This window comes from Pseudomonas sp. NBRC 111139 (genome assembly GCF_001753955.1).
GTDB classification, from domain to species: Bacteria; Pseudomonadota; Gammaproteobacteria; order Pseudomonadales; family Pseudomonadaceae; genus Aquipseudomonas; species Aquipseudomonas alloputida.
The window spans coordinates 1-56,998 of sequence record NZ_BCBP01000040.1; the positions used below are offsets into that span (position 1 = coordinate 1).

56 protein-coding genes, 1 tRNA gene and 1 pseudogene (1 of these 58 cut by a window edge) are annotated in these 56,998 nt (G+C 61.0%); 20 read left to right on the plus strand and 38 right to left on the minus strand.

Features of this window, described 5'->3' with window-relative positions:
• The 7 genes from BJQ17_RS16160 to BJQ17_RS16190 form a co-directional block, all read left to right on the plus strand.
• The coding region (locus BJQ17_RS16160; protein WP_256559745.1) for an RHS repeat-associated core domain-containing protein at nt 1–763 on the plus strand (763 nt) is incomplete at its 5' end.
• A complete protein-coding gene (locus BJQ17_RS16165) occupies nt 763–1,326 on the plus strand; it encodes a hypothetical protein (protein WP_003248461.1) in 564 nt (187 codons plus the stop codon). The genes BJQ17_RS16160 and BJQ17_RS16165, both read left to right, overlap by 1 nt.
• A gap of 34 nt (nt 1,327–1,360) precedes the next feature.
• Nucleotides 1,361–1,555 carry a hypothetical protein gene (locus BJQ17_RS16170; RefSeq protein WP_003248463.1) on the plus strand — a complete coding sequence of 65 codons (195 nt, stop codon included), beginning with the start codon at nt 1,361–1,363 and terminating at the stop codon, nt 1,553–1,555.
• Between the two features lie 419 nt (nt 1,556–1,974).
• The gene (locus BJQ17_RS16175) at nt 1,975–2,799 is read left to right on the plus strand and encodes a nuclear transport factor 2 family protein (protein ID WP_003248470.1); all 825 of its coding nucleotides are present in this window, start codon (nt 1,975–1,977) and stop codon (nt 2,797–2,799) included.
• 64 nt (nt 2,800–2,863) lie between these two features.
• Nucleotides 2,864–4,270: an FAD-binding oxidoreductase gene (locus tag BJQ17_RS16180; RefSeq protein ID WP_003248472.1), complete on the plus strand. Its 1,407-nt coding sequence runs from the start codon at nt 2,864–2,866 to the stop codon at nt 4,268–4,270.
• Nucleotides 4,271–4,303: 33 nt separating this feature from the next.
• Nucleotides 4,304–4,645 carry a cupin domain-containing protein gene (locus tag BJQ17_RS16185; protein WP_003248474.1) on the plus strand — a complete coding sequence of 114 codons (342 nt, stop codon included), beginning with the start codon at nt 4,304–4,306 and terminating at the stop codon, nt 4,643–4,645.
• Nucleotides 4,646–4,697: 52 nt separating this feature from the next.
• On the plus strand, nt 4,698–5,777 hold the full coding sequence (locus BJQ17_RS16190) for a polyamine ABC transporter substrate-binding protein (protein WP_003248478.1): 1,080 nt from the start codon (nt 4,698–4,700) through the stop codon (nt 5,775–5,777).
• 56 nt (nt 5,778–5,833) lie between these two features.
• Here BJQ17_RS16190 and BJQ17_RS16195 read toward each other — a convergent pair whose 3' ends face one another.
• Nucleotides 5,834–7,417, minus strand: a complete 1,584-nt coding sequence (locus BJQ17_RS16195) for a peptide chain release factor 3 (protein WP_003248481.1) — start codon at nt 7,415–7,417, stop codon at nt 5,834–5,836.
• Nucleotides 7,418–7,974: 557 nt separating this feature from the next.
• Here BJQ17_RS16195 and BJQ17_RS16200 point away from each other — a divergent pair.
• Genes BJQ17_RS16200 through BJQ17_RS16215 form a run of 4 tightly spaced genes read left to right on the plus strand, consistent with a single transcriptional unit; the run spans nt 7,975 to nt 11,417 of the window.
• Nucleotides 7,975–8,688 carry an ABC transporter permease gene (locus tag BJQ17_RS16200; protein ID WP_003248483.1) on the plus strand — a complete coding sequence of 238 codons (714 nt, stop codon included), beginning with the start codon at nt 7,975–7,977 and terminating at the stop codon, nt 8,686–8,688.
• 13 nt (nt 8,689–8,701) lie between these two features.
• A complete protein-coding gene (locus BJQ17_RS16205) occupies nt 8,702–9,613 on the plus strand; it encodes a glycine betaine ABC transporter substrate-binding protein (RefSeq protein WP_004575997.1) in 912 nt (303 codons plus the stop codon).
• Complete coding sequence (locus BJQ17_RS16210) at nt 9,610–10,263, plus strand: ABC transporter permease (RefSeq protein ID WP_003248487.1); 654 nt, start codon at nt 9,610–9,612, stop codon at nt 10,261–10,263. The genes BJQ17_RS16205 and BJQ17_RS16210 overlap by 4 nt, the downstream gene beginning before the upstream one ends.
• On the plus strand, nt 10,260–11,417 hold the full coding sequence (locus BJQ17_RS16215; protein WP_010952079.1) for a betaine/proline/choline family ABC transporter ATP-binding protein: 1,158 nt from the start codon (nt 10,260–10,262) through the stop codon (nt 11,415–11,417). The genes BJQ17_RS16210 and BJQ17_RS16215 overlap by 4 nt, the downstream gene beginning before the upstream one ends.
• A 238-nt stretch (nt 11,418–11,655) precedes the next feature.
• On the opposite strand, the gene BJQ17_RS16220 is transcribed toward BJQ17_RS16215, so the two are convergent.
• The 3 genes from BJQ17_RS16220 to BJQ17_RS16230 all read right to left on the minus strand — a co-directional run bounded on the left by BJQ17_RS16220 (nt 11,656) and on the right by BJQ17_RS16230 (nt 15,674).
• Complete coding sequence (locus tag BJQ17_RS16220; RefSeq protein ID WP_070096326.1) at nt 11,656–14,085, minus strand: TonB-dependent siderophore receptor; 2,430 nt, start codon at nt 14,083–14,085, stop codon at nt 11,656–11,658.
• A gap of 108 nt (nt 14,086–14,193) precedes the next feature.
• Nucleotides 14,194–15,156: a FecR family protein gene (locus BJQ17_RS16225; RefSeq protein WP_070096338.1), complete on the minus strand. Its 963-nt coding sequence runs from the start codon at nt 15,154–15,156 to the stop codon at nt 14,194–14,196.
• A 20-nt stretch (nt 15,157–15,176) separates the two neighbouring features.
• Nucleotides 15,177–15,674, minus strand: a complete 498-nt coding sequence (locus BJQ17_RS16230; protein WP_012051258.1) for an RNA polymerase sigma factor — start codon at nt 15,672–15,674, stop codon at nt 15,177–15,179.
• Nucleotides 15,675–16,168: 494 nt separating this feature from the next.
• On the opposite strand from BJQ17_RS16230, the gene BJQ17_RS16235 reads away from it, so the two are divergent.
• Nucleotides 16,169–17,332 (plus strand): type III PLP-dependent enzyme, encoded by a 1,164-nt coding sequence (locus BJQ17_RS16235; protein ID WP_003248498.1) that lies wholly within the window; start codon nt 16,169–16,171, stop codon nt 17,330–17,332.
• Nucleotides 17,333–17,515: 183 nt separating this feature from the next.
• On the opposite strand, the gene BJQ17_RS16240 is transcribed toward BJQ17_RS16235, so the two are convergent.
• Nucleotides 17,516–18,265 (minus strand): tetratricopeptide repeat protein, encoded by a 750-nt coding sequence (locus BJQ17_RS16240; protein ID WP_070096327.1) that lies wholly within the window; start codon nt 18,263–18,265, stop codon nt 17,516–17,518.
• Nucleotides 18,266–18,268: 3 nt separating this feature from the next.
• A complete protein-coding gene (locus tag BJQ17_RS16245; RefSeq protein WP_054830674.1) occupies nt 18,269–18,949 on the minus strand; it encodes a Fe2+-dependent dioxygenase in 681 nt (226 codons plus the stop codon).
• 221 nt (nt 18,950–19,170) lie between these two features.
• Here BJQ17_RS16245 and BJQ17_RS16250 point away from each other — a divergent pair, with 221 nt between their 5' ends.
• Both BJQ17_RS16250 and BJQ17_RS16255 read left to right on the plus strand, forming a co-directional pair.
• Nucleotides 19,171–21,453, plus strand: coding sequence for a TonB-dependent siderophore receptor (locus tag BJQ17_RS16250; RefSeq protein ID WP_004577176.1), 2,283 nt, complete (start codon nt 19,171–19,173; stop codon nt 21,451–21,453).
• A 228-nt stretch (nt 21,454–21,681) separates the two neighbouring features.
• The gene (locus BJQ17_RS16255) at nt 21,682–24,234 is read left to right on the plus strand and encodes a sulfite reductase flavoprotein subunit alpha (RefSeq protein WP_019750512.1); all 2,553 of its coding nucleotides are present in this window, start codon (nt 21,682–21,684) and stop codon (nt 24,232–24,234) included.
• Nucleotides 24,235–24,759: 525 nt separating this feature from the next.
• Here BJQ17_RS16255 and BJQ17_RS16260 read toward each other — a convergent pair.
• From BJQ17_RS16260 to trmJ, 21 genes are all read right to left on the minus strand, one after another.
• On the minus strand, nt 24,760–25,551 hold the full coding sequence (locus tag BJQ17_RS16260; protein WP_003248510.1) for an amidohydrolase: 792 nt from the start codon (nt 25,549–25,551) through the stop codon (nt 24,760–24,762).
• A complete protein-coding gene (locus BJQ17_RS16265) occupies nt 25,539–26,687 on the minus strand; it encodes a pyridoxal phosphate-dependent aminotransferase (RefSeq protein WP_003248511.1) in 1,149 nt (382 codons plus the stop codon). The genes BJQ17_RS16260 and BJQ17_RS16265 overlap by 13 nt, the downstream gene beginning before the upstream one ends.
• A 151-nt stretch (nt 26,688–26,838) precedes the next feature.
• Entirely contained in the window at nt 26,839–28,302 is a 1,464-nt protein-coding gene (gene der, locus BJQ17_RS16270) for a ribosome biogenesis GTPase Der (protein WP_003248512.1), read from the minus strand.
• Between the two features lie 116 nt (nt 28,303–28,418).
• Entirely contained in the window at nt 28,419–29,561 is a 1,143-nt protein-coding gene (gene bamB / locus BJQ17_RS16275; RefSeq protein WP_004576298.1) for an outer membrane protein assembly factor BamB, read from the minus strand.
• Nucleotides 29,562–30,203 (minus strand): tetratricopeptide repeat protein, encoded by a 642-nt coding sequence (locus BJQ17_RS16280; protein ID WP_003248514.1) that lies wholly within the window; start codon nt 30,201–30,203, stop codon nt 29,562–29,564.
• Nucleotides 30,204–30,242: 39 nt separating this feature from the next.
• The gene (gene hisS / locus BJQ17_RS16285) at nt 30,243–31,532 is read right to left on the minus strand and encodes a histidine--tRNA ligase (protein WP_003248516.1); all 1,290 of its coding nucleotides are present in this window, start codon (nt 31,530–31,532) and stop codon (nt 30,243–30,245) included.
• 25 nt (nt 31,533–31,557) lie between these two features.
• Nucleotides 31,558–32,667, minus strand: coding sequence for a flavodoxin-dependent (E)-4-hydroxy-3-methylbut-2-enyl-diphosphate synthase (gene ispG, locus BJQ17_RS16290; protein WP_070096328.1), 1,110 nt, complete (start codon nt 32,665–32,667; stop codon nt 31,558–31,560).
• Nucleotides 32,668–32,670: 3 nt separating this feature from the next.
• A complete protein-coding gene (locus BJQ17_RS16295; RefSeq protein WP_070096329.1) occupies nt 32,671–33,687 on the minus strand; it encodes a RodZ domain-containing protein in 1,017 nt (338 codons plus the stop codon).
• On the minus strand, nt 33,684–34,445 hold the full coding sequence (pilW, locus tag BJQ17_RS16300; protein ID WP_003248522.1) for a type IV pilus biogenesis/stability protein PilW: 762 nt from the start codon (nt 34,443–34,445) through the stop codon (nt 33,684–33,686). The genes BJQ17_RS16295 and pilW overlap by 4 nt, the downstream gene beginning before the upstream one ends.
• A gap of 14 nt (nt 34,446–34,459) precedes the next feature.
• Nucleotides 34,460–35,605, minus strand: a complete 1,146-nt coding sequence (gene rlmN, locus BJQ17_RS16305) for a 23S rRNA (adenine(2503)-C(2))-methyltransferase RlmN (protein ID WP_003248524.1) — start codon at nt 35,603–35,605, stop codon at nt 34,460–34,462.
• Nucleotides 35,606–35,633: 28 nt separating this feature from the next.
• Nucleotides 35,634–36,059 carry a nucleoside-diphosphate kinase gene (gene ndk / locus BJQ17_RS16310; protein ID WP_003248526.1) on the minus strand — a complete coding sequence of 142 codons (426 nt, stop codon included), beginning with the start codon at nt 36,057–36,059 and terminating at the stop codon, nt 35,634–35,636.
• An 88-nt stretch (nt 36,060–36,147) separates the two neighbouring features.
• Nucleotides 36,148–36,348 carry a Fe-S cluster assembly protein IscX gene (iscX, locus tag BJQ17_RS16315; RefSeq protein WP_003248529.1) on the minus strand — a complete coding sequence of 67 codons (201 nt, stop codon included), beginning with the start codon at nt 36,346–36,348 and terminating at the stop codon, nt 36,148–36,150.
• 10 nt (nt 36,349–36,358) lie between these two features.
• Nucleotides 36,359–36,700 carry an ISC system 2Fe-2S type ferredoxin gene (gene fdx / locus BJQ17_RS16320; protein WP_003248531.1) on the minus strand — a complete coding sequence of 114 codons (342 nt, stop codon included), beginning with the start codon at nt 36,698–36,700 and terminating at the stop codon, nt 36,359–36,361.
• A gap of 3 nt (nt 36,701–36,703) precedes the next feature.
• Entirely contained in the window at nt 36,704–38,566 is a 1,863-nt protein-coding gene (gene hscA, locus BJQ17_RS16325; RefSeq protein ID WP_003248532.1) for a Fe-S protein assembly chaperone HscA, read from the minus strand.
• A 42-nt stretch (nt 38,567–38,608) separates the two neighbouring features.
• Entirely contained in the window at nt 38,609–39,130 is a 522-nt protein-coding gene (hscB, locus tag BJQ17_RS16330; protein ID WP_070096330.1) for a co-chaperone HscB, read from the minus strand.
• A gap of 8 nt (nt 39,131–39,138) precedes the next feature.
• Nucleotides 39,139–39,462 carry an iron-sulfur cluster assembly protein IscA gene (gene iscA, locus BJQ17_RS16335; RefSeq protein WP_003248536.1) on the minus strand — a complete coding sequence of 108 codons (324 nt, stop codon included), beginning with the start codon at nt 39,460–39,462 and terminating at the stop codon, nt 39,139–39,141.
• A 28-nt stretch (nt 39,463–39,490) separates the two neighbouring features.
• Nucleotides 39,491–39,877, minus strand: a complete 387-nt coding sequence (gene iscU / locus BJQ17_RS16340; RefSeq protein ID WP_003248539.1) for a Fe-S cluster assembly scaffold IscU — start codon at nt 39,875–39,877, stop codon at nt 39,491–39,493.
• A gap of 46 nt (nt 39,878–39,923) precedes the next feature.
• Nucleotides 39,924–41,138 carry an IscS subfamily cysteine desulfurase gene (locus BJQ17_RS16345; RefSeq protein WP_003248541.1) on the minus strand — a complete coding sequence of 405 codons (1,215 nt, stop codon included), beginning with the start codon at nt 41,136–41,138 and terminating at the stop codon, nt 39,924–39,926.
• Between the two features lie 45 nt (nt 41,139–41,183).
• A complete protein-coding gene (gene iscR, locus BJQ17_RS16350; protein ID WP_003248542.1) occupies nt 41,184–41,675 on the minus strand; it encodes a Fe-S cluster assembly transcriptional regulator IscR in 492 nt (163 codons plus the stop codon).
• 179 nt (nt 41,676–41,854) lie between these two features.
• Nucleotides 41,855–42,640: a serine O-acetyltransferase gene (cysE, locus tag BJQ17_RS16355; RefSeq protein ID WP_003248544.1), complete on the minus strand. Its 786-nt coding sequence runs from the start codon at nt 42,638–42,640 to the stop codon at nt 41,855–41,857.
• A gap of 3 nt (nt 42,641–42,643) precedes the next feature.
• Complete coding sequence (gene trmJ / locus BJQ17_RS16360) at nt 42,644–43,399, minus strand: tRNA (cytosine(32)/uridine(32)-2'-O)-methyltransferase TrmJ (protein WP_004576300.1); 756 nt, start codon at nt 43,397–43,399, stop codon at nt 42,644–42,646.
• 151 nt (nt 43,400–43,550) lie between these two features.
• Between trmJ and suhB the strand changes: the two genes are divergently transcribed.
• Complete coding sequence (suhB, locus tag BJQ17_RS16365; protein ID WP_003248548.1) at nt 43,551–44,369, plus strand: inositol-phosphate phosphatase; 819 nt, start codon at nt 43,551–43,553, stop codon at nt 44,367–44,369.
• A gap of 169 nt (nt 44,370–44,538) precedes the next feature.
• Here the strand turns inward: suhB and BJQ17_RS16370 are convergent, their stop codons facing one another.
• From BJQ17_RS16370 to queA, 6 genes are all read right to left on the minus strand, one after another.
• Nucleotides 44,539–45,081, minus strand: a complete 543-nt coding sequence (locus BJQ17_RS16370; protein WP_003248550.1) for a glycine zipper 2TM domain-containing protein — start codon at nt 45,079–45,081, stop codon at nt 44,539–44,541.
• 121 nt (nt 45,082–45,202) lie between these two features.
• Complete coding sequence (gene secF, locus BJQ17_RS16375; protein ID WP_003248552.1) at nt 45,203–46,111, minus strand: protein translocase subunit SecF; 909 nt, start codon at nt 46,109–46,111, stop codon at nt 45,203–45,205.
• 10 nt (nt 46,112–46,121) lie between these two features.
• Nucleotides 46,122–47,984, minus strand: coding sequence for a protein translocase subunit SecD (gene secD, locus BJQ17_RS16380; RefSeq protein WP_019750504.1), 1,863 nt, complete (start codon nt 47,982–47,984; stop codon nt 46,122–46,124).
• Nucleotides 47,985–48,047: 63 nt separating this feature from the next.
• Nucleotides 48,048–48,383, minus strand: coding sequence for a preprotein translocase subunit YajC (yajC, locus tag BJQ17_RS16385; RefSeq protein ID WP_003248556.1), 336 nt, complete (start codon nt 48,381–48,383; stop codon nt 48,048–48,050).
• A gap of 42 nt (nt 48,384–48,425) precedes the next feature.
• Entirely contained in the window at nt 48,426–49,541 is a 1,116-nt protein-coding gene (gene tgt / locus BJQ17_RS16390; RefSeq protein ID WP_003248558.1) for a tRNA guanosine(34) transglycosylase Tgt, read from the minus strand.
• 14 nt (nt 49,542–49,555) lie between these two features.
• Nucleotides 49,556–50,605 carry a tRNA preQ1(34) S-adenosylmethionine ribosyltransferase-isomerase QueA gene (gene queA / locus BJQ17_RS16395; protein ID WP_004576301.1) on the minus strand — a complete coding sequence of 350 codons (1,050 nt, stop codon included), beginning with the start codon at nt 50,603–50,605 and terminating at the stop codon, nt 49,556–49,558.
• A 105-nt stretch (nt 50,606–50,710) separates the two neighbouring features.
• Between queA and BJQ17_RS16400 the strand changes: the two genes are divergently transcribed.
• Nucleotides 50,711–50,795, plus strand: a tRNA-Leu gene (locus BJQ17_RS16400).
• Between the two features lie 74 nt (nt 50,796–50,869).
• Here BJQ17_RS16400 and BJQ17_RS16405 read toward each other — a convergent pair.
• Both BJQ17_RS16405 and BJQ17_RS16410 read right to left on the minus strand, forming a co-directional pair.
• A complete protein-coding gene (locus BJQ17_RS16405; RefSeq protein WP_012051241.1) occupies nt 50,870–51,364 on the minus strand; it encodes a RidA family protein in 495 nt (164 codons plus the stop codon).
• A gap of 79 nt (nt 51,365–51,443) precedes the next feature.
• Nucleotides 51,444–52,859, minus strand: coding sequence for an FAD-binding oxidoreductase (locus BJQ17_RS16410; protein ID WP_070096331.1), 1,416 nt, complete (start codon nt 52,857–52,859; stop codon nt 51,444–51,446).
• Nucleotides 52,860–53,292: 433 nt separating this feature from the next.
• Between BJQ17_RS16410 and BJQ17_RS32580 the strand changes: the two are divergent.
• Nucleotides 53,293–53,403 (plus strand): annotated as a pseudogene (locus BJQ17_RS32580) (effector protein); the annotation flags it as partial.
• Between the two features lie 15 nt (nt 53,404–53,418).
• Here the strand turns inward: BJQ17_RS32580 and BJQ17_RS16415 are convergent.
• Nucleotides 53,419–53,841: a VOC family protein gene (locus tag BJQ17_RS16415; protein WP_012051239.1), complete on the minus strand. Its 423-nt coding sequence runs from the start codon at nt 53,839–53,841 to the stop codon at nt 53,419–53,421.
• Nucleotides 53,842–54,183: 342 nt separating this feature from the next.
• Here BJQ17_RS16415 and BJQ17_RS16420 point away from each other — a divergent pair, with 342 nt between their 5' ends.
• Both BJQ17_RS16420 and BJQ17_RS16425 read left to right on the plus strand, forming a co-directional pair.
• A complete protein-coding gene (locus tag BJQ17_RS16420; protein WP_070096339.1) occupies nt 54,184–54,831 on the plus strand; it encodes a trypsin-like peptidase domain-containing protein in 648 nt (215 codons plus the stop codon).
• Nucleotides 54,832–54,939: 108 nt separating this feature from the next.
• Entirely contained in the window at nt 54,940–55,419 is a 480-nt protein-coding gene (locus BJQ17_RS16425) for a GNAT family N-acetyltransferase (RefSeq protein WP_060538648.1), read from the plus strand.
• A gap of 10 nt (nt 55,420–55,429) precedes the next feature.
• On the opposite strand, the gene BJQ17_RS16430 is transcribed toward BJQ17_RS16425, so the two are convergent.
• Nucleotides 55,430–55,726 (minus strand): addiction module antidote protein, encoded by a 297-nt coding sequence (locus BJQ17_RS16430; RefSeq protein ID WP_004576347.1) that lies wholly within the window; start codon nt 55,724–55,726, stop codon nt 55,430–55,432.
• On the minus strand, nt 55,723–56,016 hold the full coding sequence (locus BJQ17_RS16435; protein WP_004576348.1) for a type II toxin-antitoxin system RelE/ParE family toxin: 294 nt from the start codon (nt 56,014–56,016) through the stop codon (nt 55,723–55,725). Before BJQ17_RS16435 ends, BJQ17_RS16430 begins: the two co-directional genes overlap by 4 nt.
• Nucleotides 56,017–56,239: 223 nt before the next feature.
• Between BJQ17_RS16435 and BJQ17_RS16440 the strand changes: the two genes are divergently transcribed.
• Nucleotides 56,240–56,998, plus strand: partial view of a bestrophin family protein gene (locus BJQ17_RS16440; protein WP_003248571.1) — the 5' portion only. Its footprint extends 135 nt past the window's final position; the window shows 759 of its 894 coding nt (coding positions 1–759); it begins with the start codon at nt 56,240–56,242; its stop codon lies off the right edge, out of view.

Below are 56,998 nucleotides of genomic sequence, written 5' to 3' on the forward strand. Positions count from 1 at the left end.
AGGGCAGAGCATCCTGTACCTGTACGAGCCGGGTAGCTATGCGCCGTTGGCGCGGGTTGATCAGGTTGAAGGGGAAGGGCAGAAGGTCTATTACTTCCATACTGACCAGATTGGTACACCGTTGGAGTTGACGGACAGCGACGGCAAGATCGTTTGGCAGGCGACTTATCGGTCATGGGGGGCACTGGAACATCTTGCAGTCGATGAGATTGAGCAAAATATACGCTTCCAAGGCCAGTACTTTGATGATGAATCAGGTCTGCACTACAATACTTTCAGGCACTATGATCCGGAGTGCGGGAGGTTCGTTACGCAAGATCCAATTGGGCTTGAAGGAGGATTTAATCTTTATTTATATGCCCCTAGCCCTATTCTCTGGCTCGACCCAATGGGGCTGGCAACGTATAACACCATGCCGGGCATCGAAGGGTTCCAAAAACACCATATTATCCCACAGCAGCTAGTGGATCATCCTGTTTTAAAAGCGTCAGGCATGAATATACACGCGCTGAATAATATAATTTATCTCCCGACGCATGAAGAGCTCCATCCTACGCGAACAGTCCACAGAGGATCTCACCCGGGGTATAGTCGAGATGTCAAAGCAAGTTTGAATGAGGTAGAGAAAATTGGGCGTCAGGAAAAATGGACACAAGCCCAATATAAGGCAGCTGTTGATGATATTATTAGCGAAAATCGTCAAGGCTTGCGCAAGGGCAAAATAAAACTCAATAAAAACTCAATTAGAGGGGTGGCATGTTAATGAAACTGATTGAGCCTGTGGATAATTATCCTGAAAAATATTGGCTTTCCTATGATCATGGGACCAACATAGATCACTTGAGCTTTCAAGAGTGTAAACTGATTTCGGGTTCTGATTTGCCAGTTCAGCTTTCACTCAAGCAAAAGGTCGGCTTGAGTGCGTTTAGGAAGTATGACTATCTTTTTAGTGATGGGCCTGACATTATAACGTCTAGGCTTTTCAATATTTTTCTTGGCATGGGGCTTGAAGGTGAGATTCAGTTTGTACCTGCATGTATTGTGATCAATGGTGATGTGTATAATGATTATTACGCAGTGAACTATTTAGCATCAGAAAGCGCTTTTGATATGGAAAGGTGCATTTATAAACCCTTAATAAAATCATTGCCTGACGGGCCTAAAAGATTCAGTAGGATCGTTCTGCAGGATATCGAACCAACTCATTCAATTTTTCGCGCATTGGAAAGCATGTCGCGCATCGTAGTGTCGAATCGGGCAGCTGAGTCGCTTCAGGATAAGGCTGTGATTGGTATTTGCTTTGTTGAAGGTCGGGATGATATGTGAGCTTGTATTTTCTAATGGCATTTTCGGATGACTAATGCTAAGTGCCCGGGGTCACCTTGGTTGTTCGCTTGAGTTTAACAGCGGTAAGCCTACAACGTCCGACGGCAAACTGACCGACTTCAGCGCCACCGGCTGCACCCACGTGCGCCTGAATTACGACAACCCGCTGGGTCGCCTGACCGACATCAAGCGGGTGGCGAACAACAAAGCGGTGGAAACCCTCACCTAGTACCAGTTGCTGGCCAGATAACTGAGGGCTTTGCCCAGGGCATTCTGCGACGTTACCTGTGGGTGCGGTTTTCTCCAAACCTACAAAATCTGGGGATTCGACTATGTTCGCGCCTGCCTACCTTGCACATGCCTTTTGTAGCGAAGAGTTGTAGCAAAAGGGCCGCAAAGCGCGGCCCCCAAAATCTCAATGCATAAAGAACCAGATGAGAATGATCACCGGAATCGGCACCCCAATCATCCAAAGCAGTATCGAGCGCATGGCCTTTCTCCTTGTTCGATGGTGACAAGAAAGGTGCAGCCGCCATGCCAGTTGTATCAAAAAACTACATTCATAAGAATCAACGGCTTACCCTCCAAGCCGCCTGAGCAAACCGTGCAATATGCAGGATCCACGCCCTTGCACCTGGGTGTTCTGCAATGCACTATCCACCCATGATCGCCATCACCCTCCCCGACGGCCCCGAGCAAACCCCGCTTACCGCCGAAATCGTGCTGCGCTACCACCTCTGCTGGAAGCACCGCGACCTCGACGGTGTCATGGCGCTCTACCACCCCGATATCCAGTACCACGACTTCTTTCAGAACCGCGTGCTCGGCCACCAGGAACTGCGCGATTACGTACGCGCCTGCCTGCCCCATGAAGCCGGCGAGGACATCGTCCACAGCGACCGCATCCGCGTCGATGGCTGCACCGCATTCATCCAGTATCAGGTCACGGTCCAGGGCGGCGACGGCCTTGTGGCGTTCCAGTCCAGCGAGGCGATCACCGTCAGGGACGGCCTGATCTGGCGGGTCAACGAGTACGCCACGCTGGTACGCCAGCATGGCAATGGCCTGGTCAGCAGCGGCCCGCGCCCGGCCACCAGCCGCCTGGGCCTGTCGCCTCGGCAGTTGTCGACCATGGCCCAGGACCTGGAGCATTACTTCCAGCGTCAACGCCCCTACCTCGACCCGGAACTGGACCTGCAGCAAGTAGCGGAAGCCAGCGGGTACAGCCGCAACCAGATTTCCTACCTGCTTAACCAGGTGCTCGGGCAAAGCTTCTACCGCTACGTCAACCAGGCGCGGCTGCAGCACCTGATGGCCTGCCTCGACGACGACAGCGTCGAAACGCCGATCGACGACCTGGCATACAACGCCGGTTTCAACTCGCTGTCGGCGTTCTACAAGTGCTTCCGCGAACACACCGGGCTCACGCCCAAGGCCTACCTGAAGCAAATTTCCCTGCGTGCACGCACGTAAGACAGCCGCCCACTGACACCACTAGCATCGCCCACAGACCTTGACGGATGTGGAGCCGAACCCGATGCAACCCCTGCGCACGCTCAGCCTGTGGATGGACCAGCTCGACGAGTCGCTGTGCGCGCGCCCGGCACTGCGCAATGACCTCGACGTTGACGTCTGCATCATCGGTGCCGGCTATACAGGCCTTTGGACCGCGTACTACCTCAAGCGCCAGGCCCCCCAGCTGAACATTGCGGTGATCGAAGCCCAAATCGCCGGCTTCGGCGCCTCCGGTCGTAATGGGGGCTGGCTGATGGGCAACCTGCTCGGCGAAGACCGCCTGCTCGGCACCCTCTCGCCGCAACAGCGCCGCGCCAGCATCGACCTGCTGCACGGCATCCCGGATGAAGTGCATCGCGTGCTGCAAAGCGAAGGCATCGACTGCGACTACCGCAAAGGCGGCGTCCTTTATTGCGCGGCGCGCTACCCGGAGCAGGAACGCAGCCTGCGCGCCTACCTCGACGACTTGTATCGCCAAGGCATGACCGAGGACGACTACCGCTGGCTGAGCCCCGAGCAGCTGGGTAACCAGTTACGGGTCAGCAATGCGTTTGGAGCCATCTACAGCCCGCACACGGCGACCATCCAGCCAGCCAAGCTGGTGCGCGGCCTTGCCCGGGCAGTGGAGGCGCTGGGCGTATCGATCTACGAAAACACCCCGGCCATCGACTGGCAGCCGAGCGAGGTGCGTACCCCGCTGGCACAGATTCGCTGCCAGTGGATGGTGCCTGCCGTGGAGGGTTACGCCGCCAGCCTGCCGCCACTGGGCAAACACCAATTGCCAGTACAGAGCCTGCTGGTGGCCACCGAGCCGCTGCCAGAGGCCACCTGGGAGCAAATTGGCCTGAGCAAGGGCCAAGCCTTCAGTGAAAGCAGCCGCCAGGTCACCTACGGCCAGCGCACCGCCGACAACCGCCTGGTCTTCGGTGCTCGCGGTGGCTACCGCTTCGGTGGGCGTCTGCGCGAGAACTTCAACCTCGACGAACACGAAGTCGAACTGCGCCGCTACCTGTTCGGCGAACTGTTCCCGCAGCTCAAACAGGTACGCATCACTCATACCTGGGGCGGCAACCTCGGCATGGCGAGACGCTTCCGCCCACACATGCTTTGCGACCGCCAGCGCGGCATCGCCCTTGCCGGCGGCTACGGCGGCGAAGGCGTCGGGGCTACCAACCTGGGTGGGCGCACCCTGGCGGCGCTGATCCTCAACCAGCGCAACGAACTGACGGCGCAACCCTGGGTGCTCGACAACCGCCCGCTATCGAGCCTGGCCAGCTGGCCTCCCGAGCCCTGCCGCTGGCTGGGCTACAACGCGATCATCCAGAGCTTCGTCCATGAGGACCGGACCCTCGCCAACCCCGCCAGTGCGCCGTGGAGGCGGCGCCTGGCCATCTCGGTTGCGGACTTCATGGAAGGCTTCATGCACTGACTTCCCTTTTCACTCGTACAGGATCCACCGGTCATGAGCATCACCCAGTTCAAGAACACCGAATTTGCCGTGCTCGACAGCTCCAACCCGGTCGCGGTACCGCTCGGCGAACCCGTGGCAGTCACGTCAGTCACCTGCGTGGAGCGCAGCGATGGCGTTGAAACCGGCATCTGGGAATGCACCCCAGGGCGCTGGCGGCGGCAGATCGTGCAACAGGAGTTCTGTCATTTCATCAAGGGCCGCTGCACGTTCACCCCCGACGGTGGCGAGCCCCTGGTCATAGAAGCCGGAGACGCATTGATGCTACCGGCCAACAGCACCGGCACCTGGGACATCCTGGAGACCGTGCGCAAGACCTACGTGCTTATTTTCTGATCCGCTGATCGCCTGCCTTCGATAACAACAGACAAAGCAAGGTAAACCCGACATGCGCACCTTCCTCCTCGCCCCCCTGATGCTGGCCGCCAGCGTGGCCAGCGCCGCTGAAACGGTGAAGATCTACAACTGGTCCAGCTACGTGGCCCCCGATACGTTGAAGAACTTCCAGCAAGCCAGCGGCATCGTGCCGACCTATGACGTGTACGACAGTAATGAAACCCTCGATGGCAAGTTGATGACCGGCAATTCCGGCTACGACGTGGTGTTCCCCTCCAACCATTTCATGGCCCGGCAGATCCAGGGCAAGGCCTTGAAGCGCCTGGACAAATCCCAGCTGCCTAACTGGCACAACCTCAACCCGGTGCTGCTCAAGGCGCTGGAGGTGAACGACCCGGGCAACCAGTACGGCTTCCCGTACCTGTGGGGCAGTACCGGTATTGGCTACAACATCGACAAGGTCAAGGCGGTGCTCGGCGACAACGCGCCCGTGGACTCCTGGGACCTGATCTTCAAGCCCGAGTACATGAGCAAGCTGAAAAGCTGTGGCGTCGCGGTGCTGGACAATGGCCCCGAACTGCTGCCGATCGCCCTGCACTACCTGGGCTTGCCCCATCACAGCCAAGACCCCAAGGACTACGAGAAGGCCAAGGACCTGCTGATGAAAGTGCGGCCTTACATCAGCTATTTCCACTCGTCCAAGTACACGGGCGACCTGGCCAACGGCGATATCTGCGTGGTAGTGGGGTTCTCGGGGGATGTGCTGCAGGCGAAGAACCGCGCCGATGAGGCGAACAATGGCGTGAAGGTGGGCTATTCGATACCCAAGGAGGGCGCGCCGATGTGGTTCGACATGGTCGCCATGCCCGTCGATGCGCCGGATGAAAAGGCCGGATATGCCTACATGAACTACCTGCTGCAGCCGGAGGTGATGGCCAACATCAGCAACCACGTCCAGTACGCCAACGGCAACCTCAAGGCGGACGGGCTGGTGGACCCGGCGATGAAGGGTAATACGATGATTTACCCGAGCGACGAGGTGATGGGCAAGCTGTATGCGCTGGAGGCGATGCCGGCGAAGATCGACCGTATTCGTACGCGAATCTGGACCAGTATCAAAGCCGGAAATTGAAATGGGGCCGCCTAGCGTGCCCGCGAAGGGCTGCAAAGCAGCCCCGATTTCAGGCCTTAATGGTGCTCGCGGGTAGCGCGGAACTTGATGTCCGGCCAGCGCTCTTCCATCAGCGCCAGGTTGACCCGGGTCGGCGCCAGGTAGGTCAGGTGACCGCCGCCGTCGATGGCCAGGTTTTCCATGGCCTTGGTCTGGAATTCCTCGAGCTTCTTCTTGTCATCGCAGCTGATCCAGCGCGCCGACCAGACGGTGATAGGCTCGTAGGCGCACTCGACCTTGTACTCTTCCTTCAGGCGGCTGGCGACCACGTCGAACTGCAGCACACCGACCGCACCCAGGATGATGTCGTTGCTGCGCTCAGGGAAGAACACCTGAGTAGCACCTTCTTCGGCCAGCTGCTGCAGGCCTTGACGCAGTTGCTTGGATTTCAGCGGGTCTTTCAGGCGGACGCGGCGGAACAGCTCCGGCGCGAAGTGCGGAATACCGGTGAAGCCCAGCGCCTCGCCTTCGGTGAAGGTGTCGCCGATCTGGATGGTGCCGTGGTTGTGCAGGCCGATGATGTCACCGGCAAAGGCTTCTTCCAGCTGCTCACGCTCGGAGGAGAAGAACGTCAGCGCATCGCCGATACGCAGGTCTTTGTTCAAGCGCACGTGGCGCATCTTCATGCCCTTCTCGTACTTGCCCGAGCAGATGCGCATGAAGGCGATACGGTCGCGGTGTTTCGGGTCCATGTTCGCCTGGATCTTGAACACGAAGCCGGTGAACTTCTCTTCCACAGGCTCCACGGTGCGCTCGTGGGCCACACGGCCAAGCGGACGCGGCGCCCAGTCGACCACGGCGTCGAGCACGTGGTCGACACCGAAGTTGCCCAGCGCAGTACCGAAGAACACCGGGGTCAGCTGACCGTTGATGAACTCTTCCTGGTTGAACTCGTGGCAAGCGCCCTGCACCAGCTCCAGTTGCTCGACGAACGAATCGTACTGGTCGCCCAGGTGCGCGCGGGCTTCGTCCGAGTCCAGCTTCTGGATGATCTTGGCTTCGGTGCGCTCGTGGCCGTGGCCCGGGGTGTACACCACGATGTAGTCACCGGTCAGGTGGTACACGCCCTTGAAGTCGCGGTAGCAACCGATCGGCCAGGTGATTGGCGCGGCCTTGATCTTCAAAACGGCTTCGATTTCGTCGAGCAGTTCGATCGGGTCGCGGATGTCTCGGTCGAGTTTGTTGATGAAGCTGACGATGGGCGTGTCGCGCAGGCGGCACACGTCCATCAGGGCGATGGTACGCGGCTCTACACCTTTACCGCCGTCGAGCACCATCAGCGCCGAGTCCACCGCGGTCAGGGTGCGGTAGGTGTCTTCCGAAAAGTCTTCGTGGCCGGGGGTGTCGAGCAGGTTGATCATGTGCTCGCGGTACGGGAACTGCATCACCGAGGTGGTGATGGAGATGCCGCGCTGCTTCTCCATTTCCATCCAGTCGGAGGTGGCATGGCGGTCGGACTTGCGCGACTTCACGGTACCGGCGACGGCAATGGCCTTGCCCATCAGCAGGAGCTTCTCGGTGATGGTGGTCTTACCGGCGTCGGGGTGGGAAATGATTGCGAAAGTGCGGCGCTTCGCGACTTCGGCGGCCTGGTTGGTCATGGGAAATCGCCTGACTGGGGGATTTGAAAGGGGCAGTATCATACCTGAAGTTGGGCCTGGACCAAAATCTGCCGAATGAATGGCGCCTGTGCCGGCCTCTTCGCGGGTAAACCCGCGCCTACAGGTACGACACAGGGTTCGGATGCGGTGCAGTCACTGTAGGAGCGGGTTTACCCGCGAAGAGGCCGGCACAGACAAAAGAAATCCAACAGGCAATCGATTTATCACGACAAATGCCCAAAGCGCAGTTATTTCAACGCCTGCAGCGTATTAAGCCGCTGTTTTTTCTCGCCAAAAATCCTGCCACCCAGCGATTAACGCTGGCCAAATGCCGCCTCAGATGGGAACCTTTACGCCTACGGAGACGTCCACTCCCCTGCAACCCGCTTCGGTTGGGGACTGGTTTCATCAGCATTTTCGGGCCCGACGGGGTTCGGCTCATGGCCTGATCGCAGCCTTCGGCTTGCATCTCGCTGCTACTCGCGAACACACCACCCGCCGCCAGGATTGGCCGGCTTCCAAGAAGTGTGCTCGCCGACAACACAAGGAGTCCGCCTGTGGCTAAACGCTACGGAAAGGGGCTGTTGGGATGGGCCGCCGTGCTCGTCATCCTGGCCCTGCTGGTCCACTGGATCGGCATCGACACGATCGCGCGTTATCGCGACGATCTTGGGTTCTACCTGCAAGCGCACCTGGTATTGGTGCTGGCTTCGATGGCGGCGGCGCTGGCCGTGGGCATCCCCGCCGGCATTGCGTTAAGTCGACCGCACCGGGTCGACAAAGCCGAGCGTTTCATGCAGTTCTTCAACGTTGGCAACACCATCCCCCCTCTGGCCGTTCTGGCCATCGCCCTGAGTATCCTGGGCATCGGCGCCGGGCCTGCGATCTTCGCACTGTTCCTCGCGTCCCTCCTGCCCATCGTGCGCAACACCTACGAAGGCCTGAAAAACGTCCCCGCATCGCTCAAGGAAGCCGCTACCGGCATCGGCATGACCCCGCGCCAGCAACTCTGGCAGGTGGAACTGCCCAACGCCGTGCCGATCATCGTCGGCGGCGTACGCGTGGCCCTGGCGTTGAACGTGGGCACCGCACCGCTGGCATTCCTGATCGGCGCCAACAGCCTGGGCAGCCTGATCTTCCCCGGCATCGCCCTGAACAACCAGCCGCAGCTGCTGCTGGGTGCCGCCTGCACCGCGCTGCTGGCACTGGTGCTGGACGCGGCGGTGAGTTTCTCCAGCAGGCGCTGGCTGGAACGTGGCCTGGCCCAATAAGGATAGGAAACGTATGAAGAAGAGAATCGCCTTGCTGCTGGGCGCGGCCCTGCTGTTCGCAGGAGTTGCCCAGGCAGCGGAAAAACCCCTGGTGCGCATCGGCGCGCGGGTGTTCACCGAACAGACCGTACTCGCCGAAATCACCGCGCAGTACCTGCGCGCCAACGGCTTTGACGTACGCGTCACCACCGGCCTGGGCAGCAGCATCGCTCGCCAGGCCCAGGAAACCGGCCAGCTCGACCTGATGTGGGAATACACCGGGGTGTCGCTGGTGTCCTACAACCATATTGATGAGCGTATGCCCAGCGCCGAGGCCACCTACGCCAAGGTCAAGGAGCTGGATGCCAAAAAAGACCTGATCTGGCTGACCCCGTCGAAATTCAGCAACACCTATGCCCTCGGCTTGCCGAAGCAAGTCGCCGAGGCCTACCCGCAGATCAACTCGATCAGCGACCTCAATCAGGTGCTGCGCGACGAGCGCAAGCGTAATCACCTGGTGGCTCTGGACACCGAGTTCGCCAACCGCCCCGACGGCCTGGTCGGGCTCAAGGAAATGTACGACCTGCAGGTCGGCCGCGCCAACATCCGCCAGATGGACGCGGGCCTGGTCTACACGGCCATGCACAACAACCAGGTGTTCGCAGGCCTGGTCTACACCACCGACGGTCGCCTGAGCGCGTTCAACCTCAAGCTGCTCGAAGACGACAAGCACTACTTCCCCGACTACACCGCCGCCCCGGTGGTGCGCAAGGCCGTGCTCGACGCCAACCCGCAACTGGTCGCCCTGCTCAAGCCACTGGCCGAGCAGCTCGATGACGAGACCATGCGCCAGCTCAATGCCAAGGTTGACGTAGACCACCAGAACCCGACCGCTGTGGCCGCCGCATTCCTGCGAGAGCATCCCCTCAAGGAGGTACAGCCATGAGCCTGCTCGACACGTTCGCCCACCTCGACTGGGCCCAGGTGCTGCAACTGACCTGGCAGCACATCATGCTGGTCGGCATCGCCGTCGGCCTGGCGATCCTCGTTGGCGTGCCGCTGGGCATCCTGATGACCCGCTTCCCGGCGGTGGCCGGCCCGCTGCAGGCCAGCGCCACAGTGCTGCTGACCATCCCTTCGATTGCGTTGTTCGGCCTGCTGCTGCCGTTCTACTCCAAGTTCGGCCAGGGGCTGGGCCCCTTGCCGGCGATCACTGCCGTGTTTCTTTATTCGCTGCTGCCAATCATGCGCAACACCTACCTGGCCCTGACCAATGTCGAGCCCGGTATCCGTGAAGCCGCGCGTGGCATCGGCATGACCTTCGGCCAGCGCCTGCGCATGGTCGAGCTGCCCATCGCCGTACCGGTGATCCTCGCCGGTGTGCGCACCGCCGTGGTGATGAACATCGGCGTCATGACCATTGCCGCCACCATCGGCGCCGGCGGCCTCGGCGTGCTGATCCTGACTTCCATCAGCCGCAGCGACATGTCGATGCTGCTGGTCGGCGCCGTACTGGTCAGCCTGCTGGCGATCATCGCCGACCTGCTGCTGCAAACCCTGCAACGTGCCCTGACTCCAGAAGGACTGCGCTCATGATCGAACTGAAGAACCTCAGCAAAACCTTCAACGTCAACGGCAAGGACGTCAAAGCCGTCGACTCGGTAAGCCTCACCGTCAATGAAGGGGAAATCTGCGTGTTCCTCGGCCCGTCGGGCTGCGGCAAGAGCACCACGCTGAAAATGATCAACCGCCTGATCACGCCCACCTCGGGCCAGGTGTTCATCAACGGCGAAGACACCACCGGCCTGGACGAAGTTACCCTGCGCCGGCACATCGGCTATGTGATCCAGCAGATCGGTCTGTTCCCCAACATGACCATCGAGGAGAACATTACCGTGGTCCCGCGCCTGCTTGGCTGGGACAAGCAGAAATGCCACGAGCGGGCTCGCGAGCTGATGCACATGATCAAGCTCGAACCCAAGCAGTACCTGCAACGCTACCCGCGCGAGCTGTCTGGCGGCCAGCAACAGCGTATCGGCGTGATTCGCGCCCTGGCAGCAGATGCACCCGTGCTGTTGATGGATGAACCGTTCGGCGCGGTCGACCCGATCAACCGCGAAATGATCCAGAACGAGTTCTTCGAAATGCAGCGGGCGCTGAACAAGACCGTGATCATGGTCAGCCACGACATCGACGAAGCGATCAAGCTGGGCGACAAGATTGCCATCTTCCGTGCCGGCAAGCTGTTGCAGCTGGATCACCCGGATACCCTGCTGGCGCACCCGGCGGATGATTTCGTCAGCAACTTTGTGGGCCAGGACAGCACCCTCAAACGCCTGTTGCTGGTGCGTGCCGAGGATGCAGCGGACAACGCGCCGTCGGTGAGCCCGGAAACACCGGTGGGCGACGCGCTGGAGCTGCTGGATGAGCACGACCGCCGCTACGTGGTGGTGACCGATGCGCAGAACAAGGCGCTGGGCTATGTGCGCCGGCGCGACATGCACCGCCAGCAAGGGACGTGTGGCGATTTCCTGCGGCCGTTCAATGCCACCGCGTCGCACGATGAGCACTTGCGCATCCTGCTGTCGCGCATGTACGAGTTCAACCGCGCGTGGTTGCCAGTGCTGGATGCCGAGCAGGTGTTCTTGGGCGAGGTGACGCAGGAGTCGATTGCCGCGTACCTGAGCTCGGGGAGATCGCGGGGGGCGAAGAGCAGTATCGTTTCGCCGGCCGAGGCGGTGGTTTCGTAATCGTCGGGGGCGCTTTGCGCCCCTTCGCGGGTAAACCCGCTCCTACAACGGCCTGTGTTCAATCCCCGATGTATGTCCACCACCGATCATGTGTAGGAGCGGGTTTACCCGCGAATACGGTGGTGGCGGCAACGGTGAACGACTGGTGAAAATTGGCCAGCAGGCCCGGCCCTTTCGCGGGTAAACCCGCTCCTACAAGAGCGAGCGAAGGGCCGCAAAGCGGCCCCGGCAGTCTCGATCAAAACCCAACACTGGCCTGCACGTAGAAGGTCCGCGGCTCACCCACGTAAAGGCCGGCATTGTTGTCACTGGAGCGGGTGAAGTACTGCTTGTCGAACAGGTTCTTCACCCCCGCCGCCAGCTTCAGGTTGGACAGTTCAGGCCCGAATTCGTACCCACCGCGGGCATGCCAGGTCACATAACCCGGAATATCGCCATACTGCCCGTCGGCACTTGGCTGGGTAATGTAATCGCCATTGAAGCTGCCATCGGCATTGATCCCGGTTCCCGGCGCACGCTGCTTCGATTGGGCATAGGCGTCCAGGTTCCAGGTCCAGCGGTTAACTGCGTAACGCACCCCGGCAGTGGCCACCTGGCGTGAATAGAACGGCAGGTCACGGCCCTTGAACCCCGGGATATCCCCTTCATAGGTTGCGCGGGTATAGGTGTAGCCACCGCTCACCGACAGCCCGTCCAGGCGTGGGTCCAGCCCGGCCAGGTCATAACGCACCGAAGCCTCGATGCCCTGGTGCTTGGTCGCACCGAGGTTGGTCCAGCCCACGTCGTTGCTGATGTACTGCAGCTCATCATCGAAGTCGATGTAGAACGCCGTCAGCTCACCGGCAAAGCCGCCATTGTCATAACGGGTACCGATTTCGTAGGTCTTGGCTTTTTCCGGCTCCAGGCCATTGGCCGTACTGTTGCCAGAACCGCCCTGGCCCAGCTGGAAGTACTGCAGGCTACCGAACGAAGTCTCGTAGTTGGCGAACACCTTCCAGGCATCGGAAACGTGGTACATCACGCTCAGTGCCGGCAAAGGCTCGTTGCTGGTGATGCTGCGCTTCTTCTCGGCTACCGGGCGGTTGTTGGCGTCCAGCACCGGGCGGTCGCGCCAGTCGGTATTGATGTGTTCGAAGCGCACGCCAGGGGTGATGGTCCAGTTGCCCACGTCGATCTTGTCGTCGATGTAGTAGGCGCTGGCCTCGGTGCCGCCACTGCGGTCCTGGAACACGTGGCCGTCGGAAGTCGGGGTCACCGTCGGCACGTTGTCGATCAGCGCCAGGCGAGTCGATTGTTCGCGCATCGCTTCCTTCAGGTAACGGTAACCGACACTGACTTCCTGGGTGGTTGGGCCGGCAAAGAAGATGCGCGACACACGGGGTTCGATGGCAAAGGTGTGGTAGTTGCGCGGGTACGACGACAACGTCTTCATGTCCCGCGAGGCGATGGTGCTGCCGCGGAAGCTGTCGGTGTAGTAGGTCAGCACTTCGAACTGGGTGGCATCGTCGAGCTGCCGCTGCCATTTGAACGACACATCCTTGCGCCGGCCCGCGAAGTAGTCGTAATCGCGCAGCGACTGGTACGGGTTGCTGTCGTATTGGGCCTGGGTCAGGCCACCCGGCATGTCGGCACGGCCATCGTAATAATGGAAGTTGAGCCAGAACTCATCGACATCGGTTGGCGCCCAATGCATCTTGAGGATTACGTCATCGATGTCGTTGCCGTTGTTGCTTTCACGGTAACCGTTGCCATTCACCCCGGTGTACAACAGCGCCACGCCCATGCCATTGTCGGCCGTGCCACCGACGAAGGCTGACTCGGTGTGTTTCCAGCCACCGTGCTGAGAGGTCTCCAGGGTGGTGGACAGCTCTGCCGAGGCCTTTTCCGGAATCGCCCGGGTTACAAAGTTGATCACGCCGCCCACGTTCTGCGGGCCATAGCGCACCGAGCCGGCACCGCGCACGACGTCGATGCTGTCGAGGTTGCCAGAAGAAATCGGTGCCATCGACAGCTGTGGCTGGCCATACGGCGCGAAGGCGGCCGGGATGCCATCGATCAGTACCGTGGAGCGCGGCGACAGGCGCGAAGTAAGGCCGCGTACGCCCACGTTCAGCGACAGGTCGCTGCCACCGGTCCCGTTGGAGTCCTGCACTTGCACGCCGGGGATGCCGCGCAGCACGTCGCGCACGTTCATTGCGCCCTTCTCCACCATTGCCTCGCGGCGTACCACGGTGCGTGCCCCAGGGTGGTTCTGTACCACGCTCTGCTGGGCATCACCCAGCCAGTCACCGACCACCTTGATGTCGGTGGGTGCCAGCTCCAGGCTGCCGCTGCCCAGGTCAAGGGTAGTCGGCAGAGGCTTCACCACAACGGTGTCCCCGGACATCTCGTAGGTGAGCCCGCTGCCTTGCAACAGCTGTTGCAGCGCCTGCACCGGCGCCAGGTTGCCCGATACCGCCGGGGCCTGTTTGCCGGCGACCAGCTCGGGGCTGAAAAACAGCTGCAGGCTGGTTTGCTGGCCGAGCTGGTTCAGCGCCGAACCCAACGGCTGGGCCTGGATGTGGAGGGCATTAGCGGCCTCTGCGGCCTGGCTGCCAACGGCCACAGTACTGACCGCCAGGGCCAGCGCCAGGGCGCGAAAGCGTGGGAGAGGTTTGTTGTTGTTCACGTCGTCGAAACATCCTGGAATGCGGAATAAACGCCAACCGCGTGCAAATGGAAATGCTTGGCAGTTGCAGCTGGCGAGGAAGACGAACGAGTGAAAAAAAACCTGAATCTAGTTGGCGATTATTTCGCTGGAGCCGTCTTCATGGGCTTTGATGGCCACCGGGAGGATGCTCGGCAAGGCCCGCAGCAGAGCGTCTGTATCGTTGGTACTGAAGGTACCGGACAGGCGCAGCCGGGCGACTTTCCCAGGGGCGACCCGCAATGGCTGGCGACGGTAGCGCGAGGTTTCGGCCACTACTTCGGCGAGGGTTGCGTTGTCGAACACCAGCTTGTCCTGTCGCCATGCGGTCATGGCGCCGGTGTTGACCGCATAGGGTGCGGCGACCAGGCCCTGTGCATCTATATGCGACCCCTGCCCGGCCGTCAGTAGCGCCGGCGAGTCGCCCTTGCCCTGCACCCGCACCGACCCCTGTTCCACCGCCACACGGGTGCTGGCTGGGTCCAGGCGGACGTCAAAGCGGGTACCTGTGACGATCACACTGCCCTGGGCAGTGTCGACCACAAATGGCCGGTTACTGTCATGGGCGACGCTGAACATCACTTCACCGGCGTTCAGGCGCACGTGCCGCTGGCCGGCGCTGAACTTGACCTGCACCTGCGTGCTGCCATTGAGCTCCAGATGCGAGCCATCCGGCAGTTCGACCTGACGGCGCTCATTGAAGGCCGTCTGCAGGCTGCCTTGATGGTTCAGTTGCAGGTGGTGCCAGCCACCCCAGCCCAGGCCCAGCGCCACTACCGCGACACTGGCGGCCAACGCCTGGCGCATGAAACGCCGTCGTGGCAGCTGCTGCACCGGGTCTGGCTGGCACAGCGCCTCCAGGTGCTGACGTGGAATGAAGTCGGCGGCCTGCCACACGCGGCAGAGATGCTCATATTCTTCCCGGTGGTGCTCGTCGCTCGCCAACCAGGCATGCAACTGCTTGTGCAGCCCGGCATCCCGAGGCGCATCCTGCACGCGGGCGAACCATGCGGCCGCCTGCTCGCGGACGGCATCGGTACCGTGCTGTTTCATCGAAAAGGCCTCCTGACTCTTCATGCCGACACATCCAGGTGCTCACGCAAGTGCCGAAGCGTGCGGATCATATACTTTTCGACCATGTTCTTGCTCAACCCCATGCGCTCGGCAATCTCGGCCTGGGTCAGGCCTTCGAGCTTCTGCCAGATGAACACCTGCCGGCAGTTGAGTGGCAGCTCGGCCAGAGCCCGCTCGACGCTGTCGGCCAGCTCCAGGGCATGCACGTAGGCTTCCGGGTCGCCACTGCCGGTTGCGCCTTCTTCGAAGGCTTCCCGCTCCAGGGCCTGGCGGCGGTCTTCGCGACGGAAGCCATCCACGGCGATGTTGCGCGCAGCCTGATGCAGGTAGGCGCGTGGCTGCTCAACCTGCTCGCGCGGGGTTTCCAGTACCCGGACAAAGGCATCGTGGGTGAGATCCTCGGCCTGCTGACGACTGCGCAGCTTGCGCGTCCAGGTGCCGATCAGCTCATGGTAGTGGTCGAGGAAGCCTTTGTGTCCGGACACGGTCGGGGTCATCAGGGAGGCAGATAAGGGTGCGAATAGTAATGTTTCGCATCAAAAGCAGCAAATCCGCCAGTCGGTAACAAAAAATTTATGGGCGATTTCCTGTACGGGGGTACCAGGAAAATGTGGCCATAAATATGAACACCTCCGGCCCTTTCGCGGGCAAGCCCGCCCCCACATGGAACGCGTATCCCCTGTAGGAGCGGGCTTGCCCGCGAAGGGCCCAACACGCTCCATTCCACAATTTTTTACGCTTGAAAGATCGCAGGGAACATCAGCCGGTCACACGAGTCGGTTATTCAAATGGCTGGTCGTCGATCCACGTCGATCACGCCCGGATTGCCTGTTGATTCTGCATTCTTCACGCCCTAAAGTGCGCGCCGAACGTCCATGCTGGAAACGATCCATCCGGCTCAAGTACTGAGTAGGCGAACCAAAGTGGGGATACGGAGGACGTTCAGTTTGCAGCCACTTAATCTTTCAGTTTGCCCATGGAGTCCCTGAGCATGTCGATCCAGGTCGAAGACTATTTCGCGCGTGAAACCTTCCAGAAAATGAAGGCGTTCGCTGACAAGCAGGAAACCCCGTTCGTACTCATCGACACCCAGATGATCAGCCAGGCGTACGACGACCTGCGCGCCGGTTTCGAATTTGCCAAGGTTTACTACGCGGTCAAGGCCAACCCGGCCGTTGAAATCATCGACCTGCTCAAAGAGAAAGGTTCGAGCTTCGACATCGCCTCGATCTACGAGCTGGACAAAGTGATGGGCCGCGGTGTCAGCGCCGACCGCATCAGCTACGGCAACACCATCAAGAAGTCCAAGGACATCCGCTACTTCTACGAGAAGGGCGTGCGCCTGTACGCCACCGACTCGGAAGCCGACCTGCGCAACATCGCCAAGGCCGCACCGGGCTCGAAAGTGTATGTGCGTATTCTGACTGAAGGCTCCACCACTGCCGACTGGCCGCTGTCCCGCAAGTTCGGCTGCCAGACCGACATGGCCATGGACCTGCTGATCCTCGCCCGCGACCTGGGCCTGGTGCCTTATGGCATCTCCTTCCACGTGGGCTCGCAGCAACGCGACATCAGCGTGTGGGACGCCGCCATCGCCAAGGTCAAGGTAATCTTCGAACGCCTGAAAGAAGAAGACGGCATCGAACTGAAGCTGATCAACATGGGTGGTGGCTTCCCGGCCAACTACATCACCCGTACCAACAGCCTGGAAACCTACGCCGAAGAAATCATCCGTTTCCTCAAGGAAGACTTCGGTGACGAACTGCCGGAAATCATCCTCGAGCCCGGCCGTTCGCTGATCGCCAACGCCGGCATCCTGGTCAGCGAAGTGGTGCTGGTCGCACGTAAGTCGCGTACCGCCGTCGAGCGCTGGATCTACACCGACGTGGGCAAGTTCTCCGGCCTGATCGAAACCATGGACGAAGCCATCAAGTTCCCGATCTGGACCGAGAAGAAAGGCGAAGCCGAAGAAGTGGTCATCGCCGGCCCGACCTGCGACAGCGCCGACATCATGTACGAGAACTACAAGTACGGGCTGCCGCTGAACCTGGCCATCGGTGACCGCCTGTACTGGCTGTCGACCGGCGCCTACACCACCAGCTACAGCGCAGTGGAATTCAACGGCTTCCCGCCGCTGAAGGCTTACTACCTGTAATGCACAACGGGGCCGAAAGGCCCCGTTTTCATGTGCGTGCTGTCGATGCTGGCCTCTTGGTGGGTAAACCGTACAACGGCCTGCGCCCAACCAGCGATGCGTGTGTAGGCGCGGGTTTACCCGCGAATACGGTGGCGGCGGCAACAGTGAACGGCCAGTGGAAATTGGCCGGCACAGTCAACCTCACTCACCACGCCGATCGATCTCCTCGGCATACCGCGCCGCAAAGGCCATCAACACCGGCCCCGCACCCTGCAGGGTTACCAACGCAGCACGCAGGAAATTCATGTTCCCCGCAACCCGGGCCTGCTCCAGCCACTGCCCTGCCTCGGCCAACTGCCCACGCTCGACCAGCACCAGCGCCAGGCTGAACATCCCACGAAAATCCCCCGCCTCGGCCGAACGCCGATACCAGCGCACCGCCCGCGCCGGGCTGGGTGCCGTGGCAATGCCCTGCTCCAGGTAACGCCCATACAGGTTCATCGATTTGGCATGCCCCAGCTGCGCAGCCTTCTCGTAGCACATCAGTGCCTGCGCCTGATTGGCCGGCACCCCACGCCCGGTCGCCAGAAGGTTGCCCAGGTTATACAGGCCCCAGTCCAAACCCGAATCGGCCGCACGGGCATAGTGAACGGCCGCCTGCGCCAAACTCACCTCGCCGCCCCAGCCATGCTCCAGGCAACGCCCGAGCATGTTGTGCGCCATGGCACTGCCACCCTGTGCAGCGATACCGAACCAACGCCGGGCAACCGTGGCATCCTGCTGGATGCCACGCCCATCCAGCAGGATCTGCCCCAGCAGCAACTGCGCCTCGACCACGCCCTGCCCCGCTGCCGCCAGAATCGCCTGGGCGGCCTTGCCGGGGGTTTCCTCGAGCATGGCCTGCAAGCCGGCCACATCCACCACTTCCTCACGTCGCAGCAAGTAGGACACGACTCAGACCTCAGCCCAGCGGCGCAGCAAGTTATGGTAGGTGCCCGTCAGCTGCAACAGCGAAGGATGGTCCGGCACATCGGCGGTCAGTTGCTGGATGGCGTTGTCCATCTCGAACAGCAGCGCCCGCTGGCTGTCATCGCGCACCAGGCTCTGGGTCCAGAAGAACGCGGCATAGCGTTGGCCACGGGTCACTGGGTTGACCTTGTGCAGGCTTGTGCCGGGGTACAGCACCATGTCACCGGCGGCCAGCTTGACCTGCTGCACGCCATAGGTGTCCTGGATCACCAGCTCACCGCCGTCGTAGCTTTCCGGGTCACTGAGGAACAGCGTGGAAGACAGGTCGGTACGCACCCGCTCCGGGCTGCCCTTGGGCTGGCGCAGGGCGTTGTCGATGTGGAAACCGAAGTTGCCGCCTTCGCGGTAGCAGTTGATCAGCGGCGGGAACACCTTGTGCGGCAAGGCTGCCGACATGAAGCGTGGGGTTTTCCACAGGCGGTCGATCAGCGCACTGCCGATTTCCTTGGCCAGCGCATGACCTTCCGGCAACTGCAGGTTGTGCTTGGCCTTGGCCGACTGATAACCCGCCGTAACCTTGCCATCGGCCCAGTCGGCCCGCTCCAGCGCCTCGCAGATACGGGCCAGTTCATCAGCGTCGAACAGGCCTGGGATGTGAAGCAGCATGGCAACGGCACCGTTAGGAAATGTAAAGGCGCAATGATATTGATTCCCTTTTGCGCTACACAAGCCCCATTCGCCACTTAAGACGTTTCAGCGGCATGAAACCGTAAAGACAAATTGTAAAGATTGTAAATTCTTCACGAATGGTAACGAGTCTCAATTGTTAGTCAAAATTGCTTACATTAAGATCCACCGCCTCAATACCTTGGGGAAGGTTCTTTGCAATGCGCCAGTACGTACCATCTGCTGTGAGTTCGCCACGCCTGATCGTGTCTGCCATCGGTGTCGCCCTGAGTGCCTCGTCGGTCTATGCCGCCGATCCGGCCGCCAGCAGCGCCATCACCCTCGATGCCACCAGCGTCAACGGCAAGGCTGAACAAGCCAGCACCGATTACAAGGTGGACAAGGCCGCCTCGCAGAAGTACACCGCGCCGCTGGTAGACACCCCGCGCTCGATAACCGTGATCCCGCAGCAAGTGATCAAGGACACCAACGCCCTGACCCTGCAGGATGCCCTGCGCACCGTGCCAGGCATTACTTTCGGCGCTGGCGAAGGCGGCAACCCACAAGGTGACCGCCCGTTCATCCGCGGCTTCGACGCCCAGGGCGATACTTACCTGGACGGCGTACGTGACACTGGCGCCCAAACCCGCGAAATCTTCGCCATCGAATCCGTTGAAGTGGCCAAGGGGCCGAACTCGGCCATCGGTGGCCGCGGCGCGGCCGGCGGTACCATCAACCTGGTAAGCAAACGCGCGCATCTGGGCAACTCGCTGGACGGCGCCTGGACCTGGGGCAGCGACCAGACCCAGCGCTACACCTTCGATGGCAACTACCAGTTCAGCGATACCGTTGCCGGTCGCCTGAACCTGATGACCCACGAAAGCAACGTCGCCGGCCGCGACAAGGTCAACTACGACCGCTGGGGTATCGCCCCGTCGCTGGCCTTTGGCCTGGGCACGCCGACCCGCGTCAACCTTGACTACTACCACCTGGAAAGCGACGACCTGCCGGATTCGGGTATCCCTTACAGCATCCCCGTTACTGGCAGCGCTGCCCGTACTTCGGCGCACCCGAGCAAGCCGATCGATGGCGGTGACAGCGACAACTTCTACGGCTTAACCGGTCGCGACTTCCGCAAGAGCCGCGTGGACATCGCCACTTTCGCCATCGAGCACGACCTGACCGACTCGCTGACCATCAAGAACACCCTGCGTCACGGCAACAGCATGCAAGACTACGTGCTGACCCAGCCGGATGACAGTGCCGGCAACGTGAACAACAACGGTGTATGGCGTCGTGCCAACACCCGCGTGGGTAACACCGCCACCACCACCAACCAGACCGACCTGTTCGGCGAGTTCTTCGTCGGCGGTTTCAAAAACAACTTCTCGACCGGTATCGAACTCACCAAGGAAGAATCCGACCGCCAGAGCTACACCGTCACGCCAAACAGCAAGCTCACCTGCACCGGGCCTGGCAATGGTGGTAGCTGCACCTCACTGAGCGACCCTAACCCGGACGACACTTGGGACGGCACTGTCTCGCGCAACTACGCCGGCACCAAGACCAGCGGCAAGACCCGAGCGATCTATGTCTTCGACACATTGGAGCTCACACCCCAATGGCTGCTGAACATGGGCCTGCGTTACGACCATTTCGATACCAAGTTCCGCACCTACGACGCCAGCGGCGCAACCGTCTTGAACAAGAACGGCGTACCCACCAAAGGTCGCGACAAAAGCGAATTCTTCACGGGCCAGCTGGGTCTGGTGTGGAAGCCAGCCGAGAACGGTAGCATCTATATTTCCTACGCCACCTCGGCGACACCGCCAGGCGCAATGCTCGGCGAAGGTACTGAGACCAACTCACTGCCAGGTACAACCGACCGCAGCGGCAATATTCTGGGCAGCGACCTGGAACCAGAAGAAACCACCAACTACGAAATCGGTACCAAGTGGGACTTACTGGACGAACGCTTGTCGCTGGCAGCGGCGCTTTTCCGCACTGAGAAGGAAAACGCCCGCGTTCAGGTGGACACCACTACCTACGAGAACGTCGGCGAAACTCGCGTGCAGGGTATCGAACTGTCGGCCAGCGGCAAGCTGACCGACAAGTGGCAGGTGTTCGCCGGCTACACCTACATGCAGGCTCGCCAGATCGACGGCGGCCCGGTGGGCAAGGCCAACGACGGCAACCAGCTGCCGAACACGCCAAACAACAGCGCCAGCCTGTGGACCACCTACTCGATCACGCCAAAGCTGACCGTTGGCGGTGGTGCGTTCTACGTGGATGACGTGTACGGCAGCGTGGCCAACACCACCATGGTCGACAGCTACGTACGCTACGACGCCATGGCCGCCTACAAGCTGACCAAGAACGTCGACCTGCAACTGAACGTGCAGAACCTGACCAACGAGGTGTACTACGACAAGGCCTTCTCCACCCACTTCGCCAACCAGGCGGCCGGGCGGACGGCACTGCTGACCACCAGCGTGCACTTCTGATGTCTGGGTTGGGTTGATCTGTTGAAGGGCTGCGCCTGTGCGGGCCCTTTCGCGGCCAAAGCCGCTCCTGCGTTGCCGGTGCAGGAGCGGCCTTAGCCGCGAAGAGGCCCGCACAGACAACACGAAAAGCAGCCCACCTGGCCCCGTTCATTCCTGTGAGCGGGGCTTTTGCGTATCAAGGCATAATGCACGCCGCGCGGGTCGCGGCAGCAACTCAAGGTGAGAAACGTGGTGAAGAAGACGCTGTTCCAATTGCACTGGTTCTTTGGCATCACCGCTGGCCTGGTGCTGGCCTTGATGGGCATTACCGGGGCGCTGTACTCGTTCCAGGAAGAACTGCTGCGCGCATTCAATGCCGATGTACTCAAGGTAGAAGTACGCGCCGAAGGCGTGCTACCGCCGGCCGAGCTGGTTAAGCGGGTCGAAGCCCAGCAACACGACAAAGTCTCGATGCTGTGGGTCGACGTGCGCGAAGGCAACGCTGCACGGATCTTCTTCATGCCCGCACCGGGCGAACGCCGTGGCGAGCTGCGCTATGCCGACCCGTACACCGGCGAACTCAAGGGCGAAGCGGCCGGGCAAGGCTTCTTCAACCTCATGCTCAAGCTGCACCGCTTCCTCGCCATGGGCGATACTGGCCGGCAAATCACCGGGGCCTGCACCCTGATGCTGGTGTTCTTCTGCCTGTCCGGCCTTTACCTGCGCTGGCCGCGTAAAGCGCTGGACTGGCGCACCTGGCTGACCTTCGACTGGGCCAAGAAAGGCCGCGCCTTCAACTGGGACCTGCACGCCGTTGCCGGCACCTGGTGCCTGCTGTTCTATCTTCTGTTCGCCCTGACCGGGCTGTTCTGGTCCTATGAGTGGTACCGTGAAGGCCTGAACAAGCTGCTGGCCGACGCGCCAGCCGCGGGCCAGCAGCAAAAACGAGGTGAAGGCCGTGGCCGGCACGGGCCGCAAACAGTCGACAAGAATGCGCCACCGCTGGTGGTGGACTACGACGCCATCTGGGCCAACCTCCAGGAGGCCGCAGGCCCAGGCCTGTCCACCTACAACCTGCGCCTGCCACCTGCTGGCGGTCAGCCGGCCAACCTGTTCTACCTGCTCGACAACGCCGCGCACCCACGTGCCTTCAATACCCTGGTCCTTGACCCGGCCACCGGCCAAGTTAAGAAGCACGATCGCTACACCGACAAGTCATTCAAGGCGCAGTTGCTGCAGAGTGTTTACGCCTTGCACGTCGGCGAATACTTCGGCTTGCCGGGGCGCATCATCGTCACCATCGCCAGCCTCACCATGCCGTTGTTCTTCGTCACCGGCTGGCTGCTGTACCTCGACCGCCGCCGCAAGAAACGTCAGGTGCGCGCAGCCCGTGGCAACGTCGCCAACAGCGGCACTGGCGACGGCTGGCTGATCGGCTTCGCCAGCCAGAGTGGCTTTGCCGAACAGTTGGCCTGGCAGAGTGCCGAGCAGCTGCAGGCAGCTGGCCAGCCCGTTCAGGTGCGCGCCCTTGCCGAGCTGGGTGAAAACGACCTGCGCCAGGCCCATCGCGCGCTCTTCGTGGTGAGTACATTCGGCGACGGCGAAGCGCCCGACAGCGCTCGCGTCTTCGAGCGCAAGGTGCTCGGCCAGCCTTGGGCACTGAATAACCTCAACTATGCCCTGCTCGCCCTCGGTGATCGTCAGTACCCGCACTTCTGCGGTTTCGCTCGTCGTCTCCAGGCGTGGCTGGGGGAGCGCGGTGCCAGCAGTGCATTCAGCCCGGTGGAAGTGGACAACGCCGACCAGGCCGCCCTGCAGCAATGGCAGCAGGAACTGGCGCAACTGACGGGCGTCCAGCCGGTGGCCGCCTGGCAGCCGCCAACCTTTGCCAACTGGTCGCTGGTGCGCCGCAAACTGCTCAACCCCGGCAGCCAAGGCCAACCGGTGTACCTGCTTGGCCTGCAAGCTGCAGAACCTGCGAGCTGGGAAGCCGGCGACCTGGTGGAGGTACTTCCGCTGAATGGGCAGCCACGGATCGACGCGTTCCTCAAGGGCATGGCACTGGACGCCAGCAGCCAGGTGCAGGTGAATGGCTTGACCGAAACCCTTGCCCAGGCACTCGCTGGCCGCCAACTGCCGACGCGCCGCGACCACCTGATCGGCTTGCAGCCACAAGCGCTGGTCGATGCACTGGTGCCAATCGGTTGCCGCGAGTACTCCATTGCCTCGATCGCCAGCGATGGTGTGCTGGAGCTGATCGTGCGCCAGGAACGCCACCCCGACGGCAGCCTTGGCTTGGGCTCTGGCTGGCTGACCGAATACCTGCCAATGAATGGCACCCTGAGCCTGCGCCTGCGGCGTAACAGTGGCTTCCATCTGCCTGAGGCTGCTGCGCCGATGATCCTGATCGGCAACGGCACTGGCCTGGCGGGCCTTCGCAGCCTGTTGCGCGCGCGGGTCAATGCCGGTGAGCAGCGCAACTGGCTGTTGTTCGGCGAGCGTAATCGGGCGCATGACTTGCTGTGTGGCGATGAGCTGCACGCTTGGCTGGACAACGGTGACCTGGCACGGCTGGACCTGGCGTTCTCGCGCGATCAGGCTGAGAAGGTGTATGTGCAGGACGTGATGCTGGAGCAGGCCGAGGACTTCAAGCGCTGGGTGGCCGACGGGGCTTGCGTGTATGTCTGCGGCAGCCTGCAAGGCATGGCGGCGGGGGTGGATGCGGCGCTCAAAGGCATGCTGGGTGAAGCTGCTGTACAGCAGTTGATCGAGGATGGGCGGTATCGGCGGGATGTGTATTGATCGGTGTGTAGGAGCGGGTTTACCGGCGAATACGGTGGCGGCGGCAACGGTGAACGGCCGGTGGAAATTGGCCAGCAGGGCCGGCCTCTTCGCGGGTAAACCCGCTCCTACGACGACCTGTGACCAACCGCCTATGCGTGTGTAGGAGCGGGTTTACCCGCGAATACGGTAGCGGCGGCAATGGTGAACGTCGCATGAAAATTGGCCAGCAGGGCCGGCCCTTTCGCGGGTGAACCCGCTCCTACACAACGGCCTGTGACCAACCGCCTATGCGTGTGTAGGAGCGGGTTTACCCGCGAATACGGTGGCGGCGGCAACGGTGAACGTCGGATGGAAATTGGCCAGCAGGGCCGGCCCTTTCGCGGGTGAACCCGCTCCTACACAACGGCCTGTGACCCGCCGATACGTGTGTAGGCGCGGTTTTCCCGCGAATACGGTGGCGGCGGCAATGGTGAACGACAGGTGGAAATTGGCCAGCAGGCCGGCCCTTTCGCGGGCAAGCCCGCGAAGAAGCCGGCCCTGCTGTCAGTGCAGCTCGAAGGTATCGGCATCCAGGTTGGCCGGGAACTTGGCCCGGTACGCCGCCAGTTCCGCCGCGCTCAGTACTGCAGTGAACACCCCGTCCGCCTCCCCGGCACTGAGCAGGCTCTCGCCCTGGAAATCCAGCACCTGGCTGTCACCAGAATAAGCAAAGCCTTTACCGTCCGTGCCCACTCGGTTCACCGCCGCCACATAGCACAGGTTTTCGATGCCCCGCGCCGGCAGCAGGCGGTTCCAGTGCTGGCGACGCGCGGCCGGCCAGTTGGCGGTGTACAGCAGCAGGTCGGTGTCCTGGGCGTCACGGCTCCACACAGGGAAGCGCAGGTCGTAGCAGATAAGCGGGCGAATCCGCCAGCCCTTGACCTCGAACTGCACCTGCCGCTCGCCTGGGGTGTAATGTTTGTGCTCACCGGCCATGCGGAACAGGTGGCGCTTGTCGTAGTGCAGAATCTCGCCGTCCGGCCGCGCCCACAACAGGCGGTTGCGGTGGCTGCCATCGGCGGCCTGGATGATCACACTGCCGGTAATCACCGCGTTGTGCTTCTTGGCCTGTGCCTTCAGCCATTTGTAGGTCGGACCGTTCTCCGGCTCGCACAGGCTTTCCGATTGCATCGAAAAACCGGTGGTAAACATTTCCGGCAGGATCACCAGGTCAACCTCACCCACCTGCTCCAGCAGCACCTCGAAGTGCGCATAGTTGGCCTCGCGGTCGTGCCAGGCCAAGGTGGTTTGCACCAGGGCGACTTTCAGGTTCGGCAGTGTACTCAGATCGCGCATAGTCTTTCCGCTGCCTGACGCAGCGTCTCCTCTCGTTTGGCAAAGCACAGGCGCACCAGGCGTTGCTCGGGGATGGGTTGCTGGTAGAACACCGATACCGGGATGGTCGCCACGCCGTGCTCACGCGTCAGCCACAGCGACATGTCGACATCGTTCAGGTCCGGACGGATTTGCGAATAGTCCACCAGCTGGAAATAAGTGCCCGTCGTGCGGGTAAAGTTGAAACGCGAGCCGTCCAGCAAACCGCAAAACAGATCGCGCTTGGCCTGGTAAAAGGCCGGCAACTCATCAATATGCTCGGGGTGCCCGGCCATGAAGTCGGCCAAAGCACACTGCAGCGGCGTCACGCCACAGAAGTTGACGTACTGGTGCACTTTGCGCAGCTCGGCGCTCAGGGCAGGCGGCGCGATCACGTAACCGGTCTTCCAGCCGGTAACGTGGTACGTCTTGCCGAAGGAACTGACCACGAAGGCACGCGAGTACAACTGCTCATGGGCCAGCACACTGGCGTGGCGTACACCGTCGTAGACCAGGTGCTCGTACACTTCATCGCTGACCAGGTAGATATCGCGGTCGGCAATAAGTGCGGCCAACTGGTCGAGGTCTTCGCGGGTGATCAACGCGCCGCTGGGGTTGTGTGGCGAATTGAGGATGACCATGCGCGTGCGCGGGCTCAATGCATCGCTGAATTTCTGCCAGTCGATACGGAAATCGCCGTCGCTCAACTGCACATGTACACAGCGACCACCGGCCAGCTCCACGGACGGCTCGTAACTGTCGTAGCAGGGGTCGAAGACGATCACTTCGTCACCGGCATGCACCACCGCCTGGATGGCACAGAAAATAGCCTCGGTGGCGCCGGGGGTGATAGTCACTTCCTGATCGGCATCCACCCTGGCCCCATACAGCCGCTCGACCTTGGCCGCCACCTGCTGGCGCAAGGCCGGCAGGCCGGTCATCGGCGAATACTGGTTATGCCCGGCAGCCACGTGCCGGCCCACTGCATCGAGCAGGGCCTGCGGGCCATTGAAGTCAGGAAAGCCCTGGGACAGGTTGAGCGCGCCAGTCTGCACGGCGAGCTGGGACATGGTGGTGAAGATGGTCGTGCCGACATTCGGCAGTTTGCTGCGGATCATGGAGCCCTCTTTCCTGGGGTATATCCGGCACGGGGTGGAGTCCGAGCATAGCGGATCGAGCGGTCAGGAAAAAGGTTGAAACAATAGGGGGATTGCTCTGGATCAAAGGGCGTCTGTGGGGGCAGCCTTGCCCGCCCCCACATGGCGCTGCTTAGCGTTTGTCGCGACGCTTCTTCTCGGCCTTCTTGTGGTGCGACATCAGGCGGCGTTTCTTGTTGACCTGGCGATCGGTAAGGGTGTTCTTCTTACCCTCGTACGGGTTCTCACCACCCTTGTACTCGATACGAATCGGCGTACCGACCAGTTTGAGCACCCGGCGATAGGTGTTTTCCAGGTAACGCGAGTACGACTTGGGAATGCTGTCGGTCTGGTTGCCGTGGATCACGATGAGCGGCGGGTTGGCACCGCCGAGGTGGGCATAGCGCAGCTTGATGCGGCGACCATTGACCATCGGCGGCTGGTGCTCGCTCACGGCATCTTCGAGGATCTGCGTCAGGCGGCTGGTCGGCCAGCGGGTGACCGCGGACTGGAACGCAGCCTGCACCGACTTGTACAAGTTGCCCACGCCCGTGCCATGCAGCGCAGAAATGAAGTGGATGTCAGCAAAATCGACGAAGAACAGCCGACGCTCCAGCTCGGTCTTCACGTAGGCGCGCTCACCCGGCTCCATGCCATCCCACTTGTTCAGGGCAATGACGATGGCGCGACCGGCTTCAAGGGCAAAGCCCAGCAGGTTCAGGTCATGGTCGACCACACCTTCGCGGGCATCCATGACGAAGATGACGACGTTGGCGTCCTTGATCGCCTGCAGCGTCTTCACCACCGAGAACTTCTCGACTTCCTCGTGGATCTTGCCACGCTTGCGCACACCGGCGGTGTCGATGAAGGTGTACTTGTCACCATCACGCTCGAACGGGATGTAGATACTGTCACGGGTAGTACCCGGCTCGTCGTAGACCACCACACGCTCCTCGCCGAGCATGCGGTTGACCAGCGTCGACTTGCCAACGTTCGGGCGGCCGATGATGGCGATCTTGATGCCATCCTTCTCGCTTGGGCCAGGAATGCGCACGGCTTCCTCACCTTCAGCAACGTCCTGTTCGAGAGCTTCGTCTTCGGCATCACGCGGCAGGTGACCGAGCACGGCCTCCATCAAGGCGCTGATACCCCGGCCCTGGGAGCCTGCCACCGGAATGGCGTTGCCCATGCCCATTGGCGAGAATTCGGCGCGGGCAACGTCGGGGTCGATGTTGTCGATCTTGTTGGCAACCAGGATCGCGGCCTTGTTCCGCTTGCGCAGGTGCTCGGCGATCATCTGGTCTGCTGCGGTCATGCCCGCTCGGGCATCAACCAGGAACAGCACGTAGTCGGCTTCTTCGATGGCCATGAGCGACTGCTCGGCCATTTTTTCGTCCATGCCCACTTCGTCACCGGTGATACCACCGGTGTCAATCAGGATGAAGGAACGACCCTGCCAGCTGGCATCACCATACTGGCGGTCACGGGTCAGGCCCGACAGGTCACCGACGATGGCATCGCGGGTCTTGGTCAGGCGGTTGAACATGGTGGATTTGCCGACGTTCGGGCGGCCCACCAGGGCAATTACGGGAACCATCGGCTCTCCACTCTCGAATTCTTGAAAATGCAAAGGCCGCTGCAAGGCAGCGGCCGGAGTTTGGGCGGCGTGTCCTACGCCGCGGCTTGAAGCCCGCCAAGGCTTCAAGCATAGCTTCAGCGGATGGTCAGTGCCTCGAGCTTGCCGCTGTTGCCGAAGACATAGATGGTGTCACCGACCACAAGTGGGCGGGCGCGCAGGCCATCGCTGTCGATACGCTCACGGCCGACGAAGCGGCCATCCACCTGGCTCAGCAGGTGCAGGTAACCTTCAAAGTCACCCACAGCCACGTAGCTGCTGAACACTTCAGGGGCGGTCAACTGGCGGCGAGCCATGCTGTCGTTGCTCCACAGGGCACTGGAAGAGCGCTCATCCACACTTTCCACGGTACCCGAGGCTTCGCTGACGTAGACGTTACCGAAGCCCTGGGCGACACCCACATAGCTGGAAGCATCGCGCTGCCACAGCTCGCGGCCGCTTTCCAGGTCCAGGCCCGCTACACGGCCCTGGTAGGTGCTGACGTACAGGGTACCACCAGACAGCAGCAAGCCGCCGTCGATATCAACCACACGGTCCAGCTCGGAACGGCCCTTCGGGATGGCCACGCGGCTTTCCCACACCGGCACACCGTTGTTGATGTCAACCGCGACCACTTTGCCGGTGGACAGGCCGGCAACCGCCAGGCGGTTGGTGGCGATCGGCGCACCGGTGCCACGCAGCGTCAGCACGGCCGGGGAGTTTTCGTAGATCCAACGGCGGTCGCCAGTGGCGGCATCCAGGCCGATCAGGCGGTCGTCCTGAGTCTGCACCACCACCACGTCACCGTTGTTGGCAGGTGGGGCCAGCACTTCGCTGGTCACGCGCGAGCGCCAACGCTCCTCACCGGTGCTGGAGTCCAGAGCAATGACTTCACCCTTGAGGGTACCGAGCATGACCAGGCCATAGCCTACGCCAACTGCACCGGAAACCTGCAGCTCCAGGTCCTTCTTCCACACCACGTCACCCGTGATGCGGTCGAGGGCGAAGACTTCGCCGTTGACGTCGGAAGCGTAGATACGGTCGTTCTCGATGGCCGGTACCAGGGTGTTGTAGGTTTCACCCTGGCCGTCACCGATCGAACGGCTCCACTGCTTCTTCAGCACCACTTCCTCGGTGAACTTGGTCAGCTCGGCCGGGGGCAGTTCCTTCTTGCTGTTGCTGCTGCAACCTGCGGCCAGTACGGCCAGGGTCAGCACTGCTGCATGTTTCCAACCGATCACTTACGCGTCCCCTTTAGCCAGGTCATCCAGCTTCAATTGCAGGCCACCGACCGCCGCGTCATCGGACAGCGCAGCCTTGGCTTTTTCGTAAGCGCTGTGTGCGTCGTCGGCGCGACCCAGCTGCACCAGCAGGTCACCCTTCAACTCTTCACGGCTGGCCAGGAAGGCTTTGTCGGCGTCGCCGTCGAGCAACTTGAGGGCATCCTCGGCCTTGTTCTGGGCTGCCAGTACGCGCGCCAGACGCTGACGCGAAATCTCGCCCAAGGTAACGTCGGCCGGTTTATCCAGCACGCTTTTCAGCTCGGCTGCGGCGTCATCGAGCTTGCCGCTGTCGACCGCGACCTTGGCCACGAACAGGCTGCCGTACTGGGCGTAAGCGGTGCCGCCAAACTCGCTCTTGAGCTTGCCGGCCAGTTCCGCGACCTTGGTGGCGTCCGGCTGGCCGGTCGGTGTCAGGCTGGTTTCAATCAGCGCCTGATACAACTGCGAGGCACCTTGCGACTGGTTGGTCTGGTACTTGTGCCAGGTATTCCAGCCCAACACCACCACGCCAGCCAGCAATGCACCGGTCAGCAGCGGCTTGCCGTTGCGGTTCCACCAGTCCTTGACCCCTGCCAGGTCATCATCATCGGTACTCGACACCCCAATACTCCTTTTCGCCTATTCGCTTGTTGAACCGCGTTACGCCTGCGCGATCGCGGTTTCCAGGTGCTCTGCAAGAGCATCCCAGGCAATGTTCTGTTGTTCGCCCTGGCCACGCAGGGGCTTCAAGCCGATCTCTTGCTTGGCCAGCTCGTCGTCGCCGAGGATCAGGGCGAACAGTGCACCGCTCTTGTCGGCCTTCTTGAACTGGCTCTTGAAGCTGCCACCCCCGGCGTTGACAGCCAGGCGCAGGCCCGGCAAACGGTCGCGCAAGCCTTCGGACAGGCGCAGGCCTGCCAGCTCCGCCTGCTCGCCAAAGGCGCACAGGTAAACGTCGATCTGGCGGCTGATGGACTCCGGCACCTTGCCCAAGGTTTCCAACAGCAGGATCAGGCGCTCAATGCCCATGGCGAAACCAACGCCAGTGGTCGGCTTGCCACCCATCTGTTCGACCAGGCCGTCGTAACGGCCACCCGCGCACACCGTGCCCTGGGCGCCGAGCTTGTCGGTTACCCACTCGAACACGGTCTTGCTGTAATAGTCCAGGCCACGTACCAGCTTGGTGTTGATCACGAACGGAATACCGGCTGCGTCCAGGCGGGCCTTGAGGCCTTCGAAGTGCACGCGCGACTCTTCGTCCAGGTAGTCTTCCAGCTTCGGCGCCCCGACCAACACCGCCTGGGTGTTCTGGTCTTTGCTGTCGAGGATGCGCAGCGGGTTGCTCTTCAGGCGGCGCTGGCTGTCTTCGTCCAGTTGCTCCAGCCGCGCCGAGAGGAACTCGACCAGCGCGTCACGGTAGCGTGCGCGGGCTTCACTGGTGCCCAGGCTGTTGAGTTCCAGCTTGACCGCGTCCTGAATGCCCAGCAGGCCCCACAGGCGCCAGGTCAGCATGATCAGCTCGGCATCGATGTCCGGGCCGTCCAGGTTGAACACTTCCACGCCAATCTGGTGGAACTGACGGTAGCGGCCCTTCTGTGGGCGCTCGTGGCGGAACATCTGGCCGATGTACCACAGCTTCTGCACCTGACCGTTGCCGGTGATGCCGTGCTCGAGCACCGCTCGCACGCAGGCCGCGGTGCCTTCAGGGCGCAGGGTCAGCGAATCACCGTTGCGGTCCTCGAAGGTGTACATCTCTTTTTCGACGATGTCGGTCACTTCACCGATCGAGCGTTTGAACAGCTCGGTGAACTCGACGATCGGCGTGCGGATCTGGCTGTACCCGTAGGTGTCCAGCAGCCCGGCCACGGTGCCTTCGAAGTAGCGCCACAGCGGCGACTGTTCTGGCAGGATGTCGTTCATGCCACGGATGGCTTGCAGCGATTTGCTCACGAAAAGTCCTTACGAATTCGGTGTGTCAGCCACGGACGATCAGCGCCGCGTCAGCTTCGGCCTTTTCGGCCGCTTTCTGGCGGATGAGCTTTTCCAGCTCATCGACCAGGTTGTCATTGGTCAGTTTCTGCGCAGGCTTGCCGTCGATGTAGATCAGGTTCGGCGTGCCGCCGGTCAACCCGACATGGGCCTCCTTGGCTTCACCCGGGCCGTTGACCACGCAACCGATCACCGCCACATCCAGCGGCACCAGCAGGTCTTCCAGACGCCCTTCCAGCTCGTTCATGGTCTTGACCACATCGAAGTTCTGCCGCGAGCAGCTCGGGCAGGCGATGAAGTTGATGCCACGCGAACGCAGATGCAGCGACTTGAGGATGTCGTAGCCGACTTTCACTTCTTCGACCGGGTCGGCCGCCAGCGAGATGCGAATGGTATCGCCAATACCCTCGGCCAGCAGCATACCGAGGCCGACGGCGGACTTCACCGTCCCCGAACGCAGGCCACCGGCTTCAGTGATGCCCAGGTGCAGCGGTTGTACGATCTGCTTGGCCAGCAGACGGTAGGCTTCGACAGCCATGAACACGTCCGAGGCCTTGACGCTGACCTTGAAGTCCTGGAAATCCAGGCGGTCGAGATGCTCGACGTGGCGCAGGGCCGACTCGACCAGTGCGGCCGGGGTCGGTTCGCCATACTTCTTCTGCAGGTCTTTTTCCAGCGAACCGGCGTTGACCCCGATACGAATCGGAATGCCGCGGTCGCGGGCGGCATCGACCACAGCGCGCACACGGTCTTCACGGCCGATGTTGCCCGGGTTGATCCGCAGGCAATCAACGCCCAGCTCGGCAACGCGCAGGGCAATCTTGTAGTCGAAATGGATGTCGGCGACCAGCGGCACGCTGACCCGTTGCTTGATCTTGCCAAACGCTTCGGCGGCGTCCATGTCCGGCACCGAGACACGCACGATGTCCACGCCGGCATCGACCAGTCGCTGGATTTGCGCCACGGTAGCAGCGACATCGTTGGTGTCGGTGTTGGTCATGCTCTGCACCGCGATGGGCGCATCACCACCCATCGGCACATTGCCAACCCAGATTTTGCGGGATTCGCGACGTTTGATCGGAGATTCGCCGTGCATGACTTACTGTCCCAACTTCAGGCGAGCAGTCTCGCCACTGGTGAATGGGGCAACATCGACGGCCTGGCCGTTGTAGCTGACCTGGGCGCCCCGGGCAAAGCCCAGGCGTACCGCGAATGGCGGCTTGCCGGTCAGCTCGAGGTTGTCCCCCTTGCGCTTGATGGCGCTGAACAGCACCTTGCCGTTGCCGTCGCTGACCTGGGTCCAGCAATCGGCGGTGAACTGGATGGCGACCTTGGCGCTGCCAGCTGGCACCGCGGCAGGCTCGGCGGCCGCCACGGCCGGTGCAGGTGCAGGTGCAGCAGTGGCCTGTACCGGAGGAGTAACCGGTGCAGGCGAAGCAGCAGGTGCGGGTTGCACCGGCGCTTGCTGTGCTGGAGCAGGCGCTGCGGCAATGGCGGCCTCAGAGCTTACCGGTGCTTGTTCAGCGGCAGCAGGCTGCTCGGCACTGCCCTGCTCCAGCGCCAGCGGCGCACTTTCAGCTTGCTGGCCAGCGGAAACGGCCTGGTCTTCAGGCTCATCGAGCGGGTGAATCTGTGTGGTGCCGTCGGCGCTTTCGACCTCGACATGCTCCAGGGCAATCTTGGCCAGGTCCTTGCCCCGCAGGCTGCCCTGGTCCTGCCACCAGAAAAAGCCACCACCGACCACAGCCACCAGCAACAGCAGGCTGACGCCGCGCAGGATGTTGTGCGACAGACGCACAGGCTCTTCGATACGGCCCAGCGAATGCACGTCGCTGCCTTTGGCGTGGGTACCGGTGTAACGGTCGAAGGCGTCTACCAGGGCGGCCTGGTCGAGGTCCATCAGCTTGGCGTAGGCACGAATGTAGCCACGAGCGAAAGTATGCCCGGGCAGCTTGTCGAAGGCGCCGGTTTCCACGTGGTTCAACGAACTGACAGTGAGGTTGAGCTTGCGGGCCACCTCGGCTTGAGACCAGTCCCGTTTCTCACGGGCCAGGCGCAAAAGCTCACCGGGGTTCTGGCCAGGCGCTACTGCTACTTCGGGGTGCGCGGCGTTCATCGTTGCTCCGACAGGTATTGCTGGTATTCCGGCGTACCGGGATAAAGTCGTTGTAATTGCTGGCCCAATTCGGCCAGTGCGCCCTGCTCGTCGAACACCCTGGCAAGGCGGCTGCCCAGCAGCAGGCTACGGGCGTCGTGGTCGCTCAACTGGCTGAAACGATCGTAGTAGTCCCGGGCCGGCACATAATGCCTGTTTTCGTAGGACAACTCAGCCATTTCCAGCAACGCTTTTGGTTGCCGCGGGTTGAGTTGTAACGCTTTCAACAAATACGCGTGCGCCTGATCGCGGCGTTCGAGCTTCAGGACGGTCAGGCCCAGATTTTCGTACACGCGTGAGCGCTCAGGATACAGGGTATCGGCACTGGCCTGGCGAAACATCTGCTTGGCTTCGGCAAATCGCCCCTGAGCATAAAGGAAACTGCCGTAATTGTTGCGAATTCGCGTGTCACCGCGGCTTATCAGCAAGGCCTTGCGAAAGTGTGCTTCGGCCAGCGCCGGCTCGCCTTCGGCTTGAAACACTACTGCCAGGGCGGCGTGCGCATCGACATCCTGGTCATTCAGCGCCAGGGCCTTTCCAAGCGGCGCCTTGGCCTGTTCGGTCAACCCTTGTTGCAAATAACCCAAGCCAAGCTGCACATAAGCCCGCCCCGCCTCCACCCTGCCCTGGCGGCTGGCCAAGGGGTCGCTCGCGCCGCCCGACACGCAGCCGGCCAGCAGCGAAAGCGCAAGGATCGACAGCGCGGCGCGCAGGCTCATGGGCAAGGTACCTGTCAGTGGCTGGCGGCGCTGTCTGGCAGTTCGACGTCCGCAGAAAGCTGGCGAACAGCGATGTAGCGCTCACTGCGGCGAGTACGGTCATTGACCTGGCCGACCAGCTGGCCACAGGCAGCGTCGATGTCGTCGCCGCGCGTGGTACGGGTGGTGACGTTGAAGCCGCCGTGGTGCAGCAGGTCCTGGAAGCGACGAATGGCGTTGTTGCTCGGTCGCTCGTAGCCCGAATGCGGGAACGGGTTGAATGGGATCAGGTTGATCTTGCAGGGTACATCGCGCAACAGTTCGATCATCTGCGCAGCATGCTCGGGCTGGTCGTTGACGTCCTTGAGCAGGGTGTACTCGACGGTGAGCACGCGCTTGCCGCCCAGGGTGGACATGTAGCCCATGCACGATTCCAGCAGCATCTTCAGCGGGTACTTCTTGTTGATCGGTACCAGCTTGTTGCGCAGTTCGTCGTTCGGCGCATGCAGCGACAGGGCCAGCGACACGTCGATGTGCTTGGCCAGCTCGTCGATCATCGGCACCACACCCGAGGTGGACAAGGTGACACGGCGCTTGGAAATGCCATAGCCAAGGTCATCCATCATGATTTTCATGGCGGCAATGACGTTGTCGAAGTTCAGCAAGGGCTCGCCCATGCCCATCATGACCACGTTGGTAATCGCGCGGTCGACTTTGGCAGGGACGGTCCCGAAGGATTTGTTGGCAAGCCACACCTGGCCGATCACTTCGGCGGCAGTGAGGTTGCTGTTGAAGCCTTGCTTGCCGGTGGAGCAGAAGCTGCAGTCCAGGGCACAGCCGGCTTGCGACGATACGCACAGGGTGCCACGGTCGTCGGTTGGAATATAGACGGTCTCGACGCAGCTGCCGGAGGCAACGCGGATCACCCATTTACGGGTGCCGTCGGCGGAAATGTCTTCACTGACCACTTCCGGTGGGCGTATTTCGGCAACGGCCTCGAGCTTTTCGCGCAAGACCTTGCCTACGTTGGTCATGGCCGCAAAGTCGGACACGCCAAAATGGTGAATCCATTTCATCACCTGGCCGGCACGGAAGCGCTTCTCCCCGATAGAGTCGAAGAATTGTTCCATTTCCGGCTGGGTCAGACCCAACAGGTTGATTTTGCCAGTAGATGTCGTCATGGATTCACCCTCACCCGTAAGCTTTCGCTTAGCGAGTGGTTACCTCGGTAGCAGCGAAGAAGTAAGCGATTTCGCGAGCAGCAGCAGCTTCGGAGTCCGAACCGTGAACGGCGTTGGCGTCGATCGACTCGGCGAAGTCAGCGCGGATGGTGCCGGCAGCAGCTTCTTTAGGGTTGGTAGCACCCATCAGCTCACGGTTCTTGGCAATGGCGTTCTCGCCTTCCAGAACCTGGACAACGACCGGACCGGAAGTCATGAAGGCAACCAGGTCACCGAAGAAGCCGCGCTCGCTGTGCTCAGCGTAGAAGCCTTCGGCTTCGGCTTTGGACAGTTGCTTCATTTTCGAGGCAACGATTTTCAGGCCGGCTTCTTCGAAGCGAGTGGTGATCTTGCCGATGACGTTTTTGGCAACAGCGTCAGGCTTGATGATGGAAAAAGTACGTTGAACAGCCATGGAAAACTCCAGAATATGAGTGTTACGAAAAATTAAACCCGCGAATTATACGCGGGTTCCGGGGGATTGCCTAACCTGCAAGTGACGCTTAGTCGGCTTCGTCGATCCAGGCGGCCTGGATTGCCTCGAGCACTTTCTCACCGCCGCGTGACGGATCGTCGCTGAACTCAGGCAACGCCAGCACCCAGCGGTGCAGATCCACGAAATTCACATAACGAGGATCGACCTCAGGCTTGCTTTCTGCAAGCTGGATTGCGATCTCAAGTACATCAACCCATTTCAGACTCATGTACAGGCCCTCAGTGCGGTGCTTCGGCAGCATGGTTGAGCGAATACTTGGGGATCTCGATGGTCAGGTCTTCGTCAGCGACGAAAACCTGGCAACCAAGGCGCGATTGCGCTTCCAGGCCCCAGGCTTTGTCCAGCATGTCCTCTTCCAGCTCGTCAGCCTCTTCGAGCGAATCGAAGCCCTTGCGCACGATGCAGTGGCAAGTGGTACAGGCCTTGACGCCGCCGCAGGCACTTTCCATCTCGATGTGATGGTCGTGGGCCAGCTCCAGGATGTTGGTCCCGGGCTTGACCTCCACGGTCAGCCCCTCGGGGCAGAACTTCTCATGCGGCAGGAATGTCACCAGCGGCATCGATTACTCCTCGATCTCATTCAGGTTGCGCCCGGCCAGTGCGGCTTTGACCGTCGAATCAAGGCGACGGGCGGCAAATGCATCGGTCACCTGCGACAGACGCTTGGTCTGTTGCTCGATGGCTGCGCCATCGGTGCCGGCCAGCAAATCACGTAGTTCTTGCATCTGGAATTCGATGGCGTCGCGCTCGTCACTGCTGAGCAGGCGCTCGCCGTCGGCGTCCAGGGCGCCCTGTACCGCCTCGAGCAGCCGCTCGCCATCTACCTGATGCTCACGCAACTGGCGGGCGTGCTTGTCGGAACCGGCGTTTTCGAAGGAGTCCTTGAGCATGCGGGCGATTTCGCCGTCGGTCAGGCCGTAGGACGGCTTGACCTGAATGCTGGCTTCAACGCCCGAACCCAGCTCGCGGGCAGCGACGCTGAGCAGGCCATCGGCATCCACCTGGAAGGTGACGCGGATTTTCGCAGCACCGGCAACCATGGCCGGAATGCCGCGCAGCTCGAAGCGGGCCAGCGAACGGCAGTCACTGATCAGCTCGCGCTCGCCCTGCAGGACGTGGATCATCATGGCCGACTGGCCGTCTTTGTACGTGGTGAATTCCTGAGCGCGCGCCACCGGAATGGTGGTGTTACGCGGGATCACCTTCTCCATCAGCCCGCCCATGGTCTCAAGACCAAGCGACAGCGGGATGACATCGAGCAGCAGCAGCTCGCCACCTTCGCGGCGGTTGCCGGCCAAGGTGTCAGCCTGGATGGCGGCACCGATGGCCACCACCTGGTCTGGGTCGATCGAGGTCAGCGGGGTGCGCCCGAACAGTGCACCGACGGCCTCACGCACACGCGGCACGCGGGTTGAACCACCGACCATGACTACGGCGCTGACCTCTTCCAGCTCAACACCACTGTCGCGCACCGCACGGCGGCAAGCCTTCAGGCTGCGGGCAACCAATGGTTCGATCATGGCTTCGAAGGCGCTGCGGGTCAGCTCACCGTGCCAGGCACCGTGGCTGACGTTGACCACGTCAGCGTCGGTCAGGGCCTCCTTGGCGGCGCAAGCGGTTTGCAGCAGCGCGCGCTGGGTAGCCGGGTCGAGGTCAGACGACAAACCCGCCTGTTCGATGATCCAGCCGGCAATAGTGTGATCGAAGTCATCCCCCCCAAGGGCGGTATCACCCCCGGTGGCCAGCACTTCGAATACGCCAGCGGTCAGGCGCAGGATGGAAATATCGAAAGTACCGCCGCCCAGATCATAGATGGCCACCACGCCTTCGGCGTTCTGGTCCAGGCCGTAGGCTACGGCGGCCGCAGTCGGTTCGTTGAGCAGGCGCAGCACGTTCAGGCCGGCCAGACGCGCAGCATCTTTGGTAGCCTGACGCTGGGCGTCATCGAAATAGGCCGGCACGGTGATCACCGCGCCTACCAGCTCGCCACCCAAGGTAGCTTCGGCACGTTCGCGCAACACCTTCAGGATGTCGGCAGACACTTCCACCGGGCTTTTCGGCCCCTGCACGGTGTCGATGAACGGCATGTGCGACTCACCGCCAACGAAGCGGTACGGCAATTGCTCGCCCAGTTGCTTGACGTCGGCCAGGCCGCGCCCCATCAGGCGCTTGACCGACAGCACAGTGTTCAGCGGGTCGCTGGAGGCGGCGTCACGCGCAGCCTGCCCCACTTCGATACGCCCGTCGAGGTAGCGCACCGCGGACGGCAGAATGACGTTGCCCTGCGCGTCGGGCAGGGGCTCGCTGCGGCCGCTACGCAGTGCAGCGACCAGAGAGTTGGTGGTACCCAGGTCGATCCCCACCGCCAGGCGACGCTGGTGAGGCTGAGGGCTTTGACCGGGTTCGGCAATCTGCAGTAGGGCCATGCTTATCTGAATACCTTAGGTGTCATCACGGGCAACACCGGGTTAATCGTCGAGGCGCTCTTCCAGTTGGCGCACTTCTTGGGCGAGCTTGTCGAGGAACTGCATGCGGCGCATCAGGCGCTCGGCCTTGTCGCGCTCGCCTGGGGCATCCCAGCAGGCGGCAAAGTCCTCGTTCAGCGTGTCCTGGGCAGCCTTGAGGCGCTTCTTGAACACGCCGACACCATCAAGGTCGGCTTCGTCCTGCAACTCCTCGAGCTCTTCACGCCACTGCATCTGCTGCAACAGGAAGTCAGGGTCGTGGACCGTGACTTCCTGGGGCACTTCGTGGCCGCTGATGGCCAGCAGGTAGCGCGCGCGACGCGGCGCACTGCGCAGCGTCTGGTAAGCGTCGTTGAGGGCCGCGGATTTTTCCAGCGCTATACGCTGCTCGCGCTCGGAGGCGTCGGCAAAGCGGTCAGGATGGACTTCGCGGGCCAGCTCGCGATAGCGAGTGGCCAGCTTGTCGAGATCCAGACGGAAGCTTGGCTGGAGGTCAAACAATGCGTAATGACAAGGAGTACCCACAGCCAGCCTCAAACGTTGAAGCTTTCGCCGCAGCCACACTCACCGCGCACGTTGGGGTTGTTGAACTTGAAGCCTTCGTTCAACCCTTCCTTGACGAAATCCAGTTCGGTGCCATCGAGGTAGACCAGGCTCTTGGGATCGATGATCACCTTGACGCCATGGTTTTCGAACACCTGGTCTTCGTCCGCCAGTTCGTCGACGAATTCCAGCACGTAGGCCAGACCCGAGCAACCGGTGGTGCGCACGCCCAGGCGAATGCCCTCACCTTTGCCGCGCCCGTCGAGGGAGCGGCGAATGTGGTTGGCGGCGGCTTCTGTCATGCTGATAGCCATCAGAACTCCTTACCTTGCAACAGGCGACTTAGATCAAGCCTTTCTTCTGCTTGTAGTCGCGTACGGCTGCCTTGATGGCATCTTCGGCGAGTACCGAGCAGTGAATCTTGACCGGCGGCAACGCCAGCTCTTCGGCCAGTTGGGTATTCTTGATGGTTTCGGCCTCGTCCAGGGTCTTGCCCTTCATCCACTCGGTGGCGAGGGAACTGGACGCGATGGCCGATCCGCAGCCGTAGGTCTTGAACTTGGCGTCTTCGATAACGCCCTGCTCGTTGACCTTGATCTGCAGGCGCATCACGTCACCGCAGGCCGGGGCGCCGACCATGCCGGTGCCGACATCCGGGTCTTCGGCATTCATCTTGCCGACGTTGCGCGGGTTTTCGTAGTGGTCGATGACCTTTTCACTGTATGCCATGGTGCAATTCCTTCCTCATCAGGGAGCCGCTCTTGCCGGCGACTGCTTAGTGGGCGGCCCACTCGATCTTGGAGATGTCAACGCCGTCTTTGTACATATCCCACAGCGGCGACAGCTCACGCAGTTTGTTGACGGCCTCGCAGACTTTCTGCGCGGCGTAGTCGACTTCTTCTTCGGTGGTGAAACGGCCGAAGGAGAAGCGGATCGAGCTGTGCGCCAGCTCGTCGTTGCGGCCCAGAGCACGTAGTACGTAGGACGGCTCGAGCGACGCGGAGGTACAGGCCGAACCGGACGATACGGCGATGTCTTTCAGCGACATCAGCAGCGATTCGCCTTCGACGTAGTTGAAGCTCAGGTTCAGGTTGTGCGGTACACGTGCTGTCTGGCTGCCATTGACGTACAGCTCTTCAAGGTTTGAGACCTGCTTGAAGAAGCGGTCGCTCAGGGCCTTGATGCGTGCGTTTTCTGCAACCATTTCCTGCTTGGCAATGGCGAAGGCTTCGCCCATGCCGACGATCTGGTGGGTCGGCAGGGTGCCCGAACGCATGCCGCGCTCATGACCGCCGCCGTGAATGATGGCTTCAAGACGTACACGCGGCTTGCGGCTGACGTACAGCGCGCCGATGCCTTTCGGGCCATAGACCTTGTGCGCCGAGAACGACATCAGGTCGACTTTCAGCTTTTGCAGGTCGATTTCGACCTTGCCGGCCGATTGGGCGGCGTCGACATGGAACAATACGCCGCGCGAACGGGTCAGTTCACCGATGGCAGCAATGTCGTTGATCGAGCCGACTTCGTTGTTCACATGCATCAGCGAGACCAGGATGGTGTCGTCGCGCAGCACCGCTTCTACCATGGCCGGGGTAACGATGCCGTCTTCGCCTGGCTCCAGGTAAGTGACTTCAAAACCTTCGCGCTCCAGCTGGCGAGCGGTATCCAGGACCGCCTTGTGCTCGATCTTGGAGGTAATGATGTGCTTGCCCTTGGTCTGATAGAAGTGCGCGACACCTTTGAGCGCGAGGTTGTCGGACTCGGTGGCACCGCTGGTCCAGACGATTTCGCGCGGATCGGCGTTGATCAGCTCGGCAACCTGGCGGCGACCGTTCTCCACCGCTTCTTCGGCCTTCCAGCCAAAGACGTGGGAGCGCGAGGCCGGGTTACCGAAGTTCCCGTCGACCAGCAGGCAGTCGGCCATCTTCTGGGCCACGCGTGGGTCGACCGGAGTGGTCGCAGAGTAATCAAGGTAGATCGGCAACTTCATTTGTCTCTCCTATCAGGCGGTGGCGTCGCTCGTCGTCCCAGGGGATCAATCGACGGCAGACGTCTCAATCTTGTCCAGCTGGGCGGTTCGTCCTGCGACACGGCGCAGGTCCTGGCGCTGGGCGACTTCCTGCACATCACGGCGCTTGACGAGGTCGGCCAGGCTTATGCCGCTGAGGAATTCATGGATCTGCTGGCTGAGGTCGCACCACAGGTGGTGGGTCAGGCAGGTATCACCGGCATGGCAGTCCCCGAGCCCCTGGCAACGGGTGGCATCGACCGATTCGTTGACCGCGTCGATAACCTGGGCCACCTGGATGGTTTCCATGCCCCGCGACAGCTGGTAGCCGCCGCCTGGACCGCGCACACTGGAAACCAGGCTGCTGCGACGCAGCTTGGCGAACAGCTGCTCCAGATAAGAGAGGGAAATGCCCTGGCGCTCGGAAATATCGGCCAAAGACACCGGCCCATGCTTCGCGTGCAACGCCAGGTCGAGCATGGCGGTCACGGCGTATCGGCCTTTGGTAGTCAGTCGCATGGCTATTGGGTACCACGGGAGTTTCAGGATGTGTGCGAGTATGCGATTCCCGAGCATTTAAGTCAACTATTAGACCTACTGCTTTAGTCGGGTTTGCATCAGGGAGGCGGGCGCGATTGTAGCAGACGAGGGGCGCGAGCACACGCCCCACATGCCACCATGACTTCAGTGCGGCGCGATCAATGCGGCTGAGTGTCGCGCTGGGCCACCTGGGTAACCTCGGTGAAGTCGTCTTCCGGCAAGGCCGGCAGTTCCTTGGCGCAATAGTCACTGCCCATCTTGGTCAGCGCGCCACACATACCCTCCAACCGTTCGTCGACGGCCTGCAGATGATCGAGCATCTGGCCGATGGCCCGCGCCACCGGGTCGGGCATGTCGCCACTGACACCATAGGCGTCAAAGCCGATCTTCTCGGCCATTGCCTTACGCTTGGCTTCGACTTCGGTGTCCTCGCTCTTGACGATGATCCGCCCCGGAATGCCTACCGCCGTAGCCCCGGCCGGCACCGCCTTGGTAACCACCGCATTGGAACCGATCTTGGCCCCGGCGCCGACCGTGAAAGGCCCCAACACCTTGGCACCGGCCCCTACCACCACGCCGTTTTCCAAGGTGGGGTGGCGCTTGCCCTTGTTCCAGCTGGTGCCACCGAGCGTCACCCCCTGGTACAGGGTGACGTCATCACCGATCTCGGCGGTTTCGCCAATGACGATGCCCATACCGTGGTCGATGAAAAAGCGCCGGCCAATGGTGGCGCCGGGGTGGATTTCGATACCGGTCAGCCAGCGACCGAAGTTCGACACCAGCCGGGCCAACCATTTGAAATCACGCCTCCACAGCGCATTGCCCAGGCGGTGCAGCCAGATGGCATGCATGCCGGGGTAGCAAGTGAGCACCTCGAAGGCATTGCGTGCAGCCGGGTCACGGTGGAATACGCTTTGAATATCTTCACGCAGACGTTCGAACATCTGTCAGTCCTTCCGTTTATGCGGCTCGCCCCGAACCACCTTCTGGGTCTCGGTGAGGATGCCGCGCAAAATGCTCATTTCCGAACGCTCGACCGCCACCCGCCCATACAGCCGGCGCAGGCGCGGCATCAGGTGCTTGGGCTTTTCGGGGTCGAGGAAGCCGATGCCCACCAGGGTTTTCTCCAGGTGGTCGTAGAACAGCTCCATTTCATCCATGGTCGCCAGCTCAGCGGCGTCAACCTTCTCGACTTTGCCCGGTGCTTCACCGGCAGCCAGCCAGGCCATGCGCACCTCGTAGGAGAGCACCTGCACGGCAGCCGCCAGGTTCAGCGAGCTGAAGTCGGGGTTGGAGGGAATGTGCACGTGGAAGTGACATCGCTGCAGTTCTTCGTTGGTCAGGCCGGCGTGCTCGCGCCCGAACACCAGGGCGATTTCCTCGCCGCCATTGGCATGCTCCACCGCCTTGGCACCGCATTCACGCGGGCCGATCAACGGCCAGGGAATGCTGCGCTCGCGGGCGCTGGTGCCCATCACCAGGTTGCAGCCGACCAGCGCCTGTTCGAGGCTGTCGACCACCTGGGCGTTATCCAGCACATCGTCGGCGCCCGAAGCACGGGCACTGGCATCCACGGCGGGGAATTCTTTCGGCTGCACCAGCACCAGACGCGACAAGCCCATGTTTTTCATGGCACGCGCAGCGCCGCCGATGTTGCCGGGGTGGCTGGTATTGACCAGAACAACACGAATATTTTGCAGCAAGGTGTTGTGCTCACAGATGCAGGAATCAGGGCCTTCGATCTTACAGAACCGACAGACGTAACGCCATGAAAGCAAATGTGACACTTCTGCCGCCAAAGTTTTCTGCTAGAATGATCGGCTTTCTTCTTTAACATCTCCAGGTGACCCGCCCATGCAGCCTATGCTGAATATCGCCCTGCGCGCCGCTCGCAGCGCCAGTGAACTGATTTTCCGCTCCATCGAACGCCTGGATAGCATCAAGGTCGATGAGAAAGAGGCCAAGGACTACGTTTCCGAAGTCGATCGCGCCGCCGAGCAGAGCATCGTCAACGCCCTGCGCAAGGCCTACCCGAACCACTCCATCCAGGGCGAGGAAACCGGCCTGCACGCGGGTAGCGGCGAAGAAGGCAAAGATTACCTGTGGATCATCGACCCGCTGGACGGCACCACCAACTTCCTGCGCGGCATCCCGCACTTCGCCGTCAGCATCGCCTGCAAATACCGCGGCCGCCTTGAGCACGCCGTGATCGTCGACCCGGTTCGCCAGGAAGAATTCACCGCCAGCCGTGGCCGTGGCGCCCAACTCAATGGCCGCCGCCTGCGCGTCAGCTCGCGCACAAGCCTGGAAGGCGCCCTGCTGGGCACCGGCTTCCCGTTCCGTGACGGCCAGATGGCGGACATGGACAACTACCTGGGCATGTTCCGCGCCTTGACCGGCCAGACCGCCGGCATCCGCCGCGCCGGCTCCGCCAGCCTGGACCTGGCCTACGTGGCTGCTGGCCGCTTCGACGCCTTCTGGGAGTCGGGCCTGTCCGAATGGGACATGGCAGCTGGCGTACTGCTGATCCAGGAAGCCGGTGGCTTGGTGAGCGACTTCAACGGTGGCCACGACTTCCTCGACAAAGGTCACATCGTTGCAGGCAACATCAAGTGCTTCAAGGCAGTACTGACTGCCATCCAACCGCACCTGCCAGAAAGCATGAAGCGCTAAGCGCAGATTGCTGGCAAACAAAAAGCACCTCTCGAGGTGCTTTTTTTGTGCCTGGTGGTTTTGCGCGGCCTGTGCCGGCCTCTTCGCGGGTAAACCCGCTCCTACAGGGACAATGCGTTCCATGTAGGAGCGGGTTTACCCGCGAAGAGGCCGGCACAGGCCGCGCAAATTACTGACCCGCTTCGCTCAGGATCAACTTGCCATTCTTGTCCAGCGGAATGGTCGATCCCGGCTCGCGATCCATCTTCACCTTGCCTACCTGATCACCGATGGAATAGGTCACGTTGTAGCCCACCACCTTCTCGCTGATGTCGTTGACCGTGTTGCAGCGAGTTTGCGTGGTTGTGTAGGTATCACGCTCCTGCATGCCTTCCTGCACCTTGTTACCGGCATAACCACCACCGACCGCACCGGCCACCGTGGCAATCTTCTTGCCGGTACCACCACCAATCTGGTTACCCAGCAAGCCACCGGCCAGCGCACCCACGACGGTGCCGGCGATCTGATGCTGGTCCTTGACCGGCGCCTGGCGCGTAACGGTAACGTCCTTGCACACTTCGCGCGGGGTTTTCACCTGTTGCTTGATCGGCTGCACGTCGGTGACCTGGGCATACTCAGGCCCCTTGTTGACCAAGCTGTAGGTCGCGACAGCACCTCCGGCAGTCACACCGACAGCACCCAGTACCGCACCCACCAGCATTGATTTGTTCACGTGGACCTCCTGATCGTACCAGCGGGTATCAACCCGCGCTTCTCCCAGCCTTGGAGCAAAAAAAAAGGCGCGAGTTCAATACTCGCGCCTTTTACACCGCCAGGCGGTGATGGACTAGCCCTTACGGACGATCATCCACACCCTCGGCCTTGGTCGGCGGGATCAGGTCTTCGCTGTTCAGGTTCAGCCAGATCAGCACCACGTTGGCGATATAGATCGACGAGTAGGTACCGGCCATGACACCAATGAACAGGGCGAGCGAGAAACCGAACAGGTTGTCACCCCCGAAGAACAGCAGCGCAGCAATGGCCAGCAAGGTCGAAACCGAAGTGGCGACGGTACGCAGCAGGGTCTGGGTGGTGGAAATGTTGATGTTCTCGATCAGCGAGGCCTTGCGCATGACGCGGAAGTTCTCGCGTACCCGGTCGAACACAACAATGGTGTCGTTCAGCGAGTAACCGATAATCGCCAGGACCGCCGCCAGCACCGTCAGGTCGAAGGTGATCTGGAAGAACGACAGGATACCCAGCGTTACCACCACGTCGTGGATCAGCGAGATGATCGCGCCCACGGCGAACTTCCACTGGAAGCGGAAGGCCAGGTAGATGAGGATACCGCCCAGGGCCAGGAGCATGCCCATGCCGCCCTGGTCGCGCAGCTCTTCACCGACCTGCGGGCCGACGAACTCGACACGCTTGACCGTAGCCGGGTTGTCACCGCCTGCCTTCTGCAGCGCGGCAGCTACCTTGTTGCCCAACTGCGGGTCATCGCCCGGCATGCGCACCAGCAGGTCGGTGGTGGCGCCGAAGCTCTGCACCACCGCCTCGTGGAAGCCGGAGTTGACCAGCTCGGCACGCACCGCCTTGAGGTCGGCAGGACGCTCGTAGGTCAGCTCGATCAGCGTACCCCCGGTGAAGTCCAGCCCGAAGTTCAGGCCCTTTTGCCACCAGCTGAACAGCGCCAACACGGTGAGGAGCACGGTGACGGCGAACGCGACATTGCGCACGCCCATGAAATTGATGGTTTTCATCGCAGCTCCCTCAAACCCACAGCTTCTTGATGTCACGCCCGCCACAGGTCAGGTTGACCAATGCACGGGTCACCATGACGGCGGTGAACATCGAGGTGAAAATCCCGAGGGACATGGTGACCGCAAAGCCTTTGACCGGGCCGGTACCCATGGCAAACAGGATGCCGCCGACCAACAGGGTGGTCAGGTTGGCGTCGACGATTGCCGAGTAGGCGCGATTGAAGCCTTCGTGGATAGCGCGCTGCACCGACATACCAGCAGCAATCTCTTCGCGAATACGCGAGAAGATCAGCACGTTGGCGTCCACCGCCATACCCATGGTCAACACGATGCCAGCAATACCCGGCAGGGTCAGGGTCGCCCCCAGCAGCGACATCAACGCCAGCAGCAGCACCATGTTACCCGCCAGGGCGATGGTGGCCAGCACACCGAAGGCGCGGTAGATGGCGATGATGAACAGCGAGACGAACAGCATGCCCCACAGCGACGCATCGATACCCTTGGTGATGTTGTCAGCACCCAGGCTTGGGCCAATGGTACGTTCTTCAGCGAAGTACATCGGCGCGGCCAGACCACCAGCACGCAGCAGCAGGGCCAACTCGGACGATTCGCCCTGGCCGTTCAGGCCGGTGATGCGGAACTGGCTGCCAAGCGGCGACTGGATGGTCGCCAGGCTGATGATTTTTTTCTCTTCGACGAAGCTTTGTACGGCAACGTCCTTCTCGACGCCGTCGACGGTTTGCTTGACGTAGCGGGTAACCGGCTTCTGCTCGATGAAGATCACCGCCATGCTACGGCCGACGTTGCTACGGGTAGCACGGCTCATCAGCTCGCCACCGTGGCCATCCAGGCGAATGTTCACCTGCGGGCGGCCATGCTCGTCGAAGCTGGCCTGGGCGTCGGTAACCTGGTCACCCGTGATGATCAGGCCCCGCTCGACTGCGGCGGAGCGGCCGCCCTCACGGAACTCGAACACCTCGGTAGTGGCCTTGGATGCACCCGGTTCGGCACCGAAGCGGAACTCCAGGTTGGCCGTTTTACCAAGGATACGCTTGGCTTCGGCAGTGTCCTGCACGCCTGGCAGCTCGACCACGATACGGTTGGCGCCCTGGCGCTGTACCAGAGGCTCTGCCACACCCAGCTCGTTCACGCGGTTGCGCACGGTGGTGAGGTTCTGCTTGATCGAGTATTCGCGGATCTCGGCGACTTTCGCCTGGGTCAGCGCCAGACGCAGCACCGCAAGCTCGTTGCGGTCGGTGGTGGTCAGGTCGAAATCATTGAAATTCTTGCGGATCAGGGCACGTGCCTGTTCGCGGGTGGCATCGTCAGCGAAGCCCAGCATGATGCCGCCATCCTGCTGAGGCAGGCTGCGGTAGCGGACGCGCTCTTTGCGCAGCAAGGTCTTGACCTCGCCTTCGTAGACTTTCATGCGGGCAGTCATGGCCTTGTCCATGTCCACTTCCAGCAGGAAGTGCACACCACCAGACAGGTCCAGGCCCAGTTTCATCGGGCTTGCGCCCAGGTTGCGCAGCCATTGCGGGGTAGTCTGGGCCAGGTTCAGGGCCACGACGTAATCATCGCCCAGTGCCTTGCGCACTACATCCTTGGCTGGCAGCTGGTCTTCCTGATTGGTCAGGCGGATCAGCCCGCTGCCCTTTTCACCCAGGCTTGCGCCCTTGACAGCGATCTTGGCATCGACCAGCGCCTTGCTGACGCGATCAAGGTCGGCCTGATTCACCTGCAGCGCCGAGCTGGCACCGCTGATCTGTACCGCCGGGTCATCCGGGTAGAGGTTGGGAGCGGAATAAATGAAACCGACCACCAGTACCAGCACGATCAGTGCATATTTCCACAGAGGATATTTGTTCAGCATCACGCCGCCCGTTCAAGACGCGGGGCGCGTTGCGCGCCCCGACTGGAAAATAAAACCGGTAACTCAGATAGCCTTGAGCGTACCTTTTGGCAGGGTCGCAGCAATGGCACCCTTCTGGAACTTCAGCTCGACAGTGTCGGACACTTCCAGCACCACGAAGTCATCGGAAACCTTGACGATCTTGCCGGCGATGCCGCCGTTGGTGACAACTTCGTCACCTTTCTGCAAGTTGCTCAGCAGGTTCTTCTGCTCTTTCGCGCGCTTGGCCTGCGGGCGCCAGATCATCAGGTAGAAGATGACCAGGAAACCGACCAGGAAAATCCACTCGAAGCCGGTACCGGCTGGGCCAGCGGCAGGTGCTGCAGCGTCCGCGTATGCGGCGGGGATGAAGAAGCTCATTGGGCACTCCTAATGTAATTTTCTAATAATGGATGCGGACAGTCAGTCCAAGGGCGGTACAGGAAGCCCGCGCTTGGCGTAGAAGGCGTCGACAAAGGCGGCCAATTTACCCTGTTGAATAGCCTCGCGTAAACCGGCCATCAAGCGCTGATAATGGCGCAAGTTGTGGATGGTATTCAGCATGCTGCTCAGCATTTCGCCGCATTTGTCCAGATGATGGAGATAGGCGCGCGAGAAGTTGGTGCAGGTATAGCAGTCACAGGTCGGATCCAGCGGCGATTCATCGTGACGATGGAACGCATTGCGGATCTTGATCACCCCTGTATCAACGAACAGATGACCGTTGCGCGCGTTACGCGTCGGCATCACGCAGTCGAACATGTCGACGCCGCGGCGCACACCCTCAACGAGATCTTCCGGTTTGCCTACCCCCATAAGGTAACGAGGTTTGTCAGCAGGCATCTGGTCCGGCAGGTAATCCAGCACCTTGATCATTTCGTGCTTGGGCTCGCCCACCGACAGGCCGCCAATGGCCAGGCCGTCGAAACCGATGTTTTCCAGGCCTTCCAGCGAGCGCATGCGCAGGTCCTGGTACATGCCACCCTGGACAATGCCGAACAGCGCTGCGGTGTTGTCGGCATGGGCGTTCTTCGAGCGCTGGGCCCAGCGCAGCGACAGCTCCATGGAAGTGCGTGCCACATCGTGCTCGGCCGGGTACGGGGTGCACTCGTCGAAGATCATTACCACGTCCGAGCCCAGGTCACGCTGAACCTGCATCGACTCTTCCGGGCCCATGAACACCTTGGAACCATCGACCGGCGAAGCGAAGGTCACGCCCTCTTCCTTGATCTTGCGCATGGCACCCAGGCTGAATACCTGGAAACCACCGGAGTCGGTGAGGATCGGGCCTTTCCACTGCATGAAATCGTGCAGGCCGTTGTGCTTCTTGATCACCTCGGTGCCCGGACGCAGCCACAGGTGGAAGGTGTTGCCGAGGATCATCTCGGCGCCGATGGCCTCGATGTCGCGTGGCAGCATGCCCTTGACCGTGCCATAGGTCCCCACTGGCATGAATGCCGGGGTTTCCACGGTGCCACGTGGGAAGGTGATGCGACCCCGACGGGCCTTGCCGTCGGTGGCCAGCAGTTCGAAGGACATTCGACAGGTGCGACTCATGCTTGATCCTCGGGCCCGCGTGGCGCCGGATTGCGGGTGATGAACATGGCATCACCGTAACTGAAGAAGCGGTACCCATGCTCGACTGCCGCTGCGTAGGCAGCCATGGTCTCGGGGTAGCCGGCGAAAGCCGAGACCAGCATCAGCAGCGTGGACTCCGGCAGATGGAAGTTGGTGACCAGAGCATCGACCACATGGAACGGCCGGCCCGGGTAGATGAAGATGTCGGTGTCGCCACTGAAGGCCTTGAGCACACCATCACGCGCGGCGCTTTCCAGCGAACGCACACTGGTGGTGCCAACCGCGATCACCCGACCACCACGGGCCCGGCAGGCCTCGATGGCATCGACCACATCCTGGCCCACTTCGAGCCACTCTTTATGCATGTGGTGGTCTTCGATCTTGTCGACCCGCACCGGCTGGAAGGTGCCGGCGCCCACATGCAGGGTGACGAAGGCGCGCTCGACGCCCTTGTCGGCGATCTTTTCCAGCAGCGCCTCGTCGAAGTGCAGGCCTGCGGTAGGCGCGGCAACCGCGCCGGCGCGCTGGGCGTACACGGTCTGGTAGCGCTCACGGTCGGCGCCCTCGTCCGGGCGGTCGATATAGGGCGGCAGCGGCATGTGGCCGACACGGTCGAGCAACGGCAGCACTTCTTCGGTGAAGCGAAGTTCGAACAGCGTGTCATGGCGCGCGACCATTTCGGCCTCGCCACCGCCATCGATGAGGATGACCGCGCCAACCTTGGGCGCCTTGCTGGCGCGCACATGGGCCAGCACCCGGTGGCTGTCGAGCACGCGTTCGACCAGTACCTCCAGCTTGCCGCCGGAGGCTTTCTGGCCGAACAACCGCGCCGGGATCACTCGGGTGTTGTTGAACACCATCAAGTCGCCGGGGCGCAGATAGTCGAGCAAGTCGGGGAATTGCCGGTGCGCCAGCGCGCCGGTAGGCCCATCGAGCACCAGCAGACGGCTGCCATGGCGCTCGGCCAACGGGTGGCGGGCGATCAGGGAATCAGGGAGTTCGAAAGAAAAATCGGCGACGCGCATGATGATGTTCGGTTCGGCAGGGCCGGGAAGTTTAGCCCAATGTGTGAAAATTGACCATGAAAGCCGATTGACCGACCAGCGGCACCTCTTTATACTGCGCGCCACGCCCTGATGGCGGAATTGGTAGACGCGGCGGATTCAAAATCCGTTTTCGAAAGGAGTGGGAGTTCGAGTCTCCCTCGGGGCACCAAAATCCGGAAAAAACCGACCTTACGGTCGGTTTTTTTTTGCCCGACGATTTTGTCGGGCTGGGCCAAGGTCCTCTCAGGGACGAACCGCTGTCACTTCGATCTCAACCCGCCAGGCAGGGTGCGCCAGGCCTGCAATCTGGAACGCCGAGCGCGCAGGTAGCACCGGCTGCTTGGCGGCTGGCCCGAAGAACTGGGTGTAGCCAGCCATGAAACCGTCGAAATCCATCTTGCCGCCGTTCTCCGGCCCACCCACCAGGAATACCTGCATCTTCACCACGTCAGTCAGGCCAAGACCCAACGTTTTCAGCTGCTGCTGGATGCTTTCAAGCACATTGATGGTTTGTGCCTTGGTATCACCGTAGGCTTCCAGCGAATCCTTGGGCGCATCGGGATGGATCACCGACGGGACGGAACCGCTCAGATAGACGACTGACTTCCCGGCAGGAATCTCTACAGCCGACGAGATAGGGAAACTACCTGCGCCATGGCGCACGATATCTTGTGCATGAACGCTGCCACCGGCTATTCCCAACGCCAATGCTGCAACGGTCTTGAAAGCGCATTTCATATTTCTCTCCTGATGGTTACACAAGAATGTACACGCACCGTTTATGCGTGTACGGGTCATTCCATTGCGGTATGCGTACTTAGAATCGATACAAACTGAAGGGTTTCGGGTCCAGCACCGGCGCCTTTCCAAGCAGCAGGTCTGCCGTCAGCTCGGACGACACCGGGCTTTCCGTCATACCCCAACCGGTCGCGGTGTTGATAACCAGGCCTGAGTACTCGTTGACCTGCGAAATGATCGGGTTCTCATCCGGGGCGATGGCCATGGCACCGCTCCACTGATCGATCAACTTCGCATCTTTGAAGGCAGGGAACTCGACTTTGAGCTTTTCCAGAGATGCATCCAGCTCTGGAATATCCGGGGCCGCCGTCATCAGCCTGTTTTTCTCGAAGGGCGAAACCTCGTCCAGCCTCCACTGGGTGGGCTGAGTGAACGAATCGATCAGTTGCTTGTTGAGTGATATGTGCACCGGGAAGTCGGGGATGGCCAGCAATGGCAGGTATTTATAACCATACATGAACGATTCTTTGACCACCGGGGCAACGACGACGCGCGGCGAGGTGGCGTATGTACCGTCGGCCTGCTCACGGAAGTAGATATTCCCTGGCAATGCAACGTTGCCCCCCGGTGCACGGGGTGCCGCGCTGATGATTTGCTGGGACTGGTAGGCCGGCAAGGTAGGCACATCGACGCCCAGGTTCTGCATGAACAGCCTGGACCAGGCGCCGCCTGCCACGACCACGCGAGAAGTCCTGATGGCGCCCTTCTCGGTCACCACATCGGAGATGACGCCCGCCTGGGTTTCCAGGCCCCTTGCGGCGCAGTGGGTGTAGATGCGCACACCCATTTTCTTGGCGTACTCCGCCATGACAAACGATGCGCGCTCAGCGTCCAGGCTACCGGAGTCTTCCTCGAAACCTGCAATTTTCCAGCTCGATGATGCACCGCGCAGCCGCTGTTCGAGTTCATTCCCCTGAATGATCCGAGTCTTGAAGGGGTTGTCCGCTGCTACTTCCCGGCTTTTGACATCGATCCACTTTCTGACGTTTTCCAGGTCTTCTTCATCGAAAGGAACTTCGACCCGGCCCTGTGTGCGATAGCTGGTATCTGCACCCACTTTGGCATTCATCTCGCGCCACCGTTGTTTGGCAAGATGGTGCAACTGGAACGTCGCATCAGGCATCTTGTAGGTCATGACCTGACCATAGAACCTGCATGACTGCTCGCCGGCAATATCACCTTTTTCAACGACGACTACCGAGAGGCCACGCTCGACAAGATTGATTGCGGTCATGAGCCCCAGAATACCAGCGCCAACAACGACGACGTCTGCCTGTTTGGGAAGCGCACCTTCGCTACCTTCTACAAAACCAAACCGCGGTTTGCCGGGGATCAACCTGCCTTCGCGGGTCAGCAAGGGGGTCAGAATGCCTGCGCCACCTGCAATAGCCACGACGCCGCCGCCGATCAAAAATTTACGCCTCGTCATTCCCATGACACTTTCCTTTCCTGGTAATCGGTGTGGGTTCATCAGCTCAGGCGGCGAGCCACCTACCCGGCCGCCAGCCGCCGCGGTCAACTTTCGGCCACGCGTCAGGCTGATGTTTAAAATTGAAGGGCGGCTATTTTGTTGATGACCCGCTTCGGGAAAAAGCGCTGTGGGCAAATACTTAGTTCAGCTATTTTGAAACTATCGCGCAAGTGACATAAATAGTTGATATGGCGACACTCAACACTCGAAAGAGGGAAGTTAGTTCGGGCGAAGATGCTGGCTTAGTTCCGAAAGTGCGCGGGGGCAATAAGCGCTGCGGATTCAGTAACTGTGTGGGTGCATAGCGTTATGCGGCAACACTTCATTGCCACATATTCAGTGTGGACAAAGGCATCAGGATCCGACGGTGGTAGATCTGTCCAATGCACAGGGAGGCATGGAGCGGATCGGCACGGATTAGCAGAGCCTGTTCAGGTTCAGTGAGCACCAGATCCAGATGGATACCCGTTGCGAGACCATCGAGCGCAACCTGGGGTCAATTTTTCGTGTGCCCGCCCTTGGCTCAGGCGCTCTTCACGCCGAGATCTTCAGCAAACCGAAGCAAGTAGCCGTCCGGATCCTGCACCAGGAAATTGCGCTGGCCGACCAGCATGCCGCCCTGGCGGTACCAACACTCTTCAATCGGCTTTCTGATGCTATGCCCCGCAACCCCCAGCGACGCGACCAAGGCCAGTGCATCAGCGCATTCGATCGACAGGTTGATGCCTCGACCATACGGCGGCTCCAGCGGGCCGACCCGCCAGGGTGACTCACTCTGCCAGTCCTGCTCCAGCATCAGCTGGCTGCCGCCAAAAGACAGAAAGGCAAAATGCTCTTCTGGCCGGTCGTATTCAATCTTGAAGCCGAGTACGCCGCAGTAAAATGCCAGGCTGCGAGGTAGATCAGAAACAATCAGCTCCGGCACCAGGGGATTTAGCTTAAACAATGTTCTGATTCCTTTCAGGGTAAGTCGACTGGCAACTATGAACAGGTCGCCCTGAAAAAGGTAGCTTGTCAGTGTGGTCGCCCAATGCAGCTCAATGCAGTTCACACCCTCAGATCCGCCCGAAAAAAAATCCCTTCACTTTGACGCCGCCCCAATGGCTCTGGGACCTGTAGCCATACCTGCATTCTATTGGCCGCCGTCATGACTAACACTTAAGCTGTCATTCGTCGGATATATGCCGAAAGTATTGCTAGCGTAATGGCACTTAGCCATAGTTGCGTTCCCATTTTTCCACGCCCTGTGTGACACATGAAAACAATCGCGCCCTGCATGGCGGCAATGATGCTGCTCAGTGGGTGCAATGGAGTGCCAACGTCGTACGTTTCAGATCCCGTCTACAGTCAGGCTTTCGTGGTCACTTCTGGTGCCCCTCTGCCGATGTTGCTGATGGCCAGCGCCATCCAGTGGAACGAGGATTACGCTGTAACCGCCAAACACACCCCCTTCCTGCGCAACGTGGTCCACGAGGGCCTCGGTGACGTAGTGTTCTTCAAGCACAAAGCCAGCAGCGTGCCGCACTGGCGCCAGTACGTGCCAGGGGAAGCCGTGACGGCGGTGGGCTTCAACAGTTTCATGATGCCGATGCAGGGCAAGGGCCATGCCCTGCCGTCACTGGTACGGCTTGAAGGTACGCCTGGCAGCGTCTTCTACTCAGTACATGACGGCCCGATCACCAAGGGCATGTCGGGCGGGCCAGTGTTCGCCGATGACGGCACGGTGGTGGGCATCAACGTGGCCATCATTCCCACCAACGAGATCGATGCGGGCAAGCGCCCGGACCTGGTCGGCAAGGACCGTATCAGCGTGTTCATGTCGTTCAGCGAAATCGACAAGGAATGGCGACGCTATCAGTACCTGCTGGCGCACAAGGCCAAGCCCCAGGCACCAGCTGCGGTCAAAGGCTACGTGGCGGTGGCTGCCAAGCCGTGAATCGGGGCGCGGTGTTGGATGAAAAGCGGCCTATGATGTGAGGCTGATGGCCTCTTCGCGGGTTTACCCGCGAAGAGGCCCTGCCAGCCAACGCGAGAAGGACCTGCCATGCACCTGACCCACCGCCCAATCCGGCCTGAAGACATCCCCGTTATCTGCAGCTTCCCGCAGAGCCCGGACGAACTGTTCTACATGTTCCCCAAAGCCACCTACCCCCTCACCCCCAACCAGCTGAGCGACGCCATAGCCCAACGCAGCGGCTCCACGGTAGTGGAAGGTAACGGCACTGTCCTGGCCTTCGCCAATTTCTACAAAGCCGAACATGGCGGCCTATGTGCCCTAGGCAACGTAGTGGTGGCCCCCAGCGCCCGCGGCCTTGGTGTAGCGCGTTATCTGGTAACGGCCATGATCGACCTCGCCCGCCAGCAGTACAGCGCCCGGGAGGTCTGGGTGTCATGCTTCAATCACAACACCGCAGGCTTGCTGCTTTATCCACAGCTGGGCTTCACACCGTTCGGCATCGAGGAGCGGCAGGCGTGGGACGGCACGCGGGTAGCGTTGGTGCAGATGAAGCAAATATTGACTTAACCGAGCTGGATCAGCGGGTCATTGCATGTGGCTGAACGAGAAGGTCCACCCCCAGAGCACGAATGACCCTCAATACAGTGTCAAAACGAGGCTTCGCGCCAGGGCTCAGCGCCTTGTACAGGCTTTCTCTACCCAGCCCACTCTCCGTAGCAATATGTGTCATGCCCCGTGCACGAGCGATATGGCCAAGTGCTCGAATGATTTCCTCGGTATCGCCATTTGATAGCACCTGGCTAAGGTATTCACTGATTGCCTCATCGCTGCTCAACAAGGCTGCCATATCAAACGGGATCAATTTTTCGCTCATTTCATCTCCTTCAGCAGCTTTCTGGCGTTGAGGATGTCGGCGGCTTGGGTGGACTTGTCGCCGCCGACCAGCAGTAAAACCAACCTCTGCCCCTTTTGCGTGAAATAGACGCGATAACCGGCAGCTACGTCGATGCGAAGCTCACCAATACCGCCTCCAAGCCACTTGAAGTCACCAAGATTGCCCGCCGCTGCTCGCTCCAGCCTACGACCTATCGCCAGCCTGGCCCTCAAATCTCTCAAGCTCGATAGCCAAGCGGCAAAGCTTTCCGTCTGTTCAACGAGAAACATCAAGTGGTCACCCAATCGTATCCTTATGGATACACCCATTCAAGGATTGAAGCGACCCACTCTGTCGTTTTTGAGCTGAATCAGGAATTCAGGCACGTCTGATAGGCTGGTCGGAGTTTTCCCTTCGTTTCAGCTACAAAATCCCTTGCAACATTCAACCCTCGAACCTTCGACGAGCCTCGGCGTCCCATCCTGCATCCCCCGCGTTTCGAGGTACCCCCGCGTGAAAGACGTCATCGCCCGCAAGTACCGCCTGGTGGTGAAGACCATCGGCTATATCGGTTGGTCGCTGTTCTGGCTGCTGATCTGGGATGTGCTGGTCACCATCGATTTCATGCTGTTCTTGAACAGCAAGTTCACCCTGCCACTGATCCCGCTGACCCTGCTGGGCTCAGCCTTGGTGGTGCTGGTGAGTTTTCGCAACAGCAGCGCCTACAACCGCTGGTGGGAGGCTCGCACCCTGTGGGGCGCGCTGGTGAACAGTTCGCGCAGCTTCGCCCGGCAGACGCTGACGCTGATCGATGACCCGGATGACAGCCTGAACCCGGTCAAGGCCACCCTGCTGCGCCGGCATATCGCCTATGTGAACTGCCTGGCGGCGCACCTGAAAGGTGAGCCCTGCCCGGAGGAGCTGATGGCGTTCATCCCGCCAGGTGAGTTCGAACGGCGCAACCGCTCGAACAATTTCGCCAATGACATTCTCGGCGGCTCGGCAGCCTTGCTGGCGCGGGAATACCAGGCCGGGCGACTGGACAGCATTCGCCTGGCGCGGCTGGAGTCGACGCTGGTAGACCTGTCTAACGCCCAGGGCGGCATGGAGCGGATTGCCAATACGCCATTGCCCTACCCCTATGTGTATTTCCCACGGCTGTTCATCACCCTGTTCTGCCTGATCGTGCCGGTGGGGCTGGTGGAGTCGTTGGGCTGGTTCACGCCGCTGGCGTCGACGGTGGTAGGGTTCATGTTGCTGGCCATCGAGCGG

Coding starts and splice junctions, on each gene's coding strand:
- BJQ17_RS16165 (WP_003248461.1), top strand. CDS start 763: ATGAAACTGATTGAGCCTGTGGATAATTATCCTGAAAAATATTGGCTT.
- BJQ17_RS16170 (WP_003248463.1), top strand. CDS start 1,361: ATGCTAAGTGCCCGGGGTCACCTTGGTTGTTCGCTTGAGTTTAACAGC.
- BJQ17_RS16175 (WP_003248470.1), top strand. CDS start 1,975: ATGCACTATCCACCCATGATCGCCATCACCCTCCCCGACGGCCCCGAG.
- BJQ17_RS16180 (WP_003248472.1), top strand. CDS start 2,864: ATGCAACCCCTGCGCACGCTCAGCCTGTGGATGGACCAGCTCGACGAG.
- BJQ17_RS16185 (WP_003248474.1), top strand. CDS start 4,304: ATGAGCATCACCCAGTTCAAGAACACCGAATTTGCCGTGCTCGACAGC.
- BJQ17_RS16190 (WP_003248478.1), top strand. CDS start 4,698: ATGCGCACCTTCCTCCTCGCCCCCCTGATGCTGGCCGCCAGCGTGGCC.
- BJQ17_RS16195 (WP_003248481.1), bottom strand. CDS start 7,417: ATGACCAACCAGGCCGCCGAAGTCGCGAAGCGCCGCACTTTCGCAATC.
- BJQ17_RS16205 (WP_004575997.1), top strand. CDS start 8,702: ATGAAGAAGAGAATCGCCTTGCTGCTGGGCGCGGCCCTGCTGTTCGCA.
- BJQ17_RS16210 (WP_003248487.1), top strand. CDS start 9,610: ATGAGCCTGCTCGACACGTTCGCCCACCTCGACTGGGCCCAGGTGCTG.
- BJQ17_RS16215 (WP_010952079.1), top strand. CDS start 10,260: ATGATCGAACTGAAGAACCTCAGCAAAACCTTCAACGTCAACGGCAAG.
- BJQ17_RS16225 (WP_070096338.1), bottom strand. CDS start 15,156: ATGAAACAGCACGGTACCGATGCCGTCCGCGAGCAGGCGGCCGCATGG.
- BJQ17_RS16230 (WP_012051258.1), bottom strand. CDS start 15,674: ATGACCCCGACCGTGTCCGGACACAAAGGCTTCCTCGACCACTACCAT.
- BJQ17_RS16235 (WP_003248498.1), top strand. CDS start 16,169: ATGTCGATCCAGGTCGAAGACTATTTCGCGCGTGAAACCTTCCAGAAA.
- BJQ17_RS16245 (WP_054830674.1), bottom strand. CDS start 18,949: ATGCTGCTTCACATCCCAGGCCTGTTCGACGCTGATGAACTGGCCCGT.
- BJQ17_RS16250 (WP_004577176.1), top strand. CDS start 19,171: ATGCGCCAGTACGTACCATCTGCTGTGAGTTCGCCACGCCTGATCGTG.
- BJQ17_RS16260 (WP_003248510.1), bottom strand. CDS start 25,551: ATGCGCGATCTGAGTACACTGCCGAACCTGAAAGTCGCCCTGGTGCAA.
- BJQ17_RS16265 (WP_003248511.1), bottom strand. CDS start 26,687: ATGATCCGCAGCAAACTGCCGAATGTCGGCACGACCATCTTCACCACC.
- der (WP_003248512.1), bottom strand. CDS start 28,302: ATGGTTCCCGTAATTGCCCTGGTGGGCCGCCCGAACGTCGGCAAATCC.
- ispG (WP_070096328.1), bottom strand. CDS start 32,667: ATGCACGGCGAATCTCCGATCAAACGTCGCGAATCCCGCAAAATCTGG.
- BJQ17_RS16295 (WP_070096329.1), bottom strand. CDS start 33,687: ATGAACGCCGCGCACCCCGAAGTAGCAGTAGCGCCTGGCCAGAACCCC.
- pilW (WP_003248522.1), bottom strand. CDS start 34,445: ATGAGCCTGCGCGCCGCGCTGTCGATCCTTGCGCTTTCGCTGCTGGCC.
- rlmN (WP_003248524.1), bottom strand. CDS start 35,605: ATGACGACATCTACTGGCAAAATCAACCTGTTGGGTCTGACCCAGCCG.
- ndk (WP_003248526.1), bottom strand. CDS start 36,059: ATGGCTGTTCAACGTACTTTTTCCATCATCAAGCCTGACGCTGTTGCC.
- iscX (WP_003248529.1), bottom strand. CDS start 36,348: ATGAGTCTGAAATGGGTTGATGTACTTGAGATCGCAATCCAGCTTGCA.
- fdx (WP_003248531.1), bottom strand. CDS start 36,700: ATGCCGCTGGTGACATTCCTGCCGCATGAGAAGTTCTGCCCCGAGGGG.
- hscA (WP_003248532.1), bottom strand. CDS start 38,566: ATGGCCCTACTGCAGATTGCCGAACCCGGTCAAAGCCCTCAGCCTCAC.
- iscA (WP_003248536.1), bottom strand. CDS start 39,462: ATGGCTATCAGCATGACAGAAGCCGCCGCCAACCACATTCGCCGCTCC.
- iscU (WP_003248539.1), bottom strand. CDS start 39,877: ATGGCATACAGTGAAAAGGTCATCGACCACTACGAAAACCCGCGCAAC.
- BJQ17_RS16345 (WP_003248541.1), bottom strand. CDS start 41,138: ATGAAGTTGCCGATCTACCTTGATTACTCTGCGACCACTCCGGTCGAC.
- iscR (WP_003248542.1), bottom strand. CDS start 41,675: ATGCGACTGACTACCAAAGGCCGATACGCCGTGACCGCCATGCTCGAC.
- cysE (WP_003248544.1), bottom strand. CDS start 42,640: ATGTTCGAACGTCTGCGTGAAGATATTCAAAGCGTATTCCACCGTGAC.
- suhB (WP_003248548.1), top strand. CDS start 43,551: ATGCAGCCTATGCTGAATATCGCCCTGCGCGCCGCTCGCAGCGCCAGT.
- secF (WP_003248552.1), bottom strand. CDS start 46,111: ATGAAAACCATCAATTTCATGGGCGTGCGCAATGTCGCGTTCGCCGTC.
- secD (WP_019750504.1), bottom strand. CDS start 47,984: ATGCTGAACAAATATCCTCTGTGGAAATATGCACTGATCGTGCTGGTA.
- yajC (WP_003248556.1), bottom strand. CDS start 48,383: ATGAGCTTCTTCATCCCCGCCGCATACGCGGACGCTGCAGCACCTGCC.
- tgt (WP_003248558.1), bottom strand. CDS start 49,541: ATGTCCTTCGAACTGCTGGCCACCGACGGCAAGGCCCGTCGGGGTCGC.
- queA (WP_004576301.1), bottom strand. CDS start 50,605: ATGCGCGTCGCCGATTTTTCTTTCGAACTCCCTGATTCCCTGATCGCC.
- BJQ17_RS16405 (WP_012051241.1), bottom strand. CDS start 51,364: ATGAAATGCGCTTTCAAGACCGTTGCAGCATTGGCGTTGGGAATAGCC.
- BJQ17_RS16410 (WP_070096331.1), bottom strand. CDS start 52,859: ATGGGAATGACGAGGCGTAAATTTTTGATCGGCGGCGGCGTCGTGGCT.
- BJQ17_RS16420 (WP_070096339.1), top strand. CDS start 54,184: ATGCTGCTCAGTGGGTGCAATGGAGTGCCAACGTCGTACGTTTCAGAT.
- BJQ17_RS16425 (WP_060538648.1), top strand. CDS start 54,940: ATGCACCTGACCCACCGCCCAATCCGGCCTGAAGACATCCCCGTTATC.
- BJQ17_RS16430 (WP_004576347.1), bottom strand. CDS start 55,726: ATGAGCGAAAAATTGATCCCGTTTGATATGGCAGCCTTGTTGAGCAGC.
- BJQ17_RS16435 (WP_004576348.1), bottom strand. CDS start 56,016: ATGTTTCTCGTTGAACAGACGGAAAGCTTTGCCGCTTGGCTATCGAGC.